Origin of the sequence: Aeromonas sp. R7-1 (assembly GCF_040908115.1) — a bacterium.
Taxonomy (GTDB): domain Bacteria; phylum Pseudomonadota; class Gammaproteobacteria; order Enterobacterales; family Aeromonadaceae; genus Aeromonas; species Aeromonas caviae.
This window is the reverse complement of the sequence record NZ_JBFODD010000062.1, coordinates 1-56,137: the sequence shown is the minus strand read 5'-3', so window position 1 is coordinate 56,137 and position 56,137 is coordinate 1. Positions and strand designations below refer to the sequence as shown.

Genomic DNA, 56,137 nt, shown 5'->3' with positions numbered 1-56,137 from the left:
TTCTGCGGCACGTCGCCGGTCAGCAGGCCGACGCGGTGGCCGTCGTTCTCCAGCCAGGCGTGAACGTCTTCACAGACGTGCTTGGTGTTGGCGAAGACGATGGCTTTCTCGGGCCACTCCTCTTCCATCAGGGAGAGCAGCAGCAACATCTTGTCTTCGTTGGAGGGGTAGAAGAGCTCCTCCTTGATCCGCACGCCGGTCATCTGTTCCGGTTCGACCTGCACATGTTCCGGGTGGTTCATGTGTTCATAGGCCAGCTCCTGCACCCGCAGGGAGAGGGTGGCGGAGAACAGCATGCTCAGACGCTCGGTGGCGGGGGGCATGCGGCGGAACAGGAAACGGATGTCCTTGATGAAGCCCAGATCGAACATGCGATCCGCTTCGTCCAGAACCACGACCTGGATGTTGCCGAGATCGATGACCTTGGACTTGAAGTAGTCGATGATGCGACCCGTGGTGCCGATCAGGATGTCGACGCCCTGTTCCAGCACGGCCAGCTGCTTGTCATAGCCTTCGCCACCATAGGCGAGACCGAGCTTGAGCCCGGTGGAGGCGGACATGCTCTCTGCATCGTTATAGATCTGGACGGCCAGCTCCCGGGTCGGGGCCATGATGATGGCGCGGGGCTGGTTGACGAGGCGCGGCCTGGTCAGCGGATGGGTCAGCAAATAGTTGAATGTCGCCGCCAGGAAAGCCAGGGTTTTGCCGGTCCCCGTCTGGGCCTGACCGGCGAGGTCATGACCTTCAACCAGCAGGGGCAGGGACAGTGCCTGGATGGGCGTACAATAGTGAAATCCCTTTGATTCCAGACCAGCCAGAACTTCGGGTTCGAGGCCCATTTGGGCGAATTTTTCGGTCGTTAGATGTGTTTTGCTCATGGCGGTAGGTTATCAGGTTAGGCTTGCAATAATAAACAGGATCATTTCAAATAGGGCAACTATTGCCTTTGTTGAACCATCAATAAAGCCTTAATTACTGACTGGAGTTGGAGATGAGTGACAAGATTGTTCAGCTGAGCGATGCCAGCTTCGAGGCCGATGTAATCAACGCCGACAGCCCTGTTCTGGTCGATTTCTGGGCCGAATGGTGTGGACCGTGCAAGATGATTGCCCCGATCCTGAACGAAGTTGCTCAGGAATATGAAGGTCGCGTGACCGTGGCGAAATTGAACATCGATCATAACGCCGACACTCCGCCCAAGTACGGCATTCGTGGTATCCCGACCCTGCTGCTGTTCAAGAATGGTGAAGTGGCAGCGACCAAGGTCGGCGCCCTGTCCAAGACCCAACTGAAAGAGTTCCTGGACGGCAACCTGTAATAATCAAGAAGGAGCGCATTGCAATAATGCGCTCCTTGTGTTTTATCACCTAGACGCTCACCCTGATTGGTGCTAGTTTATCGCTCGTTTGCTAACCTTTTTGCCTGACTCTTTGCTTAACTACCAGCCTGGCAAGTCAAATCCGATCAGCATCAATCCAGCAGACTGTCTCCTCATTTCAATCCTTGCTTACAGACTTTCACCACTATGAATCTGACTGAACTTAAGAACACTCCTGTGTCCGAGCTGGTCCAGCTTGGCGAATCCATGGGGTTGGAAAATCTGGCTCGGGCGCACAAGAAAGACATTATCTTTGCAATCCTCAAGGCGCACGCCAAGGGCGGCGAGGATATCTTTGGCGACGGTGTGCTGGAAATCCTGACCGACGGTTTCGGTTTCCTGCGCAGTGCAGACGGCTCTTATCTCGCTGGTCCGGATGACATCTATGTCTCCCCGAGCCAGATCCGCCGCTTCAACCTGCGTACCGGCGATACCATTTCCGGCAAGATCCGGCCGCCGAAAGAGGGCGAGCGCTATTTTGCCCTGCTCAAGGTCAACGACGTCAACTACGACCGTCCGGAAAACTCCCGCAACAAGATCCTGTTTGAAAACCTCACTCCCCTGCACGCCAACGAGCGTCTGCGCATGGAGCGTGGCAACGGTTCCACCGAAGACATCACCGCCCGTGTACTGGATCTGGCATCCCCGATCGGCAAGGGCCAGCGCGGTCTCATCGTTGCACCGCCCAAGGCCGGTAAGACCATGCTGCTGCAGAACATCGCCCAGAGCATCGCCTACAACCACCCGGATTGTGAGCTGATCGTGCTGCTGATTGACGAGCGTCCGGAAGAAGTGACCGAGATGCAGCGGATGGTGAAGGGCGAAGTCATCGCCTCCACCTTCGACGAGCCGGCCTCCCGTCACGTCCAGGTCGCCGAAATGGTGATCGAGAAGGCCAAGCGTCTGGTCGAGCACAAGAAGGATGTGGTGATCCTGCTGGACTCCATCACCCGTCTGGCCCGCGCCTACAACACCGTCATCCCGTCTTCCGGCAAGGTGCTGACCGGTGGTGTGGACGCCAACGCCCTGCACCGTCCGAAGCGTTTCTTCGGTGCGGCGCGCAACGTCGAAGAGGGCGGCAGCCTGACCATCATCGCCACCGCGCTGATCGATACCGGCTCCAAGATGGATGAAGTCATCTACGAAGAGTTCAAGGGTACCGGCAACATGGAACTGCACCTCTCGCGCAAGATTGCCGAGAAGCGCGTCTACCCGGCCATCGACATCACCCGCTCCGGCACCCGCAAGGAAGAGCTGCTGACCGCCCCGGACGAGCTGCAGAAGATGTGGATCCTGCGCAAGATCATTCACCCCATGGGCGAGATCGACAGCATCGAGTTCCTCATCGACAAGCTGGCTGCGACCAAGACCAACGACGAGTTCTTCGACTCCATGAAGCGTCAACAGAAGTAACAGTCTCTTCAATGACAAAACCGCGGCCCAGGTCGCGGTTTTTGTTTATCTATTTCACGGCTGGCTTAGTAGTATGAAGCCTCGATGTCACAAGGAAAGGGACGTCATGAAGCTGGTGTTGTTCATATGGATGGGTTGGTTGTGGCTGGCGGCCCCGGTGCATGCCGATTCCCCGCCGCAATTGCAGGCTCCCCTGGTGGCGGACGAGGGACTGGAGGGGCATCGGGCGTACCTGGACGGCCGCATGGCGCTCGGGCAGTTTGATGCCATGGACTCGTTGCTCGAGACCCTGTCGGTGGGGCAGCGGGAGTTCCTGTTGTTCCAGTTGCTGGGTGAGCTCAAGTCATCGGGCGCACCGAGCCCGGCGCTGCTGGCCTGGGTGCGGGCACAAGCGGCCAAGGCGCCACAATGGCTGGTGGAAGGGAAGGTGGACGGTTTCCTGGTGCAGCTACCCGCCTATGACTTCCCCGCCGAGGCCCGGCTGGTGCTGAGCCACTGGCAGCAGCTGGCCTGGCAGGACAACTATCGCCAGTTGCTGGAGCAGGATCGCTTCGACTTCAAGCAGGTCTACTACAGCCGCAATCCCGAGCTGGCACAGCAGCAGCAGGCCCTGCTGGCGGTGCTCGATCGGCAGCCGGTATCCGTGCTGCGCCGGGAGGCGCAGCGGCTTGCCGCCCTCAATCTCTTCCTGCCGGACAACCAGTTGCTGCTGCACTTCATCGAACAGACCGGGGAGACGGCACTCTACCTCAAGCTGTGGCGTCAGCCAGTGGATCACGATAGCCTGACTGCGCTACACACCATTTCCCGCTTTTATTCAGGTCAGGAGGCGAGCGATCTGCTGATCGCCGCCAGCCAGAACAGCCGCCTGATGGTCCCCGCCCTGCACCAGCTCAGCCGCCTCTCCCCCTTGCCGGACGGGGCCCAGCAGTTCCTCCTGGCCGAACTCGGCAAGCACCAGTATGGCGGGCTGGTGGCCGGCCTGTTGTTGCAGATGGACGAGCCCAGGCTCCTGGGTCAATTGGCAAACCGGTTGACGCTTCAGGAGCGGCGACACGCCTCGTCCGTCATGAGGTCCGATACGGGTACACCGGATACGCCGCCAGGGTTATAATGCGGGACCACCTGATCCCGCTGGGGTACTTGCATGAAATACAAGGACTTGCGTGATTTTATCGCGCAGTTGGAACAAAACGGACAGCTCAGGCGCATCAGTCGCGAGATAGACCCCTATCTGGAGATGACCGAGATCAGCGACCGTACCCTGCGTGCGGGGGGCCCGGCTCTGCTGTTTGAGAATCCCAAGGGCTACACCATGCCGGTGTTGACCAACCTGTTCGGCACGCCGGACCGGGTTGCCATGGGCATGGGCCAGCCCAACGTCAGCGCCCTGCGCCAGGTGGGGACCTGGCTCTCCTATCTGAAAGAGCCGGAGCCGCCTCGCGGGCTCAAGGAGCTGATGGAGAAGCTGCCCATCTTCAAGCAGGTGCTCAACATGCCGACCAAGCGGCTCTCTTCGGCCCCCTGTCAGCAGGTGGTGCTGGAAGGGGACGCGGTGGATCTGGATCAGATCCCCATCCAGCACTGCTGGCCCGGGGATGTGGCGCCCCTGGTCACCTGGGGTCTGACCATCACCCGCGGTCCCTACAAGAAGCGGCAGAACCTCGGCATCTATCGCCAGCAGAAAATCGGCAAGAACAAGCTGATCATGCGCTGGCTGGATCACCGGGGCGGCGCCATCGATTTTCGCGAGTGGCAGGAGGCCCACCCGGGCGAGCGCTTCCCGGTGGCGGTGGCGCTGGGCGCCGATCCGGCGACCATCCTGGGCGCGGTGACGCCGGTGCCGGACAGCCTTTCCGAATACGCCTTTGCCGGTCTGCTGCGGGGCAGCCGTACCGAGGTGGTGAAGGCGCTGAGCTGCGATCTGGAAGTGCCAGCCAGCGCCGAGATCGTGCTGGAAGGCTATCTGGAGCCGGGGGAGATGGCCCCCGAAGGGCCTTACGGCGATCACACCGGCTACTACAACGAAGTGGACGAGTTCCCGGTCTTCACCATCACCCACATGACGATGCGCCGGGATGCCATCTACCACAGCACCTACACCGGCCGTCCGCCCGATGAGCCGGCGGTGCTCGGGGTGGCGCTCAACGAGGTGTTCGTACCGCTGTTGCAGAAGCAGTTCCCCGAGATCGTGGATTTCTACCTGCCGCCGGAGGGGTGCTCCTACCGGATGGCGGTGGTGACCATCAAGAAGCGCTACCCCGGCCACGCCAAGCGGGTGATGCTGGGGGTCTGGTCCTTCCTGCGCCAGTTCATGTACACCAAGTTCGTGATCGTCTGCGATGACGACATCAACGCCCGGGACTGGAAGGACGTTATCTGGGCCATCACCACCCGGATGGATCCGGCCAGGGACACCACCCTGATCGAGCACACCCCCATCGACTACCTGGACTTCGCCTCGCCGGTCTCCGGGCTCGGCTCCAAGATGGGGCTGGATGCCACCAACAAGTGGCCGGGGGAGAGCAACCGGGAGTGGGGTCAGCCCATCGTCCAGGACGAGGCGGTAAAGCAGAAGATCGATGCCATCTGGGACGAGCTGAAGATCCTCGACTGAGGGATCCCCGATGCGGCGCGGCCATTGTGACGCAAAAGTGCGGTATTGCCGTGCCGAATTGGGTATGCTCGACGGACCTGACCACCAACTGGTCGCCATAAAAACAGTGAAACCATGAGCGAAGCGGGCCGGGCAGGCCCCTCACAAGGACAAGAATGCAACGTATCAAGTGCCGCGTAGAGGAACTGCGCGAATATGTCGACACCATCTGGCACGTGGCGCTGGCGCCGCAGCAGGAGGTGAGCTTCAAGCCGGGCCAGTATCTGCTGGTGGTGATGAGCGATTCGGACAAGCGCCCCTTCTCCATCGCCAACTCGCCGACCCGCTCCGGCGTGCTGGAGCTGCAGATCGGTGCCACTCCCGAGAATGCCTATGCCGGTCAGGTGCTGGCCCGCATGCGCGAGCAGGGAGAGATCGAGGTCGAGCTGGCCGCCGGCAAGGCGTTCCTGCGCGACGAATCCCCCCGACCGCTGATCCTGATGGCGGGCGGCACCGGCTTCTCCTATGCCCGCGCCATCCTGGAATACCTGATCGGCAGCGGCAGCAAGCGTCCGGTGTTCCTCTACTGGGGGGTACGCCAGGCGCACTGGCTCTACGAGCTGGAGCAGATGCAGCAGTGGGAGCGCGACTATGCGCCGCTGACCTTCATTCCCGTGGTGCAGGAGCCCGAGAGCGACTGGACCGGCAGGACCGGGCTGGTGCACAAGGCCATCATGGATGACTTCGTCAGCCTGCATGACTACGACATTTATGTGGCGGGTCGCTTCGAGATGGCCGGTGCCGCGCGGGAAGAGTTCAAGGTGCTGGGCGCCGAGCCCGAGCGCATCTTCGGCGATGCCTACGAGTTTATCTGACCACGGCTAACCGCAGAGCGTCGATCTGCCCCCTTATCGTCTTGCGAGAGAAGGGGGGATGAGAAACTCGTTGTCCCCATAAAAACGACAAACCCCAGCCTGGCTGGGGTTTGTGCTATCTACGGCGGGTCACGCCGGATCATTCGCCCTTGGCAGCGAGCTGCTGCTCGAGCTGGGCCAGCTTGGCCTCGAGGGCGGTCAGCTTCTCCCGGGTGCGCAGCAGCACCTTGGTCTGCACGTCGAACTCCTCGCGGCTCACCAGATCCAGCTTGTTGAGCTGGGCCTGCAAGACCTGACGGGTCTTTTTCTCCACCTCTTCACCCATGCTGCGAATACCGGGGGGCAGGGCGTTGTGTATCTGTTTGGCGATCTCTTCCAGTTTTTTCGGGTCGATCATGGGGGTCTCCTTAAGCAATGGCGCCATTCTACCGACAAATCGTCCCCTTTGCCGAGATCGGAGCGGCTTTTTGCGCCATGGATCCTATCGGGCTCTGGTCGGGTCTGGTTGATGCACCCTGGCTGCTACCCTGTGACGCCGGGGATCAATTCCAATTCCTTGATGGTGTACACAAAAAAATCAGATCAGATGACTGACCAGAGGCTTATTAATTGTTGCGTTGCTGTTAATATGATTCGGTCGGGTTTGAACCCTACCCCGTCAGGCTCATCATGGATAACAACATAAAAGAGATAAGGATATGAAGAAAAAGCTAATTTACGCGGCCGTCGTCAGTGCGCTGCTGAGCGGTTGTGGTGGCAGTGACGACAACACAGGCGATACCTCAAGCTATCTCGATTATCTGCTGAGCGGCTCCAATGCAGTCCGACCCAGCGCCCTGGCAGCCCGTGCGACCGACGGTACCCTGAAATTCTCCACGGAAACGGCGGATCTCTCCAACCCGGTGTCCGCCCTCTCCACCCTGGATGGCTGGTCGACTACCCAGGCGATCCAGATAGTGCCGGTGACGGCCTCCGGCATCCAGGTCAAGGCGCCGGCCGCTGCTGAATTCGCAGCCTCCGTGGCACCCCTCTACCTGATGGAGCTGGAGTTTGACAGTGCGGCCCTGCGTCCGAGCGGCGTGAAAAAGGTGCTGACCTACGGGGTGGACTTCGTGGTGGCCGAGACGACCGGCAAGCTGAATCTGGTGCCGCTCAAGCCGCTCAACCCCTCTTCCTACTACATGATAGTGGCGACCGATACCCTCAAAGACAGCACAGGCGCCCCCCTGCGACCGGGTAGCGACTACAGCAACTACAAGACCAGCACCGGCAGCAACGCCCAGGAGCAGACCATCAGCGGCCTGATTGCGCTGCAGGAAGGGCTGTTCAAGGCTGCCACCGGTATCACCAGCGACCACGTGATCTTCTCCGACTGGTTCGGTACCCAGTCCGGCGCCGACGTGCTGGTGGCGGTGAAAGGGGCGGCCGCATCCGTGCTCAAGAGCCCGACCCTGGACGCCGCCGCTCTGTGGAAGCAGGACGCCCTGGGCAATACCAGCCTGCCTGGCACCTATACCCTGTCGGTGAGCGGCGGCAGCCCCTTCCTGACCCAGCTGGACGCCGAGAACTTCCTGCCCCAGGAGCAGAAGGATGCGATTGCCGCCGCTTTTGGTGACGGCACTCCACTCCACAATCTGGCCTTGGGTACCACCGTCTACAGCGGTACCGTCAAGCTGCCCTACTTCCTCTCCTCCCCGGCCACCGCCGGCTCCTGGGACAAGGCGAAGACCCAGTCCTGGCACGGTGCCATCCCCAGCCTCTACGCCATCGCGAACGCCCTGAAGGCCCAGGATGCCGAAGTGATCGGCGGCCTGGTGGGGGCGGGTGTGGATCCGGCCCTGCTGGGCGAACTCATCGCCGATCCGAGCCGTCAGGCCGAGCTGCTGGCGGAGGCGAGCAAGCTGATCGGGGTGACCCTCACCTCCGGCGGCAAGGCGCTGGATCCCGAGATGAATATCGGGCGCTTCAACCCGCTGCCGGCACTGGAAGAGGTGCAGTCCGTCCCGATGCGGATCTTCGCCGCCGCACCGCTGGCGAACATCACCGACGTGATCATCTATCAGCACGGCGTCACCTCCGTGAAGGAGAACGCCTATGCCCTGGCCCTTGGCCAGATTGGCGCCGGTGCCCAGGCGAGCAAGAACGTGGCCGTGGTGGTGATCGATCATCCCCTGCATGGTGAACGCGGCTTCGCCCTGACCGGCAGCATGGACTCGGTAACCACCTCCGACAACCCGACCCCCTACCTGAACCTGAGCTACCTGACCGTGGCCCGCGACAACCTGAAACAGAGCGTGGCGGATCTGCTGGGCCTGCGTCTGGCTGTCGGTCTGGCCAATGCCAAGGGGTTGGGAACCCAGATCGGAGGGGTAGGTCTCAAGGTGCACTTCCTGGGTCACTCTCTGGGTGCCATCGCGGGGGCCAACCTGTTGGCGGTGGCCAACCAGTCTGTTGGCAACCCGACGGCAGACGCCCTGTTCAAGTTCGACACTGGCGGCCTGGCCATGCCGGGTGGCGGCATAGCGCCGCTGTTGCTGAACTCGCCGACCTTCGGTCCGACCATCCAGATGAGCGTGCTGACCGCTGGCAGTGCGGCCCTGAAGGCAGCTTTCACCGCCTACGCCCCGAACTGCAAGACGGCAGTACCGACCTGCTTCGTCAACGAATTCCTGCCGAGCCAGGATGCGGCCACCCAGGCCACGGCGGCCAGTACCTTGCAGAGCTACAGCTTTGCGGCGCAGTCGGTGCTGGATTCGGCAGACCCCATCAACCTGGGGAGCGGCATCGCGGCGGACTTCCCGCTGTTTGCCACCGAAATCGTCGGCGACGGCGCCCTGAGCCTGTCGGATCGAGTGATCCCGAACAGCATCGCCACCGCCCCGCTGGGTGGCACCGAGCCGCTGTTCAAGGTCCTGGCCCTGCAACCGCTGACCGCCACCGGCGCCGCCAACCACAGAGCGGCCCGCTTCGTGGCCGGGGGTCACAGCTCGCTGCTGGCACCGGACGAGAACTTCGATCCGACCGGCGCCGTCACCACCGAGATGCAGACCCAGTTCGGCAGCTTCTTCGCAAGCGGCGGTACCGCGGTCAAGGTGACCGACGGCAGCCTGCTCAAGCAGTAAGCCGGCCGACCAATAAAAACGCCGCCCCAAGGGGCGGCGTTTTTTTATGGCAAATCGGCTCAGGCTGGCCGGTGGTGCCTGTCCAGCCAGCCTTGGGCAAGGCCGACCAGCAGACCCGCCAGGTGAGCCATGTTGGTGGTCGCTTTGGTTGCCGAGCCGTTGCCGGCAACCAGGCCTCACCCCGGCCTGTGGTGCCTGTCCAGCCAGCCCTGGGCAAGGCCGATCAGCAGGCCCGCCAGGTGAGCCATGTTGGTGGTCGCTATGGTTGCCGAGCAGTTGCCGGCAACCAGGCCTCACCCCGGCCGGTGGTGCCTGTCCAGCCAGCCCTGGGCAAGGCCGATCAGCAGGCCCGCCAGGTGAGCCATGTTGGTGGTCGCTTCGGTTGCCGAGCAATTGCCGACAACCAGGCCTCACCCCGGCCTGTGGTGCCTGTCCAGCCAGCCCTGGGCAAGGCCGACCAGCAGGCCGACCAAATGGGCCATGTTGGCGGTGGGGGTGCCGAGCATGTCCAGGAAGCCGAGCACCAGCCAGACCAGCATGAAGCCCATCAGGGCTGGCGGCATGGCGAGGCCGCAATCCGGTTGAAGCCTGGTTCGCAGCCAGCTGTAGCCGAGCAGGGCATAGACCACCCCGGAGAGGCCGCCAAAGCGCGGGCCGCTGACAAAGAACTCGGCGATATTGGGCAGGGCAGCCCCGACGATAAGCAGGATGAACAGCTTGCCGCTGCCGAGGCGCTGCTCTATCTGGCCACCGAGATACCACCACCACAACAGGTTGAACACCAGGTGCAGCACCGAGAAGTGGATGAAGGCCGGGGTGACGTAGCGCCAGGCCTGCCAGTCGGTGAACTGGGCCAGGGTGGGGTGGAAGGCGAGCTCGTCGAAGATGGGCAGGCCGATGGCATCCAGAGCGTAGATGGCCAGGCAGGCGATGATGACCACCAGGGTCAGGGGGCCCGCCTGGTGGAGGAAATCGGTGACCGGATCCGTCATCCCCTTGCTGTAGTCGATCCGGGCATCGGCATGGCCGGATTGCCAGGAGGCCTCCATGTAGCGGGGGTGATTGGGTTCGCTCAGGAAGCGCTTGACCTCCTGCTGGGCCTGGGCGAGGCGCCGTTCGTCTGCCAGCCAGACCGAGACGCCAAGCTCTGACTGGGTCAGCTCGCACGGAATGCCCAGGGTAGCGAGATAATCCACCAGCGCCTGGGCCATGCGGGCGTCGCCCAGCACCAGCAGTTGGATCATGCCGGTTGAGGAGGAGCGACCCGCCTCTGTCATGCGTCCCCCGCCTGGATGGGGAACTCCCTGCGCCAGGCCTCGAAACCGCCATCCAGGCTATAGACCTCGTCATAGCCTTGTTGCAGCAGGTACTGGGCCGCCCCCTGGCTGCTGTTGCCGTGATAGCACATCACGATGACAGGGGTATCGAAGTCCACCTCGTTCATAAAGCGAACCAGGGTGCCGTTGGTAAGGTGGAAGGCGCCGACAGCGTGGGCCGTCTCGAAGGATTGGGGATCGCGAATGTCCACGAGACGGGCTTCGCCTGCGCTCAGCTTCTGGTGGGCATCATGGGCGCTGATATGGGCAAACTGGTCCATTGAGATGTCCTGAAAATGGAGGGTTGAAGGGCAGTTTACCGCAAGCGGCGGTTTGCGCTAAGTGTGCAATGGGGGCGGCATCCAGGGGATCGCAATTTTCTTCAATATCGGGCCGCCCGGGCCGGGTAGGCTCGGACTTCCCTCAATTGAACGAGCATCATCCATGGAATTCAGTCTGCTGTTATCCATGGCCGGGTTTGCCCTGGCCATGTCCATCTCCCCGGGGCCGGTCAATCTGGTCGCCCTTGGCACCGGCGCCCGGTACGGTTTCACGGCCAGCCTGCGCCACGTGGTGGGGGCCACCCTCGGCTTCATCCTGCTGCTCCTGCTGATGGGGCTGGGTCTTGGCGGCGCCCTGTCCCGCTGGCCTGTGGCGCTGGGGGCCATTCACTGGGGCGGCGTGCTCTTTCTCGGCTGGATGGCCTGGCAGTTGCTGGTGGACAGCGGCGAGGTGGAGGAAGTGGAGGGCGTGCCCCCCGCCTTCTGGTACGGGGCCTTGATGCAGTGGCTCAATCCCAAGGCCTGGCTCGCCGCCAGCATGGGGATGGGAGCCTATGGGATCGCGGGCGGCATGAGCCAGATCGCCCTCTTTACCGGCATCTATCTGGTGATCTGCCTCGGCTCCATCGCCTGCTGGGCCTATGCGGGCAGCCGATTGCAGGGGTGGCTGGTCTCTCCTCGCCGGTTGCGCTGGTTCAATCGGGCCATGGCGCTCTTGCTGCTGCTCAGCGCCGCCTATCTGGTGCGCTCGTCCTGAGGGGCGAGCTGCGCTCTGTACTGGCCCGGGGTGGCGGCCACCCGGCGTTTGAACTGGCGCTGGAAGTGGGCCTGATCGGCAAAACCGCTGGCAAGGGCCACTTCCGCCAGGGGCTGCCCCTGGCGCAGCAGGGTGCGGGCGTGGCGAATGCGCTGATCGAGCAGGTAGGCGTGGGGCGTCATGCCGTAGTGGCGGCTGAAGGCGCGCACGAAGTGGGAAGGGGTGAGCCCGGCCACCGCGCTCAGCTGCGCCAGGGTGAGGGCGCAGGCACTCTCGTCCTGCATCAGCTCGGCGGCTCGCTGCAGGTGCTGGGGAGGGCGGTCATCCCACTTGGCCGGGGTGAGCCTGGCCAGAAGCTGGCGGCTGAAGAGGTGGCAGGCCACTTCGCGAGCCAGGGGATCCGGCTCCTCCACCAGTTGCCGATGAAGCCGGCAGAGCCCCTGGTAGAGCAGGGGATCCCGGCTTGCGGTCATGTCGAAGGGGCGAAACGCGTTGCCGAGCCCGGCCTCCTCCTGCTGGCGCTGCAACCAGAGGTTGTCGATGTAGAACATCAGATAGGACCAGGGCTGGTCAGCGACGGGATTGCAGGCGTGCACCTCTTCCGGGTTCATCAGCACCAGGCTGCCGCGGCCGACCTCTTGCAGGCTGCGCTGGTTGAGGTAGTGGCTGTGGCCGCCGGTGATGGCGCCGATGGAGAAGTGGGGGTGGCTGTGCTTGTCGTAGCAGACGCGCCGGCCATCCTGCACCGCCCGCGCCTCGATGAAGGGCAGGGCGGGATCGTGCCAGAAGTGGTGCTGATCCTGTGTCGCCCGCGCACGGCTCACAATGTGCTCCTCGGCGGGGGGCTGTTCCCCTGCCGGGCTCGGGGAGCGCGGCAGGGGAAGGGTGACGATGGTGGCTGCATCCTCAACCGCCGAGATAGGCCTGGCGGACGGCGGGGTTGGCCAGCAGGGCCTCTCCCGTGTCTTGCAGCACCACCCGGCCGTTCTCCAGCACATAGCCGCGATCCGCCAGCTTGAGCGCCTGGTTCGCGTTCTGCTCCACCAGGAAGATGGTCATCCCCTTCTGGCGCAGTTGCTCTATGGTGTCGAAGATCTGCTGGATGACGATGGGCGCGAGTCCCAGGGAGGGTTCATCCAGCAGCAGCAGGCGCGGCTTGCTCATCAGGGCGCGGCCGATGGCCAGCATCTGCTGCTCGCCGCCGGACATGGTGCCTGCCCGCTGCTCCAGCCGCTCGTGCAGGCGGGGGAACAAGGTAAATATCTGATCCAGCAGGCCGCGCTGCTCCGCCTTGTCGACGAAGAAGGCCCCCATCAGCAGGTTCTCCTCCACCGTGAGGCGGGCGAAGATGCGGCGCCCCTCCGGCACCACGGCGATGTCCTTGCGCATGATGCGGGCGGTGGTGAGAGAGTCTATCTGCTCCCCCTCGAACCAGATGGAACCGCTGCTGGGCTTGGGCTCGCCACACAGGGTCATCAGCAGAGTGGTCTTGCCGGCGCCGTTGGCGCCGATCAGGGTGACGATTTCCCCCTCTTTCACCTCGACGCTGACGTCGTGCAGCGCCTGAATTTTGCCGTAGTGGGTCGATACGTTGCGAAGTTCTAACATCTTTTTGTCCTTACGACTCGCCCAGATAGGCCTTGATCACCGCCGGATTGCTGCGGATTTCGTCCGGTTTGCCGTGGGCCAGCGGGGTGCCCTGGTTGACCACGAAGATGCGGTTGGAGATCTCCATCACCAGCTTCATGTCGTGCTCGATCAGCAGCACCGAGACCCCGAACTCGTCCCTCAGGTTGGAGATGAGCTCGTTGAGCTCGTCGGTCTCCTTGGGGTTGAGACCTGCGGCCGGTTCATCCAGCATCAGCAGCTCGGGCCGGGTCGCCATGCAGCGGGCGATCTCGAGCCGGCGCTGCTGGCCGTAAGCCAGGTTGCCCGCGGCGCGGTTGGCGAGATCCTTGAGGCCCACCTTCTCCAGCCAGAAGGCGGACTGCTCCAACCCCTCTTTCTCGGCACGGCGGAAGGAGGGGGTCTTGAACAGGCCGGCGATGAAGCCGGTATTGAGATGCCTGTGCTGGGCCACCAGCAGGTTTTCCACCGCTGTCATCTCCTTGAACAGGCGCACGTGCTGGAAAGTCCGCACAATGCCCTTGCGGGCGATGAGGTGGCCGGGCAACCCCTGGATCTCCTCACCCTTGTAGCGAATGACACCGCCACTCGGGCGATAGAAGCCGGTCAGGCAGTTGAAGATGGTGGTCTTGCCCGCCCCGTTGGGGCCGATGATGGAGATCACCTCCCCCTTTTCCACATCCAGCTTGACGCCGTTGACCGCGAGCAGGCCGCCAAAGCGCATCGACAGATCTGAGACATCCAACAATGGTTGATTGTTGCTCATTTACGCAGCTCCATATGGGGTCGACTCATGGGCAGCAGTCCCTGCGGCCGCCAGATCATCATGAATACCATCAAGAGACCGAACATCAGCATGCGATATTCGTTGAACTCGCGGGCGAGCTCCGGCAGCACCGTCATCACGATGGCCGCCAGCACCACCCCGATCTGGGAGCCCATGCCTCCCAGCACCACAATCGCAAGGACGATGGCCGACTCGATGAAGACGAAGGATTCCGGGCTGATGAAGCCCTGGCGGGAGGCGAAGAAGCTGCCGGCAAAGCCCGCGAAGCAGGCGCCTATGGTGAAGGCGGTCAGCTTGATGATGGTGGGGTTGAGCCCCAGGGACTTGCAGGCGATCTCGTCTTCCCGCAGCGCCTCCCAGGCACGGCCGAGCGGCATGCGCAGCAGGCGGTTGATGACGAACAGGGTCGCCACTACCAGCACCAGGGCCATCAGGTAGAGGAAGATCACCTTGTGGTTGGCGTTGTAGGCGATGCCGAAGAAGTCGTGGAAGGTGCCAAAGCCCCCATCCTTGACGGTGCGGTTGAACTCGAGCCCCCCCAGAGTCGGTTTCGGAATGCCGGAGATCCCGTTCGGACCGCCGGTCAGGGTGGTCATGTTGTTGAGCAGGATGCGGATGATCTCGCCAAAGCCCAGGGTGACGATGGCCAGGTAGTCCCCCCGCAGCCGCAGCACCGGGAACCCGAGCAGGAAGCCGAAGGTGGCCGCCAGCAGACCGGCGATGGGCAGACACTCCCAGAAGCTCAGACCGAAGTAGGTGTTGAGCAGGGCGTAGCTGTAGGCGCCGACCGCATAGAAGCCGACATAGCCGAGGTCGAGCAGACCGGCGAGGCCCACCACCACGTTCAGTCCCAGCCCCAGCATGATGTAAATCAGGGTGAGGGTGGCCAGATCGATGGCGCCGCGAGAGGCCATGAAGGGCCAGCTCACCGCAAACAGCAGCACCAGCACGGCGGTGAGATTATAGAGCTTGGGGGCCTCTTCGGGGCTTGGCAGCACCAGCTTGGTGAAGCCGACGGAGAAGCCGCTGATGGAGGCCTGGAACAGCCGGCTTATCTGGCCGCGCAGCATCTGGAACCAGAAAACGATGGTGGCGCCCCCCAGCAGCCAGGCCAGCGATACATCGAGGCGGCTCACCACCAGCAGGCGGGAGCCATCGGTCTCCAGCTTGAAGCCGAGCAGCCAGAAGGAGAGCACCAGCAGCACCAGGCTGGCGATGCAGGCATGGATAAATTGACGTTTCATCAGACTTTCTCCACTTCCGGACGGCCGAGAATGCCAGTGATGGTCATGAACAGCAGCACGAGGGCATGCATAGATTGGTTTTTCATACCTTCTCGACCTCCGGACGACCCAGGATGCCGGTGGGCATGAAGAGCAACACGAAGATGAGCAGGGCAAAGGCCATTACATCCTTGTACTCGGTGCTGAGATAGCCCGCAGTGAGCGCTTCCACCACGCCGAGCAGCAGGCCGCCCAGTACGGCACCGGGAATGCTGCCGATGCCGCCCAATACCGCAGCGGTGAAGGCCTTCAAGCCTGCCATGAAGCCGAGATAGGGGTTGATGACACCGTAGTACATGCCGAGCAGCACCCCCGCGACGGCGGCCAGGGCGGCCCCCAGCACGAAGGTGATGGAGATGACCACGTGGGTGTCTATCCCTAGCAGGTTGGCCATCTTGATGTCTTCCGAACAGGCACGGCAGGCACGCCCCATGCGGGAGCGGCCGATGAACTGGGTCAACGCCAGCATGGTGATGAAGGTCACCACGAAGATGATGAGCTGCATGTAGGAGAGGCTGGCCTGGAAGCCATCCTCGCTGCCGAGGGTCCAGCCCCCGGAGATCAGAGTGGGCATGGCGATGTCACGCGAGCCCTGGGCCATCCGCATCATGTTCTGCAGGAAGATCGACATGCCGATGGCGGAGATGAGGGGGATCAGGCGGTTGCCGCCCCGCAGTGGACGATAGGCCACCCGTTCTATGGACCAGCCATAGCTGCCGGTGATGATGATGCTGACCAGGAAGGCGCCCCCCAGCAGCAGCACGGTGCTGTCGATGCCCATCATCATGAGCCCGGCCATCACCATGAAGGCGACATAGGAGCCGATCATGTAGACCTCGCCGTGGGCGAAGTTGATCATGCCGATGATGCCGTAGACCATGGTGTAGCCGATGGCGATCAACGCATAGGTGCTGCCTATGGTCAATCCGTTCAGCAACTGCTGAACCAGATAAAGAAGGTGTTCGGACATACCGCGTTCCCTGTGTACTTGCCCGCAAAGAAAGGAGGGGTGACTCGCGTCACCCCGACCGGCAGATTATTTGAGTTGAGTGGAGGTACCGTCGGCGTGCCACTGGAAGACACCGAATTCGAAGCCTTTCAGGTCACCGTTCGGTGCCCAGGTCAGGGGGCCCATCACGGTGTCGATCGGTGCGGCCTTGATGGCGGCAGCCACGGCAGCCGGGTCATCCTCACCCGCCTTGGCGATACCGGCCGCCAGGGCCTGCATGGCGGCGTAGGTGGTCCAGACGAACGGACCGGAGGAGTCCTGACCCTTGGCCTTGAACGCTTCCACGATGGGGGCGTTGGCCGGCACCAGGTCATATTTGTTCGGCAGGGTCACCAGCAGGCCTTCGGAAGCCGGGCCGCCGATGGCGGAGATGTCCTTGTTGCCCACGCCTTCCGGACCCATGAACTTGGCCTTCAGACCCTTCTCGCCAGCCTGGCGCAGGATCAGACCCAGCTCCGGGTGGTAGCCGCCGTAGTAGACGAAGTCGACGTTCTCTTTCTGCAGCTTGGCGATCAGGGCGGAGAAGTCCTTGTCGCCTGCGGTGATGCCCTCATAGGCAACGACCTTGACGCCGGCCTTGTCCAGCGCGGCTTTCACGCTGGAGGCGATGCCTTCGCCGTACTGTTTCTTGTCGTGGATGACGGCCACGCGCTGGGGTTTGACCTGCTCGATGATGTACTTGGCGGCGGTCGGGCCCTGGTCGCTGTCCAGGCCGATGGTACGCAGAGTCAGCTGGTAACCGCGCTCGGTGATCTTGGGGTTGGTGGAGGCGGGGGTGACCATCAGGACCCCTTCATCTTCATAGATGTCGGAGGCGGGCAGGGTGTTGTCGGAGCAGAGGTGGCCGACCACGAACTTGACGCCGTCGTTGATCACCTTGTTGGCGATGGCCACAGCCTGCTTGGGATCGCAGGCATCGTCATAGATGACGGCTTCGATCTGCTTGCCCTTGATGCCGCCCGCCTTGTTGATCTGCTCGACCGCCATCTTGCCGCCGGTGAACTGCATGTCACCGTACTGGGCGACCGGGCCGGTCAGGGGGCCGGCGATGCCGATCTTGATGGTATCGGCCGCATTGGCCATGGAAACTGATCCAAACAGAGCCAAAGAAACCGCTGCTCTGACTGCCATTTTGCTGAAGTTATGCATTGATTCGTCCCTTAATCAGTGAATTGTTTCATTTTATGCACGTCATTCCGAGCCTGTGTCCCGCCAGCCCGGCGATAGATAAGGTTCTATCATTCCTCGCCGGGCAATAACAAGATGTTAAAGATACTAACCGGAGCAGGCGCAAGAGGGGTTTTGTGAAACTAACGCGCAGTTTATTGCTATTTATCGGAGTTTAATGTTGACAAGGTGGTGCAACATACAGATAACAAATTGTCATGGTGACAATTTCCAGAGTAAAAAACTGACGATATTTCATTCTGCGTCCGCTCTCATTTTGACCAAAATCCGTTTGCGCAAAAAGAAATGACCGCATAGATTAGCCAGCATTGATAATTCACTGGCAGCGCCCGTTAAAACCAAGCCTTTATTCGGGAAATCTGCTACTGTTCCGCCTTTGTTATTCAGGAGACAGAGATGGCAACTATCAAGGATGTCGCCTCGCGCGCAGGCGTATCCATCTCCACCGTCTCACATGTACTCAATCACACCCGTCGGGTCAGCGAAGACGCAACCCAGAAAGTGCTTGAGGCGGTGGCAGAGCTGAACTACGCGCCCAACTCGGTGGCGCGCAGTCTCAAGATCAATTCGACCAAGACCATTGGCATGCTGGTGACCACCAGTGCCAACCCCTTCTTCGCGGAAGTGGTACAGGGGGTGGAAGCCTACTGCTTCGAGCAGGGTTACAGCCTGATCCTGTGCAACACCGAGAACCAGCCGCCCCGCCAGCAGCACTATCTGCGCATGCTGATGGAAAAGCGGGTGGACGGTCTGCTGGTGCTGGGGACCGATATCGACACCCAGTTCAGGGACATGCTGCGCATCCACAAGAAGGTGCCGCAGGTGGTGCTGGACTGGGGCAACGAGTGCGATTTCGCCAACGTGATCAACGACAACGCCCGCATCGGCGCGCGTCTGGCGGTGCGCCATCTGCTGGAGCAGGGCCACACCAACATCGTCTGCATCACCGGCCATCTCGCCAAGCCGACTACCCAGCAACGGCTGGACGGGGTGCGCGATGCCCTGGCTGAACAGGGGATGACCCTGAAAGAAGAGCAGATCTTCGAAGGGGACTACGAGAGCCAGAGCGGCTTCGATGCCATGCAGCGCATCCTGGCCCTCACCCCTCGCCCGACTGCGGTCTTTGCCTTCGACGATCCCATGGCCATCGGTGCCATCTGCGCCGCCTGGGAGGCCGGGGTCAAGGTGCCGGACGACATCTCCATGATCGGCTATGATGACGTGGAGATGGCGCGCTTCTCCAGCCCGCCGCTCACCACCATCCGCCACCCCAAGGCCGAGCTCGGTCTGCTGGCGGTGCAGCAACTGGTGAGCCGGATCCGCAACAAGGAGCTGGAAGTGGAGTCCATGACGGTGCAGCCCGAGCTTATCGTCCGCCGCTCGGTCAAGTCCCTGCGCTGACGGCGCCACGGGTGCCATGAACAAGAAACCCCCTCGCCAGCGAGGGGGTTTCTGTTTTTGGGCCCCTCTCGTATCTGGGGGCGTCAGGCCTTGAGGCCGAGCCGCCTGGCGAGGCGGTGCAGGTTGCCACCGTCCAGATCCAGCGCCCGGGCGGTGGCGGACCAGTTGCCGTCATGGGCGGTCAGGGTCTGCTCGATGAGCTGGCGCTGGAACAGATCGGTGGCGGCGCGAAGGCCAAGGCCGGCAATGGCCGGGGAGGCGGGCTGGCTGACGGTGTCGGCGGGCAGGGATGAGCCCGTCGTCCCCAGGTTGAAGTGGTGGGGTTCCAGGGTCGGCGAGGGGCTGCCCTGCTCGGCCCTGGCCAGCACGGCGGCGCGGTGGATGGCGTGCTCCAGCTCGCGCACGTTGCCGGGCCAGTCGTGGCGCTCGAGCAGTTGCAGCGCCTGTGGCTGGATACGCAGCTGCTCCAGCCCCAGGCCGAGCCGGCAGCGCTCGCAAAAGTAACCGGCCAGCAGGGGAATGTCGCCTGGGCGCTCCCGCAGTGCCGGGGCGTGGATCGGGAACACGCTCAGCCGGTGGTAGAGGTCGGCCCGAAACTGCCCCTCGACCACCGCCTGCTTCAGATCCCGGTTGGTGGCCGCCAGGATGCGCACATTCACCTTGAGCGGGGTGTCGTCACCGATCCGCTGCAGATCGCCGTATTGCAGCACCCGCAGCAGCTTGGCCTGCAGCGGCAGGGAGAGCTCCCCTATCTCGTCGAGAAACAGGGTGCCCTTGTCCGCGAGCTCGAACTTGCCCGCCCGATTGTGGATGGCGCCGGTGAAGGCCCCCTTCACGTGACCGAACAGCTCGCTCTCGGCCACGGATTCGGGCAGGGCGGCGCAGTTGAGGTAGACCAGGGGGGCATGGGCGCGGGGCGAGCCGCCATGCACCGCCTTGGCGATCAGCTCCTTGCCCACACCGGTCTCCCCCAAAATCAGCACGTTCAGCTCCGAGTTCGCCACCACCTCGATCTCGTGGCGCAACCGGGCCATGGCGGGGGAGTGGCCTACCATCTCCGGCTGCTCAGGGCCGGGCCGGGTGCCGGGGACCAGAGGTTCGCTGCTTTGGCGGGCGAGCCGCTCCAGCAGCAGGGCGTTGTCGAGGGCGGCGGCGGCCAGGGCCCCCACCAGCCGCAGCTCCTCGTCGCTGATGCCGTCGAACTGGGTCGGGTTCATGCCGTCTATGGTCAGGGCGCCGATCAGCGCCTGATCCGAGAAGAGCGGCAGGCCGACACAGGCGTGCACCTTGAAGTCGTCGTGATCCGGCAGCAGGCCGTCATAGGGGTCGGGCAGGGCGCTGTCGGCGGGGAAGCGCACCACATCCCCGGCGCGGGCGATGGCCTCGAGGCGCGGGTGATCCTTGAGGGCGAAGCGGCGCCCCAGCACGTCCTGCATCAGGCCGTCGATGGCCAGCGGGATAAACTGGCCCCCCTCGTAGCGCAGCAGGGCCGAGGCATCCGAGTTCAGCAGGCTGCGCACGCTCTGGATCAGACGGTGGAAGCGGTCTTGATGAGAGATGCCGAGTTGCAGGTCGAGGGCGATGCGCGCCAGGCTGTCGGTCGAGATCACGATAATTGTCCAAATGACAGTGTGTTTGTGATTTTGACTATAAAGGCATGGTGTCATAATGACAATGTGTGATATGCGAAACCATTAAAAACAACGAGTTACATTTTGGCACGTCCGCTGCAATAGCTGGTTCAGTTGAACATCCACTATTGCATTCGAGGAACTGCCTGATGAGCATTCACGTCAAGAACAACATCCACTGGGTCGGCCAACGGGACTGGGAGGTACGCGACTTCCACGGCACCGAGTACAAGACCCACAAGGGCACCAGCTACAACAGCTACCTCATCCGCGAAGGGAAAAACGTGCTGATCGATACCGTCGATCACAAGTTCAGCCGCGAGTTCGTGCAGAACCTGGCGGCCGAGATCGATCTCGCCGCCATCGACTACGTGGTGATCAACCACGCCGAGGAGGATCACGCCGGCGCCCTGACCGAGCTGATGGCCCGCATTCCCGGCACCCCCATCTATTGCACCCACAACGCCATCGACTCCATCACCGGCCATCATCACCACCCGGAGTGGAACTTCCACCCGGTCAAAACCGGTGACAGCCTGGACATCGGCAACGGCAAGCAGCTGGTGTTCATCGAGACCCCCATGCTGCACTGGCCCGACAGCATGATGACCTACATGACCGAAGATGCGGTGCTCTTCTCCAACGACGCCTTCGGCCAGCACTACTGCGACGAGCACCTGTTCAACGACGAGGTGGATCAGAGCGAGCTGATGGAGCAGTGCCAGCGCTACTACGCCAACATCCTTACCCCCTTCAGCCCGCTGGTGACCGCCAAGATCAAGGAGGTGCTGGGCTTCAACCTGCCGGTGAGCATGGTGGCCACCTCCCACGGCATCGTCTGGCGCGAGGACCCCACCCAGATCATCCTGAAATACCTGGAGTGGGCCGACCACTATCAGGAAGACCGCATCACCTTGTTCTACGACTCCATGTCCAACAACACCCGCATGATGGCCGACGCCATCGCCCAGGGCATCCACGAGGTGGACCCCGGCGTGGCGGTGAAGATCTACAACGTGGCCCGCCACGACAAGAACGAGATCCTGACCCAGGTGTTCCGCTCCAAGGGGATACTGGTGGGCTCCTCCACCATGAACAACGTCATGATGCCCAAGGTGGCGGGCATGCTCGAAGAGATCACCGGCCTGCGTTTTCGCAACAAGCGCGCCTCGGCCTTCGGCAGTTACGGCTGGACCGGTGGCGCGGTGGACCGGATCCAGACTCGCCTGATGGATGCAGGTTTCGACATCAGCATCTCCCTCAAGGCCAAGTGGCGCCCGGATGGTTCGGCGCTGGCCGAATGCCGCGAGCATGGCCGCCAGCTCGCCCGTCAGTGGGCGCTGCACCCCCTGGACGCACCCCGCCCGATCACCACAACCCAGGCAACCGTGACGCCCGTCCCCACGATGCCTGCTGTTGAGCCGCAAACCGAAGCGGCCGCCGCCGAATGGGATGACGACCAGGCCATGCTCTGCACCGTCTGCCAGTGGGTCTATGACCCGGCGCTGGGTGAGCCGGATCAGGGGGTGGCGCCGGGCACCCCCTGGGCCCAGGTACCGGACAGTTTCCTCTGCCCCGGCTGCGGCATCGGCAAGGAGGTGTTCGAACCCTGCGCCGTGGAGGCCTGCGTATGAGCGCAGCAATTCAAACTGACGCTGGCATCAGCCGGGAGATAGTGGTGATCGGCAGCGGCTTCGCTGCCCAGCAGCTGGTCAAGAGCCTGCGCAAGCTGGACTGGGGTCAGCCCATCCGCCTCATCACCGCCGACAGCGGCGACGAGTACAACAAGCCGGACTTGAGCCATGTGGTGAGCCGGGGCTGCGCCGCCGCAGCCATGACCCGTCTTAGCGGCAGCGACTTTGCCGAGCAGCAGCGCATCGCGCTGCTGCCCCACAGCCCGGTGCTCGGCATCGATCCAGCCCGGCGGTTGGTGCTGACCGAGCAGGGGGAATTCCCCTACGGCAAGCTGGTGCTGGCCACCGGGGCGAGCGCGGTGCGCCCCGATCTGCCGGGCAGCGAACACCTGGTCACCCTCAACAGCCAGCAGGAGTACGCCGCCACCGAGGCGCAACTGCGCCAGGCCCGCCGCATCCTGGTGCTGGGGGCGGGGCTCATCGGCTGCGAGCTGGCGATGGACATGGCGAGCGCAGGAAAAGAGGTGACGCTGGTGGACTTGGCGGGCAGCCCCTTAAGCGCCCTGCTGCCCGCCGCCCTGACCCAGCCGCTGCAACAGGCCCTGCGCACCCAGGGGGTCAGCCTGCAGTTCGGGACGGGTCTCGCCAGGATGGATGCCCAGCCGGGGGATGGCTGGCGCGTCACCCTGACCGACGGGCGCGTCAGCGAGCAGGATCTGGTGATCGCCGCGATCGGCCTGCGGCCGAATCTGGCCCTGGCCCGCGGGGCCGGGCTGGAGGTGGATCGCGGCATCCTGGTCGATGATCGGCTGCAGACTAGCGATCCCCATATCTTCGCGCTGGGGGATTGCGTGCAGTGGCAAGGTCAGCTGCTCCCCTTCCTGCAACCCATAGTGCTGGGGGCCAATGCGCTGGCGCGCACCCTGCTCGGCACGCCGACCCTGCTGGCTCTGCCGCCCATGCTGGTGAAGGTGAAGACGCCGCGCTACCCGCTGCAACTGGCCGGCCGCACCAAGGGCGAGGATCTTGCCTGGCAGTGCCGCTGGAACAGCCACGGCATGGTGGCCGAGGCGCACGGCGAAGATGGCAAGCTGTGCGGCTTCGTGGTGGGGGGCGACCAGATGAGCGCCGCCTTCCCGCTGCTGCGTCAGCTGCCCCGTTAATCCTTTCATTGCATCGGCCGGGTCGACCCGGCCACACGAGGAGAACCGATATGGCCATGCAACTGATCCCGTCTCACTGGGTGGTGCGCCGCTCCACTCCCTTCTTTACCCGCGAGAATGTGCCCCAGGCCCTGCTCACCCACCACAACACCGCGGCCGGGGTGTTCGGCCAACTCTGCGTGATGGAGGGCACCGTCACCTATCACGGCTTTGCCGACGAACAGGCCGAGGAGCCCGAGGTGAGCCTGGTGATCCGGGCCGGGGAGTTTGCCACCAGCCCGCCCCAGTACTGGCACAGGGTCGAGCTGTCGGAGGATGCCCGCTTCAACATCCACTTCTGGGCCGAGCAGGCAGAATCCGACCAGCCGCTGTTCCACAGCCGCAAATAACGGGGTTTAAGGCTGAGGGGGCGGAGCGGGCAAATGCCCCCTCTGCCCATGCAGATCAAAATAATCAACTCAGATGTTGGTTATCCTGCCCCCTCGATTCGGATGAGCACTGTGAGGGAAGCATGAGCCTGTTGGAAGCCCTGACCATGACCTCGGGTCTGGTCTATCTGGTCCTGCTGTTGTGGCAGGGCCGCAGCGGTTGGGGCTGGACGCTCTCTCTGCTGTTGGCCGCCGCGCTCTGGCTGCTGGTGGCGGATTCGGTACTCTGGTTCGCACTGGGGCTGGTGGCCACGACCCTGGCGCTCTGGCTGCGCTATCGCCCCCTACTCATGCTGGCCCACATAGACAGTCAACGTCTCAGAACGGCCACCAGGCAGCTATTGCTGCTGTGTTGGGTGTTGGTGGCGGTTCAATATGTTGTTCATATCGGACAGTTGGGGCTGGGGATGACCCCCTGGCTGGTACGCCCTGACGTGGTGGACGGTTTCCTGCCCATCGCCGGTGGTCTCGGGCTGCGGGCCTGGCTCGGGCAGGGGCTGACGGACCCCCACCACCCGGCGGCCACCGTCACCGTGCTGGTGCTCTCCCTGTCGGCCCTGCTGCTGGGTCGGGCGTTTTGTGCCTGGTTCTGCCCGCTCGGGCTGGTGGGGGAGTGGCTGCACGGCCTGCGCTCGCGCCTGTTGCCGGGGGAGTGGACCCCGCCGCGCTGGCTCGATGCCGTGTTGCGCGGCCAGAAGTTTCTGGTGCTCGCCTTTCTGCTCTTCATCATATTGCTGGCGGTACCCGCCGCCGCCCTGCCCGGCTACCTTGCCAGCCCCTACCATCAGGCGGCGGACATGAAGATGGGGGCCTTCTTCTTCAACCTGACCCTGATCTCGGGCCTGTGCCTTGGCTGGGTGCTGCTGCTCACCGCCACCTTCCGGCAAGGGTTCTGCCGCTACCTCTGCCCCTATGGCGCCTGGATGGCTCTGCTCGGCCTGCTGACCCCGCTGCGCATTCGCCGTGACCCGGCCCGCTGCCTGCGAAGCGCGGGCCACGACTGCGACAAGTGCAGCCGGGCCTGCCCCTCGCGCATCCAGGTACACCAGCTCATCGCGGTGCGCAGTCTCGAGTGCACCAGCTGCCAGAGCTGCGTGGCCGCCTGCCCCAAGCGGGCCGATGCCCTGCATCTTGGCACGCAAGGGCAGCGACTCGCTCCCCGCCAACTGCTGGGGCTGCTCTGTCTGTTGCTGCTGGTGTTGCCGCTGCTCGCTTACGGCTTGCTGGATCTCTGGGTCAGCCAGACACCGATCCCTGACCGCTACGAGTTGTTGCAGCGGCTGCCCTGGCTGAGCCACTGAGGGGGGAAAGGGCAAAAGGTGGATGATGGGGGGATCTTTCGGATTGGCGATAATAAGCTGTATAAAAATCCCCCGCCAAATTGTTAGCACCATCCCACTTTGCTCATATTGCAATTGATCATATAGCGCTCCCCACCATAATGGGTGCTGTTATTTGGCGTTGTTAATATCAATTGGATGAGCAACAACATGAATATCAAGGTCAGCTATCCCAAGTGGTTTACCCTGGACCATAAGATCGCGTTCTTCTTCCCGCTGTAATTCCCCGCGGCGGCGCGGCATGCCTGCCATGCCACGAGCCCGCCTCCATTCCTGAACTGAAATAGCTGCACCTGTCTTCGCCTGTTTATTCTGGCGAGGCGATGTCGTGCATCCATTTCCCAATATTTCCCACCTGCCGGACATTCTATTTTCGGCGGGGGAAGAGACTCATTTTGAATATTTAAATCTGGGGTGTTTATATTATGGAAAACTTCAAGCATCTGCCCGAACCCTTCCGTATTCGTGTCATCGAGCCGGTCAAGCGCACCACCCGTGCCTATCGGGAAGAGGCCATTGTCCGGGCGGGCATGAACCCCTTCCTGCTGGACAGCGAAGACGTCTTCATCGACCTGCTGACCGACAGCGGCACCGGCGCCATCACTCAGGACATGCAGGCCGCCATGCTGCGCGGTGACGAGGCCTACAGCGGCAGCCGCAGCTACTATGCCCTGCAACAGGTGGTGCAGGAGATCTTCGGCTACTCCCTGACCATCCCCACTCACCAGGGGCGCGGCGCCGAGCAGATTTACATCCCCGTGCTCATCAAGAAGCGGGAGCAGGAGAAGGGGCTGGATCGCAAGAAGATGGTGGCCCTCTCCAACTACTTCTTCGACACCACCCAGGGCCACACCCAGATCAACTGCTGCGTGGCGAAGAACGTCTACACCAGGGAGGCGTTCGATACCTCGGTCACCGCCGACTTCAAGGGCAACTTCGATCTGGTGAAGCTGGAAGAGGCCATCCTGGAGGCGGGCCCCGCCAACGTGCCCTACATCGTCAGTACCATCACCTGCAACTCCGCCGGGGGGCAGCCGGTCTCCATTGCCAACCTGAAGGCGGTGTACGAGATCGCCAGAAAGTACGACATCCCGGTCATCATGGACTCCGCCCGCTTCGCCGAGAACGCCTACTTCATCCAGCAGCGGGAGCCCGGCTACGCGAACTGGACCATCGAGGAGATCACCAGGGAGTCCTACAAGTACGCCGACGGCCTCGCCATGTCGGCGAAGAAGGATGCCATGGTGCAGATGGGGGGGCTGCTGTGCTTCAAGGATGACAGCATGCTGGACGTCTACACCGAGTGCCGCACCCTGTGCGTGGTGCAGGAGGGCTTCCCGACCTATGGCGGCCTGGAAGGGGGCGCCATGGAGCGCCTGGCGGTAGGCCTGCGGGACGGCATGCGCCAGGACTGGCTGGCCTATCGCATCGGCCAGGTGCAGTACCTGGTGGACGGGCTGGAGGCCATCGGCGTGGTGTGCCAGCAGGCAGGGGGCCATGCGGCCTTCGTGGATGCGGGCAAGCTGCTGCCCCACATCCCGGCGGATCAGTTCCCGGCCCACGCCCTGGCCTGCGAGCTCTACAAGGTCGCCGGCATCCGCGCGGTGGAGATAGGTTCCCTGCTGCTGGGGCGCGACCCCGCCACCGGCAAGCAGCACCCCTGCCCGGCGGAGCTGCTGCGCCTGACCATCCCCCGTGCCACCTATACCCAGACCCACATGGACTTTGTCATCGAGGCCTTCGGCGAGGTGAAGAAGAACGCCCACCGGGTGAAGGGGCTGGACTTCATTTACGAGCCGGCCGTGCTGCGGCACTTCACCGCCAGACTGAAAGAGGTCGAGCATAACGACCCGTCAGCCGGCAAGACGCAGAAAAAATTGATAGAAGCATAACGAGTCAGGGGCACAGATTTTTCTGTGCCCTTTTTTTCACTGCTCTGTGAAAGATTTGGAGTGACACACATGACATCAACACCGTCCGTCATCGGAGGGGCCTGCATCATTGCCAGCGTCTGTGTCGGTGCCGGCATGCTGGGGCTGCCGAGCGCGGGAGCCGGGGCCTGGACCAGCTGGTCAACCCTCGCCATCATTCTTACCATGGTCGTCATGACGGTTTCAGGCTGGATGCTGCTGGAAGCCCTGAAACCCTACGCATTGACCGCCTCCTTCAACTCGGTGACCAAGGATCTGCTCGGTCACAGGATCAATCTCTTCAACAACCTCACAGTCTATTTCGTGGGCGGCATTTTGCTCTATGCCTACATCACCTCGTCGGGTCTCATCCTGGGCGGCCTGCTGGGCATCAATAGCCAGCTGGCCTCGGTGTTGTTTGTGCTGGTGTTCTCCTGGTTTGTCTGGCATTCGACCCGGGCGGTGGACAGGATTTCGGTCGTCCTGATCGTCTTTATGGTGCTGAGCTTCATGTTCGGGGTCTCCGGGCTTGCCAGCAAGGTCGACACCGCCAAGCTGTTCAACTCCTTTGCCGAGGAGCTGGGCCGCGCCCCTTACGCCCTGGCCATGTTGCCGGTGGCGCTCACCTCGTTTGGCTATCACCATTCGGTCGCCTCGATGCGCGCCTATTACGGTGAGGAGCAGAAAGCCAGGCAGGCGATCCTGGGGGGGACCCTGATCGCCCTGGCCCTCTATCTGCTGTGGTTGCTCAGCATCTTCGGCAACCTGCCTCGTCCCGCCTTCGGCCCCGTCATCGCCAAGGGGGGCGACGTGGATGTGCTGCTTGGGGCGCTGGCCTCGGTGATCGAGTCCAGGCAGGTCTCCCAGGCCATCAACCTCTTCTCCATGGCGGCCATCCTCTCCTCCTTCATCGGGGTGGGGCTCGGGGTGTTCGACTATCTGGCGGATCTGTTCCGGTTCGACAACAGCCGCCGGGGGCGGACCAAATCCTGGGCGGTGACCTTCCTGCCTCCTCTGGCGCTCTCCCTGATGTTCCCGTTCGGCTTCGTGGTGGCCATCGGCTATGCCGGGGCTGCGGCGACCGTCTGGGCCTGCATCATCCCGGCCCTGCTGGCGAAGAAGTCCCGGGAGCTGGCCCCGGACGAGGCGGGGTTCAAGGCCCCCGGCGGCCAGCCCATGGTGGTGGCCGTCATCGTCTTCGGGGTGCTTACCGCCATCTTCCACCTGATGGCCATGGCGGGTCTGCTGCCCGTCTACACCGGCTGACCCTGGTGTGCTGAACCTGGCCCCATCCCGAGCATATTCCACGGATGGGGCGCAGGATCCGGCCCGTTTCCCCCCATTTTCCCTCTGGATTTGATACCCGAAGGCATGCAGGGTAAAGTCCCCCGGCGCCAGCAGTGGCGAACGCAGGAGAAGCACGGCGGTGTGCCGTGACCAGTCGACAATCCGTTTGGGGGAGTAATGGAACAGAAACCATCGTTGGTGGGCGGGGCATGCATCATTGCCGGCGTCTGTGTGGGGGCCGGCATGCTGGGGTTGCCGAGTGCGGGGGCGGGCGCCTGGACCCTCTGGTCCATGCTCGCGGTGGCACTGACCATGGTGGTGATGACGGTCTCCGGCTGGATGCTGCTGGAGTCCTATCGGGGCTATCCCCTGCGCGTCTCCTTCGATACCGTGACCCGGGATCTGCTGGGGGAGAAGGTCAACGCCCTCAACAATCTCAGCGTCTACTTCGTCGGTGGCATCCTGCTCTATGCCTACATCACCTCGGCCGGTCTCATCATCGACGGCATGACGGGGATGGGCAGCCAGTGGGCGTCCGTGCTCTTTACCCTGGCCTTCTCCCTGCTGGTGTGGCACTCCACCCGGGCGGTGGACCGTATCTCGGTGTTGCTGGTGATCCTGATGGGGCTGAGCTTTGCCTTCGGCATCTCGGGCCTGTCGATGAACGTGCGCCTCGATCTGCTGCTCGACCGGGTGGGCAGCGAAGTGAGCTACGCCCCCTATGCCCTGGTGATGCTGCCGGTGGCGCTCACCTCGTTCGGCTACCACCATTCGGTCTCCTCCATGCGCGCCTACTACGGTGAAGAGCGCCGTGCCAGCCGCGCCATTCTGGGGGGCACCCTGATCGCGCTCGCGTTTTACCTCATCTGGCTGGTGAGCGTCTTTGGCAACCTGCCCCGCAGCGAGTTCGGCCCGGTGATCGCGGAGGGGGGCAACGTGGATGCCCTGCTCAAGGCTCTCGGTTCGGTGATCGAGTCCAAGGCGGTGGCCAGCGCCCTCAACGCCTTCTCTATGGCGGCCATCCTCTCCTCCTTCATCGGGGTGGGGCTCGGGGTGTTCGACTACCTGGCGGATCTGTTCAAGTTCGACAACAGCCGGGGTGGCCGCGCCAAGTCCTGGGCGGTGACCTTCCTGCCGCCCCTGGTGCTCTCCTTGCTGTTCCCGTTCGGCTTCCTGGTGGCCATCGGCTATGCGGGCGCCGTGGCGACCCTGTGGACCTGCATCATCCCACCCCTGCTGGCCTGGAAGGTGCGGGCGGCCCGGCGCGAAGACGGTGGCGAGGGTTTCCGCGCCCCCGGCGGCCTCTTCATGATCGTCCTGGTGATCCTGTTCGGCGTGCTGACCGCCGCCTTCCACCTGCTCAACATGGTGGACCTGCTGCCCGCCTACAAGGGCTGAGCCGTTACCCGGGTCGCAGTGCCAGCACACAATGACAAAGAAGGAGCCTCATGGGCTCCTTCTTGCTTGTCACACAGGCAATATTGGCGTCGGTTACTGAATGCCGACCGACAGGGAGTGGGGGACCTTGGCGCCTTTACGGGCGGTGGCGCGCATCTGGTAGACCTGGATCAGGTACTTGCCCGACTTGGGCAGGGTACCTTGCCATTTTGTGTCCACGTTGCCGCCGCCCAGTGCCTCGGCCTGACCCGGGATGGCGCCCGGTGCGAAGACGTTGAAGTTGGCATTGGTGCTGCCGGTGATGGCGACCGTCATGGTCTGGCCTTCTTTGGCGCCCAGGGTGTAGTTGATGGTGTCATAACCGGAGAAGGTGCCGTCAACCTTGGCGCTGTGCGCGCCTTTGGCGAAGTGCACCGGCACCGTGGTCACCTTGTCTGCCGCCTGAACCGAGGCCGCCATCATCATGGCCAGCAAGGCGGCCGTTACTGCTTTTTTCATTATGTATTGCTCCTGTGATCGGGCCCTGGCACGGGCCTCGAGGGGAAGATATGCCTGAACGATGACGTGACTCCATCGAAATGATGGGACGGTCGGAGTGGGGGATGTTGCAAGATTTGGGGTATGCACAGACGGACATGGTGCCTTTTGGCCGCAAGCCAGATGAACACAAGGTCGATGGGGTTTTATATGGCGAGTTCCCTGATACAGGGGGCGTTTTTGTCAACGTGGTGTTGACGAACAGGGTGCCCGCTGCGGCCATGAGTCTGCGACAGAATTGATCGCCCCGGGTCTCCTGCATGGTCAGGGCGCGGGAAGGCGTGCGGAAAAAGAGGACGTTAAGGTTGGCTGGTGCCCCCAGCCGCCATGGCCTGCTGCTCATAGCGCGCCACCGTGCCGTCCTGCTTCATTTGCCGGATCACGCTGGCAAGGGGGGCCAGCAGATCCTGATGCCGTTCGTGCAGATAGACGTAAGAATCGGCCAGCTCCATCACCCCGGCGGAGTAGATGCCGGCATAGCCCGGGTCCTGGCGCGTCAGGGCGGCCAGGGTCTGGCTGGCAATCAGGGTCTGCTCCACATAGAGGTCACTGCGCCCCTTGAGCAGCTTGCCCATCCCCTGCTCGGCGGTGGCGATGGCAAAGAGCCGGTCCGGTGCCACCACCTTGCCCAGCATCATCTCCGGCAGCTTGGCGCCACGGCGAAACTCGACCCGATAACCGGTGCCCTGCAGGCTGTGCCACCCCTGCAGCTGGATCCCGGGCTGGTGGGCATAGGCCTGATAGGAGACGGCGAAATGGGGCTCGGGCACGCGCTGGAGGGTGCGGGTCTGCTGCTGGTAGCTGGCGGCGCGGTGGATCTCGCCATCGACCTGTCCCTGCTCTGCCAGCAGGGGGGCCCGTCCCCCGGGGTAGCCCTGGTACTGGAAGTCATAGCCCAGGCGGGCGAACGCATCCCGATAGATGAGATCGAGCCAGCGACCATAGGGGGACTCCCTGGTTTCAAGGGAGCTCACCAGTGTGATGTTGCCCCTGCCTTGCGCCCCCCATACCTGGAAGGCCAGCAGCAAGAGCAGTGAAAGAGCGAAGAAGCGGTATCCTGAAACCTGCGCCATGGTGTCCCTGTCAGAGCGGTGGTTGCAAAGGGTGACAGTCCCATCCTAGCCCAGGGGGTTGCCCGGTCCAGCGCTTTCTGCCGTCCGCCCGTGGATACCCTCCGGGCCGCCTCCCGTCCCGCCTTGTCCGAATGAACGCCAACCAAGGGAGATGGCCAACGCCGCTCACAGGCTGGCGAAATCCACCTCGGGCAGGGTTTCGAAGCCGGGGCGGGCAAACAGATAGCCCTGCATCAGGCTGACGCCCATCTCCCGCAGGCAGGCCATTTCTTCGCGGGTTTCGACCCCTTCCGCCAGCGGGGTGATCTGCAACTCCGTAAACAGCGCCAGACAGTGGCGAACGATGGCCTGACGGATCGGGTCCTGGTCGATGCCGCGCAGCAGGTGCATATCGAGTTTGATGATGTCGGGGCGAAAATCGGCCAGCAGGCTCAGGCCCGAGTAACCGGCGCCAAAGTCGTCGATCGCCGTCTTGAAGCCGAGCGCCTGATAGTGATCCACGATGCCGCGAATATGGCGGTTGTCCTGCACCTGTTCCACCTCGGTGAACTCGAACATGATCTGCTCGATGGGAAAGAGGTGCTCGCGGGCCGCCTGCAACGTGGTGCGGATGCAGCGCTCCGGGCGATAGACCGCATTGGGCAGGAAGTTGATGCTCAGCATGCCCCGCATATCGAGCCGGGCGGCCAGCGCAATGGCCTTGATCCGGCACAACTGGTCGAAGCGGTAGCGATTGCCATCGTTGACCCGGGCAATAACGCTCTGCGCCGGCTCGTTGTTGAGCCCACGCACCAGAGCCTCATAGCCGAAGAGGGTGCGCTGGCTGCAATCGACGATGGGCTGGAAGGCCATGGTGAAATCGAAGTCGAGATCCACCTGCTCATGACACTGCTGGCAGAGGGTGGAGGACGGGGCGGCAGGTATGTCCATGACGGTCCTTTCAAGGCGTGGGGTCGCGAGAGATTGCCTCAAAGGATAACAGCTCCTCTCTCGCCGGCAGAGGTTATTCCTTGGGGCTGGCGGGTATCGGGTAGAGGATTGTGTGGCAAAGTCGGGGCCATGATGGATTCGACAATGACCGATCAATACCAAGCAGCATACTCCGTAGGCTTCCGTCGCCCCGTAGGTGCGATTAGCGCAGCGTCATCGGACGAACGAGAGGTGTTGATAGTGGTTGTTGCCGTGCAACAGGAGCGGCCAACCAGAGTGGAAAATTCGGCTGGCCGTGATGGCGGGAGAGTCCATTTACGCGCACGTCCGATTACGCCTGGCGGCTAATCGAACCTACGGGCTGTGGGGGCGATGGCAATCCGATACCCTATGGCTCGGATTCTTCTTTTATCACGGGAATGGGACATGCTGATCATTTTCAGTGGTTTGCCGGGCAGCGGAAAAAGCACCATAGCGCGAGCCTTGGCCCGGCGGTTGAGGGCCGTCTACCTGCGCATCGATACCATAGAGCAGGCCATTCGTGCCGCTGAGCAGGCGGATAACGAGATGGGGCCGGCCGGCTATTTCGTTGCCTATGGGCTGGCCAGAGAAAACCTGAAACTCGGCTCGACCGTCATCACGGATTCCGTTAACCCCATCCAGCTCACCCGGGATGCCTACCACGACATCGCCCTCTCGGTCGGGGTGCCCTGTCTCGATGTTGAGGTGGTCTGCTCCAATCCGAAGCTGCACCGCAAGCGGGTCGAAAACCGGACGGTGGATATCGAGGGGCTGGCATTGCCGGATTGGCAGGCGGTGATCGATCGCGACTATCGACCCTGGGACAGTGAGCGTCTGGTACTGGATAGCGCCATCCTGTCGGTCACCCAGAGCGTGGAAAAGATTGTCGCTGCGTTGGCAAAGCCGTTGTAGGTTCGATTAGCGCAGCGTAATCGGACGAACGAGAGGCTTTTGTTGCGGTTGTTGTCATGAAGCGGGGGCGGCCAGCCGGAGGGGAAATTCGGCTGGCCGTTATGGCGGGAGAGTTGATTTACGCGAGCGTCCGATTACGCCTGACGGCTAATCGAACCTACGGGCTGGCGTGAACGAGCGATGGTCATGGCGGATCTCCCAGATTTTAGAGAGTGATTATTTAATATGTGTAAAATCACAATCGATAATGACTTTTTTTAATTTTTCTCGTCCATCATGTTTTTTTAGGAAATAATCAGTCATGGCTTTGAAATAATCAAAGTCAGTGATATCGGTAAAATACGAGACAGTTACTGGATAGTCTTCTTCTTCATCATCGATATATAGCATTTTTTTATATGCTAGAGAGTCGCAAATGTTTTTTAGTAATCTAGCTTGATTGGGCGATAAATTATGTGAAAGGACAGGCCATGGAATAGTATATGAATAGTTGCCAGATGTCCCTTGAGACAAAACTCGATAAATCAAGCCTCTTTCCTGCTTGGATAGATCAGCTAGAGTGTTTTTTAAAGCAATAATATCATCTCTGATTTTTACGTCAGTTATACCTTCTTCGGCTGCCCAGTCCATTTGAGATGCGATAAAATCAGGGATGGACTCAAAAGGGGGTAGGGATGCACTTGTTATTAATGTGACTACATCCGGATTCTGTTCTATTGGGAAAAAGCTAGAAAACTCTCTTCTGATGTAATCATAAACCTGCTGAAAGCGAGTATCATCAAGGGAAAAAATATCAGAGGCAAGGTCAGATAGGTTTTTTATTGTGTACGATGTTGATGTGGAATATGGTTGAGTAGTTATAACCATAAAAATGACTGATGAATATTGCTTATCTAGTCCATATGCAGTAAATTTACTCATTGTGTTATTTATTTTACTGGTTGAACCATCAGAAGTAATTTGTACTGCGGTCTTTGAAATCTGGCATCCTAGATCTATTGCTGGATGATTGTGCTTAATAATGTTTAAATTTTTATATGATTTGCTGTAAGTGATATTTAAAATGTTAATTAAGACTGTTTCCATTGCTTTGTTGGTATCAAAAAAACCTGCTTTTGAGTTTATTTGTATATAACTACTGAAGTTAGAGAAAGCTAAGCATAAAGAGTCGAACTTTACCTTTCTATCTAGCATGTTATTTCCCATGAAATTTATGATAAGATGCCAGAGGCAGCGCTTCACACATTTATTTTATAGATGTAAAGCTATCTGTTTCTGTTTTATTTTATAAACGCTGTTTAATGTATGTTCTGTGTTGCTCACAATTTTATTACACATATTGTATATGTCAATTAATATATAGAACAGACTAAAAAGACAAGTAGATAAAAATATCTGTCTTATTCCCAATAAAAACGGCGCCTTAACGGCGCCGTTTTTTGATCTAGCCAACAAACCTCAATCACTGCAGCAGGGAGATATCCGCCACTTGCAGGAACAGGTTGCGCAGGTTGTTCAGCAGCGCCAGACGGTTGGCTTTGAGGGCCTCGTCGTCGGCCATCACCATCACCTCGTTGAAGAAGGTATCGACCGGCTCGCGCAGGGCGGCCAGACGGGTGAGGGCTGCCTGATAGTCACCGGCGGCGAATAGCGGGGCCAGTTCGGCTTGCAGTTCTGCAACCTGGGTGGCCAGCGCCTTCTCGGCGGCATCGACCAGCAGTTCCGGTTTGACGGTTGTGGGCAGTGGAACCTCGACCTTGGCCAGAATGTTGCTCACGCGCTTGTTGGCGGCAGCCAGTGCCAGTGCGGCATCCAGAGAGCGGAAGTGGCTGACGGCCTTGACCCGGCGATCGAAGTCGAGCGGACGGGTCGGGCGGCGGGCCAGTACGGCCAGCACCACGTCGGCACCGATGCCTTCGTCCTGATAGGCGGCGCGGAAGCGGCCCAGCATAAAGTCGACCACGTCGGTAACGACGGTTTTGTTGGTCAGCTTGTCGCCGTAGACGCGTACCGCTTCTTCAACCAGTTCAACCAGATCCAAGTCCAGCTGCTTCTCGGTCATGATGCGCAGGGCACCGATGGCGGCGCGACGCAGGGCGAACGGGTCCTTGTCACCCTTGGGCAGCATGCCGATGCCGAAGATACCGGCCAGGGTGTCGAACTTGTCGGCCAGCGCGACGGCGCAGGCAACCAGACCGGACGGCAGGGCATCACCGGCAAAGCGCGGCATGTACTGCTCGTTGAGGGCCACAGCCACTGCTTCGTCTTCGCCATCGTGACGGGCGTAGTGCATCCCCATGACACCCTGGGTGTCGGTGAACTCGCCGACCATGTTGGTCATCAGGTCACACTTGGAGAGCAGACCGGCACGCTTGGCCTGAGCCACGTCGGCACCGATGCGCTCGGCGATAAAGCCGGCGACGGTCTCGATACGCTCGACCTTGGCCTTGACGGTACCCAGCTGTTGCTGGAACAGCACGGTTTCAAGGCGTGGCAGGCGGGAGGCCAGGGTCTGCTTGAGGTCGGTCTTGAAGAAGAACTCGGCGTCAGAGAGACGGGGACGAACCACCTTCTCGTTGCCGCTGATGATCTGGCTCGGGTCTTTGGACTCGATGTTGGTGACGAAGATGAACTTCGGCAGCAGCTTGCCGTTCTTGTCGTAGACCGGGAAGTACTTCTGGTCACCCTTCATGGTGTGCACCAGCGCTTCAGCCGGAACGGCCAGGAACTTCTCTTCGAAGTTGGCGGTCAGCACCACAGGCCACTCGACCAGTGCGGTCACTTCTTCCAGCAGGGCGTCGTCCAGATCGGCCACGCCACCGAAGGCGGCAGCGGCCGCTTCGACGTCAGCCTTGATCTTGGCCTTGCGCGCCATAAAGTCGGCAATCACCATGCCGCGCTCCTGCAGGATCTGCGGGTACTGGCTGGCGTTGTCGATGGTGAACTCGCTCTCGCCCATAAAGCGGTGGCCGCGAATGGTGCGGGCAGAGTCGATACCCAGAATGTGAGCGGGAACCAGCTCGCCATCCAGCAGCAGGGTCACGGTGAAGACCGGACGCACGAACTGGATGGTCTTGTCGCCCCAGCGCATCATTTTCGGGATGGGCAGCTTGGCCAGCGCCTGGCTAACCAGCTCGCCCAGCAGATCGACGGCCGGACGGCCTTCGACCTTGGCGGTGTGAACCAGCCACTCGCCCTTGTCGGTGACCAGACGCTCGGCCTGCTCAACGGTGATGCCGTTGCCACGGGCCCAGCCTTCGGCAGCCTTGGTCGGCTTGCCTTCGGCATCGAACGCCTGGGCCACGGCCGGGCCGCGCTTCTCGACGCTCTTGCTCGGCTGCTCGCCAGCCAGCTCGCTTACCTTCAGCGCCAGACGGCGCGGTGAAGCAAACCACTCGACGTCGCCGAAGGCCAGATCGGCCTTGGTCAGTTCGGCTTTGAAGTTGTCGGCAAAGGCTTCGGCCAGGGAGCGCAGGGCTTTGGGCGGCAGCTCAGCAGTACCGATCTCTACCAGAAATGTATGTTGTGCCATGTCCGTTCCTTAACCTTGCTTGTTCTCTGTGCGCTGACACATGGGGAAACCCAGCGCTTCGCGGGAGGCGTAGTATGCCTCTGCCACGGCCTTGGTCAGGGTGCGAATGCGCAGGATGTAGCGCTGACGCTCGGTGACCGAGATGGCCTTGCGGGCATCCAGCAGGTTGAAGGAGTGAGCGGCCTTGAGGATGCGCTCGTAGGCAGGCAGCGGCAGCGGTTTTTCCAGTGCCAGCAGATTCTGGGCTTCCTTCTCGTACTGCTCGAAGCAGTGGAACAGGAACTCCACGTCGGCGTGTTCGAAGTTGTAGGTGGATTGCTCCACTTCGTTCTGATGGAACACGTCGCCGTAGGTGGTCTTGCCCAGGGGGCCGTCAGACCAGACCAGGTCGTAGACGCTGTCGACGCCCTGGATGTACATGGCCAGACGCTCGAGACCGTAGGTGATCTCGCCGGTGACCGGCTTGCACTCGAGGCCGCCAACCTGCTGGAAGTAGGTGAACTGGGTCACTTCCATGCCGTTCAGCCACACTTCCCAACCCAGGCCCCAGGCACCCAGCGTCGGGTTTTCCCAGTTGTCTTCCACGAAGCGGATGTCGTGGATTTCAGGATCCATTCCCAGCTCTTTCAGGGAGCCCAGATAGAGTTCCTGAATGTTGTCGGGGGAAGGCTTGATGATCACCTGGAACTGGTAGTAGTGCTGCAGGCGGTTCGGGTTCTCACCGTAGCGGCCGTCAGTCGGACGGCGGGACGGTTGTACGTAGGCGCAGGCGATGGGCTCCGGGCCCAGGGCGCGCAGGCAGGTCATGGGGTGGGAGGTACCGGCACCCACTTCCATATCCAGCGGCTGAATGATGGTACAGCCCTGGCGGGACCAATAGTCCTGCAACTGCAGGATCAGGCCCTGAAAGGTTTTGACATCGAATTTTTGCATAGTGTTTTTCGCGCGAAATGAAATCAGAGCAAGATTTGCTGAATGTGAACCGAGGGAGTATACCGTCTGGCATGGTCGGATAATAGGCGAAATTACAGGGGATTAGTGGGGCTATGTTGCCGCTTGCCCTATGATGTCGCCGACGCAAGCGGCCTGCCGATGGCCGATGAAAAACAGGGGAGAGGAAATGGAACTGCGCTGCGCCTGGGTGACCAGAGACCCGGAATACATCGAATACCATGACAAGCAGTGGGGCAGGCCGGTGTATGACGCCCGCGAGTTGTTTGCCAAGCTCTGCCTCGATGGTCAACAGGCGGGGCTGTCGTGGATCACCATCCTCAAGCGCACCGAGAGCTACCATCGCGCCTATGCGGATTTTGATCCGGTGCGCATCGTGCAGTTCGACGAGCAGGATGTGGAACGGCTGATGCAGGATACCGGCATCATTCGCAACCGGCTCAAGGTGCAGTCGATCATCAAAAACGCCCGCGCCTATCTGGCGCTGGAGGCGGAAGGCATCGACTTCGTCGAGTATCTGTGGGGCTTCGTGGGCGGCGCCCCCATCGTCAACCAGCGTCAGGGCAACGGCGACATTCCGGCGACCTCGCCGGAGTCGGATGCCATGTCCAAGGCCCTCAAGAAGCGCGGCTTCACCTTCGTCGGCAGCACCATCTGCTATGCCTTCATGCAGGCGGTGGGCATGGTGAACGATCATCTGGTGACCTGCCCCTGCCACGCCGAGTGCCAGCAAGCAGCGGCGACGTGAAGGGGAAATGCACGAAGAAGGGAGGCTCAAGCCTCCCTTCTTTTTTTGCTCTGAATCAGCAGGGCTCAAGGGTGCGGTCGAGCGCCTCGCACACCTCGTCGCTGCTCATCAGCCGCACGAAGGGGCCGGCCAGGGTGGCGTTGTGATGGGCGATGATCTGGGGGGCGGTCAGTTGCGGCGTGTCCATGCAGGTGTGGGCATCGCTCACCAGCACTACGGTGTAGCCGAGATCTGCCGCCGCCCGGCACGTGGTGTCGATGCAGTACTGGGTCTTCATGCCGGTGACGATCAGGGTCTGCACGCCGTCCTCTTTCAGCCAGCCATCGAGACCGGTGCCATGGAAGGCGCTGGGGCGCTGCTTGTCGAACACCCGATCGGCCTCGCCGACGACCAGCTCAGGCGCAAGCTGCCAGAACGGACTGCCGGCGGCGATGGGGCTGCCGGCCGGGCCCGTGTGGCGCACCGCCAGCACAGGGAGAGCGGCACTGCGGGCCGCCTGGCTCAGGCGATTGATGTTGGCCAGGGTCTCGGCCCCGGCATGGGGGGCTTCCGGGCCGTGAAGGAGGCCCACCTGGATGTCGATGATGAGCAGCGCGGGGCGGGAAAGGGACGACATGGTCATGGCTCCGTGAGAAATGTCACCCACTCTGGGGCCATGGGCTCTTATGAGACAACCCGTATATGGGGGGGCTCCATCGCGCCAGACCCATGGAGCATGTTGCCGTTGCTCCGGGCCGGGCCGGGCCGGGAGCCTTTTCGCCCCTTGGTACAGCCGGGATACAGTCACACGGGTTCACCATCGGGATCGTCATCACGAGGGAATCCCGTGTCACTGATCGCCGCTCGCCCTCTCTTCCCCGGCCTGATCGGCTGCACCCTGGGGATGACGTCGCCCGTCAGGGCAAACACGAGGGGAAGCCGGCCCTGTGCAAGAAGGTCCGAGGCTGCACAGACGACGCCTCGAGGGCCGAGTCTGCGCTGCCGGGATCTTGCCCCTCCCCTATCATTGAAAGACGCCGGACCGGTTCAGGTTGTCTGGCGAAGGAGCCATCATGAAGAAGTCCGTATTGGCGCTGCTTGCCGCCACCGCCTTGCTGGCCGCCCTGCCTGCACAGGCCACCAAGCAGGCCCAGGAGCGCCGTGACGCCCGCGATGTGCGTCAGGATACCCGTCAGGAGTCCCGTGACGCGAAACAGGAGTGTCGTGAGGGGGTGGTGGGCAATGCCGACTGCCGCCAGGAGCATCGTGACAACAAGCAGGAGGGGCGAGACAAGGCCCGGGATATCAAATATTGATGCGGGCCCGTCCGAAGAGGGCCTGCACCGGGTAAGTCGCTAGGGGCAGAGGGGCGTGTTGCCCCCTGCCCATCTTCGCAATGGGCGCGTCACACTCTGGCGCCTCTCTGGGTTAGAATGCGCGGCCATCGGCTAGAGTCGTTCTTTTTCAGAGGTTTTTTCATGCATTTCAAGAAACTGGTTCCTGCACTTGCCCTGACCGTCGCCATCACTGGCTGTACCACCAACCCCTATACCGGTGAATCCCAGACCTCCAAGGGCGCCTGGGGCGCGTTGGCGGGTGCGGCGACCGGCGCAGCCGTGGGGGCGCTCTCCTCCAGCAAGGGCGACCGCAAAAAGGGCATCCTGACTGGCGTCGCCGCCGGTGCCGCGCTGGGTGGCGGTATCGGTTACTACATGGATGTGCAGGAGGCCAAGCTGCGCGAGAAGCTGCAAGGCACCGGCGTCAGCGTGACCCGCAACGGTGATCAGCTGATCCTCAACATGCCGAACAACGTCACCTTCGACAGCTCCAGCGCCCAGCTGAAAGCCGCCGGTGCCAACACCCTGTCCGGCGTGGCCCTGGTGGTTGCCGAGTTCGACAAGACCCGTCTGAACGTGGTCGGTCACACCGACAGCACCGGCTCCCGCGATCTGAACATGAAGCTCTCCCGCGATCGCGCCGATGCCGTCGCCGCCCAGCTGATCGGCCAGGGCGTGTCCGGTAGCCGCATCGCCATCAGTGGTGTGGGCCCGGATCAGCCGGTAGCCAGCAACAGCACCGCCGAAGGCAAGGCCCAGAACCGTCGGGTGACCATCACCCTGACCCCGACCGCCTAAGCGGCCCGGTTCGATGCCATGAAAAAGGCCCCGCCAGCGATGGCGGGGCCTTTTGCTATTCGGCGTTGTGGGCAGTGGCGCCTTGTTTTTTGCTCCCTTCTCCCCTTGTGGGAGAAGGGGCGGGGATGAGGGGGATAACTGCCTATTAGATAGCCGCGGTCAGCTGCACTTCCACCTTGTAGTCCTCGTGGGCGATACGGGCCTGCACGCAGGCGCGCACGGGGACTGTGTCGGCATCAGGGGAGCCAGGCATCCCGTTTTGTTTAGACAGCCGCAGTCAGCTGCACTTCGACCTTGTAGCCTTCATGGGCCAGACGGGCCTGTACGCAGGCGCGCACGGGGGCTGTGCCTGCCGGGATCCAGGCATCCCACTGCGCGTTGAAGGCGGCGATGTCTTCAATGTCCTTGAGATAGATGTTGGCCATCAGGATCCTGTCGACGCCGGAACCGTTGGCTTCCAGCAAACGCTGCAGGCTTTCCAGCACTTCACGGGTCTGCTGGTGGATGTCGGCGGTCTCGGTGGCGGGCACTTCCACCACGTAGAGGGTGCCGTTGTGGATGACCACATCAGACCAGCGCTGGGTGGTCCCGATACGGGTAATGGTTGTCATGTTTGCTCCGGTACAGGGTTATTGACCCTTGCGGATCAGGTAGCGGTAAGGGGCCTGCTCAGTCTCGCTGGCGACCAGGGTATGGTCCATGAAGCGGCAGAAGCTGGGAATGTCACGGGTGGTGGAGGGGTCGTCGGCGCTGACCAGCAGGGTCTCCCCATCCGCCATCAGCCGCACTTTCTTGCGAACCATCATCACGGGTTCGGGGCAACGAAGCCCGATTGCGTCCAGCTCGTGGGTCGCATTGCAGAATACAGTACTCATGAATAATCAACCTTCAGCCGCACCTTCTTGCGCGCCATCGTCATCACGGGTTCGGGGCAACGAAGCCCGATTGCGTCCAACTCGTGCGTTGCGTCGCAGAATAAAGCACTCATCAATAATCAACCTTCAGCCGCACCTTCTTGCGCGCTATCGTCACGGGTTCGGGGCAACGAAGCCCGATTGCGTCCAGCTCGTGGGTCGCATTGCAGAATACAGTACTCATGAATAATCAACCTTCAGCCGCACCTTCTTGCGCGCCATCGTCACGGGCTCGGGGCAGCGAAGCCCGATTGCGTCCAACTCGTGCGTTGCGCCGCAGAATAAAGCACTCATCAATAATCAACCTTCAACCAATTCGGCCAGCAATGATACTCGCGGCGAAAAAATAATCAAACCATGGGGCGGTTATGCAGCATATGCTACCAAAATGTGAACCGGCTCTACCCAGGCTTCGCTCGATGAGTAATATAAAAATTGAACCATATTCAACAAGGAGGTGTGAATATGCAGGTCTCCTACGGCAGATTGCAAGCCTACGCAGGCATGGGGTTCTTGTCGTTCGCCATGATAGTGCTGGGCAGCCCGATAGGTAATACCGGTACCTGGTTCGGCTCCATGGTGATGATCGGACTGGGGCTCTGGATCGAGCTCAGCGACTACTACGACGAGGATGAGGACGAGAGCGATCCCTCCTGAGAGCCTGGCTCTCGGCACTCAAAGGCGGACGATGTCCGCCTTTGTCATTTCTGCTCCGCGCCGGAACGGGTCGAGCGCATGGCGCGCTCCAACTGCTGCGCCGTCTGCTCGGGGTTGGCCCTGGCGTCGTTGAAGAAGCTGCTCAGCACATCCATGATCCCCTGGCGCATGTTGGTGGGCACCGCCATCCCCTCCGCCATGCTGGGCAGCAGGTTGTCCTGTTGCTCGGCGTGGAGGAAATCCTGATAGGAGCGGATGGCGCAGCGATCGAACTTGCTCATGTCCGGCTTGATGAGCGCCGGGATGGAGCCCTTCACCCGGTTGAACTCCTCCTGAAAGCGCGGCGTCATCAACAGCCTGGCCAGCTCGCCCTGGGCCTGCAACTGGGCGGGATCCCGCTGCTTGAACATGGCGATGGAGTCGAGGTTGTAGCTGAACAGCCCCTGGCTGCCCGGGCTTGGCAGGCACTCGATATCCTCGCCGGGGCGGTAGTTGCCTGCACTCAGCTCGCCTTTCACCCAGTCCCCCATCACCTGCATGGCGGCGCCGCCGCTCTCCAGCAGGTTGGTGGCCTGGTGCCACTTCAGGCCGGCGTATTTCTCGGGCACATAGGCGCGCAACTGCTGGAAGCGGGTCAGCACCCGCACCATGTCGGGGCCGGTCAGGGTGGCGCTGTCCTGTTCGAGGAAGGCCTTGCGATAGAAGGTCTTGCCCCCTTCGCCGAGGGCCACCGTTTCGAACAGCACCGTGATCTGCCAGGGTTCATTGCCGATGGCGAGGGGGGTGATGCCCTGCTCCTTGAGCTTGTCCGCCACCGCCACGAACTGGGCCCAGTCGGTGGGGGGCTTGAGCCCCTGTCGCTCGAATACCTTGCGGTTGAGCCACAGCCAGTTGACCCGGTGGATGCCGGTGGGAACCGCCATCAGGGCGCCGTTCTGGCTGAGGGTATCGCGCACCATGGGGGGCAGCTGAGGGTACCAGCCGAGGTGCTCGGCCATGGGGGTGAGATCGCGCAGAAAGCCCAGGCTGCCCCACTCGTGCAGCTCGAACCCCTTGAGGTGGGCCGCCTCCGGCGGGTTGGCCGCCAGGGCCCGGCTCTTCAGCACCGTCATGGCGCTCTTGCCGCCGCCCCCCTGTACCGCGAAGTCGTTCCACTGGTTGCCCTGCTCGGCCCACTCGGACTTGAGCACTTCCACGGCCCTGGCCTCGCCGCCGGAGGTCCACCAGTGCAATACCTCCACCTGGGAGGCGCAGACGGGCAGGGAGAGCAGGGCGATGACAGAAAAAGACAACCACTTCATACATTACTGCCTTGGTAGGGAGAGGGTGGCCTGCAGGCCGCCCTGGGGGCGATTTTCCAGCACCAGGTCGCCGCCGTGGGCGTGGGCTATGTTGCGGGCGATGCCAAGGCCCAGCCCGGTGCCGGCGGCATCGGTGCTGAGGCGGTAGTAGGGCTCGAAGATGCGCTCGAACTGATCGTCCGGCAGACCGGGCCCCTCGTCCATGATGAAGAGGATCAGCATCTCCTCGTCATCCATGATGATGATGCGCACCTTCTGGCCGTACTTGATGCCGTTGTCCACCAGGTTGCCGATGCAGCGCTTGAGGGCCAGCAGCTTGCCGCGATAGGGCCACTTGCAGTGCCCCTCGATGGTGAGCAGATCCTCGTGCAGGTTCATGGCCTCCGCCATCTGCTCCAGCAGGGCGTTGACGTCGATCTGCTCGAGGTTCTCGTGAATGTCCGTCTCTTTGACCGTCTGCAGCGCCCCTTTGACCATCAGCTCCAGCTCGTCCAGGTCCTTGTTGAACTTGGCGATCTGCACCTCGTCGTCCAGCAGTTCGACCCGCAGTCGCAGCCGGGTGATGGGGGTCTTGAGGTCGTGGGAGATGGAGCTGAAGAGGCGCTCCCGATCGTCGATGAAGCGGCGAATGCGCTGCTGCATGATGTTGAAGGCGCGGGTCGCCGCCACGATTTCGGAGGCACCCTCCTCTTTGAGGGACGGCTGGTCGATGTCCTTGCCGAGGTTGACCGCTGCCTTGGCGAGGCGACGCAGGGGGCGGGTCTGCCAGCGCACCAGCATGAAGGTGAAGAAGCAGAGGAAGACCGTCATCAGGGCGATGAAACGCACCTGGTTGCTCGGCATCACGGTGTCATCCAGCGTCATGTAGGGGGCGGGCAGCAGGGCCGCCAGATAGAGCCACTCCCCCGGTTCTATCTCGATCTGGGTCACCAGCACCGGCGGATTGATAGGCTCCAGGGACAGGGTGTAGCGGGCCCAGGAGGAGGGGAGATCCGCCAGCAGGGTGTCGTTGTTGAAGACGTGCAGCTCCTCGGGGCGGGAGAAGTCCACCTTGATCGCCATGGCGTCGGAGAGTTTGCGGCTGAGCACCTCCTGCACCTCCTTGAGCACCAGCGCTTTTCGCTCGCTGTCGGGGATGGCGCTGATGTGGATCTCTTCCTCGTTCAGGGAGACGAAGAAGCGGCTGCCCCCCATGTTGCGCAGCTGATCCAGGGCGATGTGGCGGTATTGCAGGGGCAGGGACTTGAAGAAGTTGACGGTGGAAGCCGCCGACAGCGCCAGGTTGCGGGTGGTGCTGAGCATGCCCTCCAGCTCCCGCTTCTGGATCTGCTGCATCCAGATGCCGGTGAGGATGGTCTGGGAGAGCAGGATGGCGAGCAGCAACAGCAGCAGCATCCGCGACAGCAGGGAGCGGGGCACCAGGGCCCGCCAGAACTTCTGCCCCGTCATGGCAGCGTGTGTCTCTTGTCGATCAGCATGGGGTGCTTACCTCTGTGCCTTGCCGTTGCCCCGTCATGGGTCTCTCTTCTGCCCGTTCAAGGTCTCGCCGTAGCGTCTGTCTGTTACGGGATCTCGTGGACTTCGGCGATCAGCATGTAGCCGCTGCCGCGAATGGTCTTGATGATGCGCGGGCTCTTGCCGTTGTCACCCAGCTTCTGGCGCAGGCGGCTGATCTGCACATCGATGCCGCGCTCCATGGGCAGGCTCTCGCGACCGCGGGTGGCATCCGAGATGGTGTCGCGATCCAGCACCACGCCGGGCTGTTGCAGGAACATGCCGAGCAGCAGGGCATCGCTGCCGGAGAGATCCAGCAGGCTGCCATCTTCGTGGGTCAGCTGGTGGCTCAGGGTGTCCAGGGTCCACTCGGCGAAGCGCAGCCGACGGCTCGGTTCCTTCTCTTTCTCCGGCTGGCGGAATTCGGCGCGGCGCAGCAGCGCCTTGATGCGGGCCTGCAGTTCGCGCGGGCTGAACGGCTTGGCGATGTAGTCGTCGGCGCCAAGTTCCAGCCCAATCACCCGGTCAGCCTCGTCGGAGGCGGCGGTGAGCATGATGATGGGTACCTGGGAGTCGCGGCGGATCTGCTGGCAGAGGGTAAAGCCGTCGTCGCCGGGCATCATGATGTCCAGAATGATGAGGTCCGGGCTGTGCTGGGCCAGTTGTTGGCGCATCTCGTTCCCTTCGGCCGCGGTCAGTACCTCGAAACCAGCTCGGGTCAGGTACTCGTTGAGCAGCTCGCGGATCTCCCGATCGTCGTCGACGATAAGCAGTTGTTTGCTCGTTGACATATGTATGTGCATCCACCCATTTTTTTGTGCAGATTGAACCTGTCGGGGGAGCAAAAAGCAAGCAAGCCCCCCCTCTAATGTGAAGTTATGGGCAATATAGCCTCAGGATTGGCCCCGATCGCGGGAAAAGAATAAAAAAGGCCGACCCAAACGGGCCGGCCAACACGCAGATTCCGACGGCAGGAGCGCACCCCGTGTGGCGCGTTCCACAGACTCGACAGCAGGGTCGGCAGGCCGACCCGGTATTCCTGATGGGGCCGCTGTGCCGGGAAGCAGGGCCGCCTTCTGTCTGTTGTTGCCGCCCCGAGGCGGCGTCCCTGACCGGTGAGCAGTCAGGGGCGATTCACTTACACCCGTTCGAACACGGTGGCGATGCCCTGACCCAGGCCGATGCACATGGTGGCGACTCCCAGGGTGGCGTCCTTCTCTTCCATCAGGTTGATCAGGGTGGTGGAGATGCGGGCACCGGAGCAGCCGAGCGGGTGACCCAGGGCGATGGCGCCACCGTTGAGGTTCACCTTCTCGTCCACCAGGTCTTGCAGACCCAGATCCTTCACGCAGGGGAGGGACTGGGCGGCAAACGCCTCGTTCAACTCGAACAGATCGATGTCGCCGACGGTCAGACCGGCCCGCTTGAGCGCCTTCTGGGTGGCCGGCACCGGGCCGTAACCCATGATGGCGGCGTCGCAGCCGGCGATGGCCATGGCACGTACCTTGGCGCGGGGCGTGAGGCCGAGGGCCTTGGCGCGATCCGCACTCATCACCAGCATGGCGGCGGCGCCATCGGACAGGGCCGAAGAGGTGCCGGCGGTGACGGTACCGTTGACCGGGTCGAACACCGGGCGCAGCTGGCTCAGCGTCTCGACCGTGGTCTCCGGGCGGATCACTTCGTCGTAGTCGTAGAAGAAGCGGGCGCCGCTGGCGTCATGGCCTTCCAGCCCGACGATCTCCTTGGCAAAACGCCCTTCCACGGTGGCGGCGTGAGCACGGCGGTGGGAGCGGGCCGCAAACTCGTCCTGCTGTTGACGGCTGATGCCGTGCAGCTTGCCGAGCATCTCGGCGGTCAGCCCCATCATGCCGGAGGCTTTTGCCACCGACTTGGCCATGCCGGGGTGGAAGTCCACCCCGTGGCTCATGGGCACGTGGCCCATGTGCTCGACGCCACCGATGATGAAGATATCGCCGTCACCCACCTGAATGGCGCGGGAGGCATCGTGCAGCGCCTGCATGCTGGAGCCGCACAGGCGGTTGACGGTGACCGCCCCCACCTGCTTGGGAATGCCGGCCAGCAAGGCGGCGTTGCGGGCGATGTTGAAGCCCTGCTCCAGGGTCTGCTGCACGCAGCCCCAGTAGATGTCCTCGATCTCGTTCGGGTCGAGGTTGGGGTTGCGCAGCAGGATGGATTTCATCAGGTGCGCGGACAGATCTTCTGCACGCACGTTGCGGAAGGCGCCGCCCTTGGACCGGCCCATGGGGGTCCGGATACAGTCGACAATGACTACGTCTTTCATGAATGGATCTCCTTTCCGCAATCAGTAGAAGGTTTTGCCCTGGGCAGCCATCTCGCGCAGCTTGTCGCTGACGCGGTAGAGCGGGCCCAAGTCGGCATACTGGTCGGCCATGGCCACGTAGCGATCCAGGCCAATGGTGTCCAGATAGCGGAACACGCCGCCGCGGAAGGGAGGGAAGCCCAGACCGTAGACCAGCGCGATGTCGGCTTCGGCTGGCGTGGCGACAATGCCCTCTTCCAGGCAGAGCACCACCTCGTTGATCATCGGGATCATCATGCGGGCGATGATGGCCTCCTTGTCGAAATCCTGCTTCGGCTTGACGATGGGGGCCAGCAGCTCGTAGCTGGCTGCGTCGGCCACCTTCTTCGGCTTGCCCTTCTTGTCCTGCTCGTAGGCGTAGAAGCCCTTGCCGTTCTTCTGACCGAAGCGGCTGGCGTCATACATTACGTCGATGGCGGTACGACCTTCCTTGCTCATGCGCGCCGGGAAGCCTTGCGCCATCACGTCACCGGCGTGGTGGCCGGTGTCGATGCCGACCACGTCCAGCAGGTAGGCAGGGCCCATGGGCCAGCCGAACTCCTTCTCCATCACCTTGTCGACGGCGGCGAAGTCGGCGCCATCGGCGACCAGCTTGTTGAAGCCGAAGAAGTAAGGGAACAGCACGCGGTTCACGAAGAAGCCCGGACAGTCGTTGACCACCACCGGGGACTTGCCCATGGCGGCGGCGTAGGCCACCACGCGGTTGATGGTTTCATCGGAAGTTTGCTCGCCGCGGATGATCTCCACCAGTGGCATGCGGTGCACCGGGTTGAAGAAGTGCATGCCGCAGAAATTCTCGGGGCGCTTCAGTCCCTTGGCCAGCAGGGAGATGGGGATGGTGGAGGTGTTGCTGGCGAGCACGGCGTCTTCGCCGATGATCCCTTCCACTTCACTCAGCACGGCCGCCTTCACTTTCGGGTTCTCGACCACGGCCTCGACCACCACGTCCACATGCTTGACGTTGTCATAGCTCAGGGTCGGCGTGATGGCGGAGAGCACCTGGCCCATCTTGATGCCGTCGATGCGACCGCGCTCGAGCTGGCCGTTGAGCAGCTTGGTGGCCTCATTCATGCCAAGTGCTAGCGCCTTCTCGTTGATGTCCTTCATCACCGCCGGGATGCCCTTGCTGGCGGACTGGTAGGCGATGCCGCCCCCCATGATGCCGGCACCCAGTACGGCGGCATGGCCGGTGGCCTTGTTTGCCTGCTTGGCAGCCTTCTTGGCCAGCGCCTTGATGTGCTGATCGTTGAGGAAGATCCCGACCAGCGCCTTGGCCACGTCGGTTTTCGCCAATTTGATGAAGGTGGCGGCCTCGGCGGCCAGCGCTTCGTCACGGCCCATGCCAGCGGCGGCTTCCACCGTCTTCACGGCGGCCATGGGGGCCGGATAGTGTTTGCCCGCCACGGCGGCAACCATACCAGCGGCGGTGGTGAAGCTCATCATGGCTTCCAGTTTGGAGAGGCGCAGCGGGGCCTTCTTGGCGGCGCGGCGGCCCTGCCAGTCCAGCTTGCCTTTGATCGCGTCCTTGATCATCTGCACGGCGGCGCTGTGCAGCGCGTCGGGGGCGACCACGGCATCGATGGCACCCACCTTGAGGGCGTCATCGGCACGGTAATCCTTGCCGGTGGTGATCCACTCCAGCGCGTTGTCGGCACCGATCACCCGCGGCAGACGGACAGTGCCGCCAAAGCCGGGCATGATGCCGAGCTTGGTCTCGGGCAGGCCAATCTTGGCGCTGGTGTCGGCCAACCGGAAATCGGTGGAGAGAATGGTCTCGCAGCCGCCGCCCAGAGCATGGCCCTTGATGGCGGAGAGGGTGGGCACCGGCAGATCTTCGATGGCGCTGAAGATGTCGTTGGCCTTTTTCAGCCAGCCGAGCAGGTCTTCTTGCGGCAGATCGAACAGTTCCAGGAATTCGGTGATGTCGGCGCCGACGATGAAAGCGTCTTTGCCGGAGGTGAGGATCAGACCCTTCAAATCGGCTTGTTGCTGTAATGCGGCGATCGCTTCGCTCAGGGAGAGCAGGGTAGCGCGATCCAGCTTGTTGACTGAACCCGGGGCATCGAACCTCAGCTCGGCAATGCCGTCTTCGAGGTAGCTGACCGTCAGGGTTTCGCCTTGGTAGATCATGAGAGTGTCTCCTTGTTCCCACTCTGTGGGGAATGGTGCTCCTTTATCCCCAGCAGGGGGCGAGGCTCACTATTGATCCAAAAGGAGACATTTTCAACACCTATTTAAAACATTTGTTTAACAGTTATCGAGTAAAAGCTCTTCATCACAAAACGGGCAAAAGAGAGGCGCCTTGCGGCGCCTCCCATGGAGATGAGCGTGTTATCAGCTGGCCAGTTCCGGCCGATTGCGATACTGGTTCAATACCTCGGGATCGGCGAGGGCGTGGGTGTTGTTGACGGGGCGGTTGTGCACCACTTCCCGCACCGCCAGCTCCACTATCTTGCCGGACTTGGTGCGGGGGATGGCATCCACCTGCAGGATGCGGGCAGGCACATGACGGGCGGTGCAGTGCCGCTTGATCTGCTGGCAAATCCGCTCACGCAGCCCATCGTCCAGCTTGCAACCCGCCTTGAGCTTGACGAACAGCACCACCCGCTCGTCCTGTTTCCATTGCTGGCCGATGACGATGCTCTCTTCCACCTCGTCGAGTTGTTCCACATAGCGGTAGATCTCGCTGGTGCCGATGCGCACGCCGCCCGGGTTGAGGGTGGCGTCGGAGCGGCCGTAGAACAGAGTGCCGCCGGTCGGGGTCAGCTCGATCCAGTCCCCGTGGCACCAGATGTTGTCGAACCGCTCGAAGTAGGCGGCGTGGTATTTGTCGCCGTTCTCGTCACCCCAGAAGTAGATGGGCTGGGCCGGGAAAGGCTTGGTGCAGACCAGTTCGCCCTTTTCACCCAGCACCGGCTGGCCCGCCTCGTTGAATACCTGCACCGCGAGACCGAGGCCGCGCCCCTGGCTCTCGCCGCGATAGACGGGGCTCAAGGGGTTGCCGATGACGAAGCAGGAGCAGATGTCGGTGCCGCCAGAGATGGAGCTGAGCTGCACATCCGGTTTTATCTGCTGGTAAACGTAGTCAAACCCCTCCGGCGACAGCACGGATCCGGTGCTGCAGATGAGGCGCAAGGCAGGCAGGTCGTGTGTATTGATGGGGGCATAACCCTGTTTGTGCAGCGCATCGAGATACTTGGCCGAGGTGCCGAACAGGGCGACCTCTTCGTCCCGTGCGAGATCCCATAACACGTTGCCATCCGGGTAGAAGGGGGAACCATCGTAGAGCACCAGGGTGGCGCCGGAGGCGAGGGCGCTCACCAGCCAGTTCCACATCATCCAGCCACAGGTGGTGAAGTAGAAGATGCGCTCCCCCGGCTTGATGTCGCAGTGCAACTGGTGCTCTTTCAGGTGTTGCAGCAGGGTGCCGCCAATGCCGTGCACGATGCACTTGGGTTTGCCGGTGGTGCCTGAGGAGTAGAGGATGTAGAGCGGGTCGTTGAAGGCCATGGTCTCGAAGGCGAGCTGGGCATCATGCTGGCTTGCCAGCAATTGCTGCCAGTTGTGACCAAGCTGCAGCGGGTTGCCGAGCAGGGGGATCATCACCGTCTGCTCTAGGCTGTCGAGCTGACCGACGACGCTGGCCACCTTGTCCTGAATGTCGATGGCCTTGCCGCCGTAGCGGTAGCCATCCACCGCGAACAGCACCCTGGGACGGGTCTGGCCGAAGCGCTCCACCACGCTGGCCTCGCCAAAATCGGGACTGGTGGAGGTCCAGATCGCGCCGAGGCTGGTGGTTGCCAGCATGGCTACCACGGTTTCCGGGATATTGGGCAGGTAGGCTGCGACCACATCACCCCGGCCTATGCCCTGGCTGCGAAGCCACTGGGCCAGGCGGGCGACCTGATCTGCCAGCTCATGCCAGCTCAGGGTCCGGCTTGGGGCCCCTTCGATGCGGGAGATGATGGCCGGGCTCTCATCCTGACGGCGCAGCAGGTTCTCGGCGAAGTTGAGCCGGCTGTCGGGGAACCAGCGGGCGCGCTGCATATCCTGGCGGTTCTCCGCCACAATGTTGCCAAGCTCGCCCTTGACGCCGCAGTGCTGCCACACCAGGGGCCAGAAGCGGGTGGTCTTCTCCACCGACCATTGATACAGGTCGGCATAGCTGCGTAGTTGCAGACCATGGAAGTGATTGACCTCGGCCATGAACTGGTGGAGGTTGGAGTGCTGCATCCTGTCCTGAGCCGGTGTCCACAGACAAAGGTTTTGCATGAGTCGTTCCTGACGGCTGATATCTACTGTCTGTGGGCAGTGTATTGAATTGTTCTTTGTTTGTTAATTGTCTGTTTTATGTTAATAACAAAAAGCCTGTAACCTATGCGTTACCTCACGAAGCGAAAGCCGGGTGGCTCGAGCCTTGATTCGCTTGATGTTATGCTGAAGTCACATTCGCCCGGAGCAGGACGCCATGAGCAGTTACAGCCAACTTTTTGCCCAGCATCTCGACACCCTTCAGCAGCGTACCCGCGACATCCTGCAACAACAGGGTCTTGGCGGCCTCGCTATTCACTCCGGCCAGACTCATCGCATCTTCCTCGATGACCAGGATTATCCCTTCAAGGTGAATCCCCAGTTCAAGGCCTGGCTGCCGGTGCTGGACAACCCTCACTGCTGGTTGCTGGTGGACGGGGTGAACAAGCCGGTGCTGCTGTTCTACCGGCCGGTGGACTTCTGGCACAAGGTGGCGGAGTTGCCCAACTCCTTCTGGATCGATTTCTTCGACATTCGCTTCCTGACTCGCCCGGAGCAGGTTGCCGATCACCTGCCGGCCAACAAGCAGGAGTGGGCCTATCTGGGCGGCCATCTGGAAGTGGCCGAGCTGCTGGGACTGGGCCAGCCCAATCCGGAGGCGGTCCTCAACTACCTGCACTACCACCGTGCCTACAAGACGCCCTATGAGCTGGAATGTCTTCGCGATGCCAACCGCATCGGCGTGCGCGGCCACATCGCGGCCAAGGACTCCTTCATGGCGGGGGCGAGCGAGTTCGAGATCAACCTGGCCTACATGAAGGCGGTCGGACAGGGGGCCAATGAGGCGCCCTACGGCAACATTGTTGCCATCAACCGCAATGCGGCCATCCTGCACTACACCCATCTCTCCACCCAGCGGGTGCCGGATGCGGAGCGTTACTCCTTCCTCATCGATGCCGGTGTGGACGTGCACGGTTATGCCTCCGACATTACCCGAACCTGGGCCTGGCGCCGCGGTGAGTTCGCCGATCTGATCGCAGCGCTGGATGCACAGCAACAGGAGATCATCGACGAGATCAAGCCGGGCCGCCGCTACAGCGAGCTGCACCTGCAGATGCACCACAGGCTGGCGCGCCTGCTGCAAGCCACCGAACTGGTAGACATGTCGGTGGACGAGATGATCCACACCGGGGTGACCAATGTCTTCTTCCCCCACGGTCTCGGTCACTTCCTCGGCCTGCAGGTACACGATGCCGGCGGCTTCATGCAGGATGAGCGCGGCACCCACCTGGCGGCCCCCGAGCAGTTCCCCTATCTGCGCTGCACCCGGGTGATGGAAGTGGGCCAGGTGTTCACCATAGAGCCGGGTCTCTACTTCATCGACAGCCTGCTGGAGCCGCTGCGCCAGGGTGAGCAGGGCAAGCGGATCAACTGGAACAAGGTGGAGGCGCTGCGTCCCTATGGTGGCATTCGCATCGAGGACAACGTGGTGCTGCATGCCAACGGGGTGGAGAACCTGACCAGACAAGCAGGGCTCTGATGGCGACGGATTACCCCATACCGGCAGCCCCACTGGAGGTGAGCGAGGAGATCAAGAAGAGCCGCTTCATTACCTACATCGCCCACACTCCGACCGTCGAGGCCGCCAAGGCCTGGATAGACGAGATCAAACAGCAACACCCGGGAGCCCGGCATCACTGCTGGGCATTTGTCGCCGGCGCCCCGCAAGACAGCCAGGTTTATGGTTTCAGTGATGATGGCGAACCCTCGGGCACAGCGGGCAAACCCATGCTGGCCCAGTTGATGGGGGCCGGTCTGGGTGAAGTCGCCGCCGTGGTGGTGCGCTATTACGGTGGAGTGCTGCTGGGGACCGGTGGCCTGGTCAAGGCCTATGGCGGTGGTGTGGGGGCAGCACTCAAGCAACTTGAAACCTGTATCAAGCGTCAGCTGACCTCTTCCGTGATCCAGTGTGACTACACCGACATGGGGGCCGTGGAGTCCCTCATCTCTGCCCATCAAGGACAGTTGCTGGTGGCCGATTATGGTGCCAGCGTCACCCTTCAGGTAGCGTGGGAGTCTGCACTCTGGGCCCGTATCGCACAGGAATTGACCGACCGGACCCAGGGTCGGGTATCCCTTCGTCCCTTAGATGGCTAGAATCCATCGCTCTTTTAGTCTGAAGAGGGAGCCGGAATGCAGATTCTGAGCATCATTCGTATCGTCGGTCTGCTGGTTGCCCTGTTCAGCTCGACCATGCTGCTGCCCGCGATGGTCGCTTTTGGGTATCGTGATGGCGGTGGTACCGAGTTCGTCAACTCCTTCGTCATAGCCCTCCTGCTCGGCCTGCTGCTCTGGTTCCCCAACCGCCACCAGAAAAAGGAACTCAGGTCCAAGGAAGGCTTCCTCATCGTGGTGCTGTTCTGGGTGGTGCTGGGGAGCGTGGGTGCCGTCCCCTTCATCATCAGCGACGTGCCGAACATGTCGGTCTCGGAGGCATTTTTCGAGTCGTTTTCCGGCCTGACTACCACGGGCGCAACGGTGCTGACCGGGCTGGACAATCTGCCCAAGGCGTTTCTCTTCTATCGCCAGCTGCTGCAATGGCTCGGTGGCATGGGGATCATCGTGCTGGCGGTGGCCGTGCTGCCACTGCTGGGTATCGGGGGTATGCAACTCTATCGCGCCGAGATCCCGGGGCCCGTCAAGGACAACAAGGTGACCCCGCGCATCGCCGAGACGGCCAAGGCGCTCTGGTTCATCTATCTGTTGCTGACCTCCCTCTGCGCTCTCGCGTACTGGATGGCGGGAATGACGTTGTTCGATGCCATCTGCCACTCCTTCTCCACCTTGTCGGTTGGGGGGTTCTCGACCCACGACGCCAGCATCGGTTTCTTCGACAGCCCGGCCATCAACCTGATCACAGTGGTGTTCCTGCTGCTGGCGAGCGTCAACTTCGCGCTTCACTTCATGGTGTTTGCCCACAAGCCGGTGCGCGTGAGCAGTTATCTGCGTGACTCCGAGCTCAAGGTGTTTCTGAGCATCCAGTGCGTGCTGGTGCTGATCTGTTTCGTCTCTCTGCTGTTCCACGGCCACTACGATACCTGGCAGGATGCGCTCAACCATGGCCTGTTCCAGGCGGTATCTCTGGGCACGACCACGGGGTACAGCACGACCAGCTATGCGGAGTGGCCCTCTTTTCTGCCCATGCTGTTGATGTTCTCTGCCTTCATCGGCTGTTGTGCCGGCAGTACCGGGGGGGGCATCAAGGTGATGCGTTTCATGATCCTGTTCCTGCAGGGGATGCGTGAACTCAAACGGCTGGTGCATCCGCGGGCCATCTACACCTTGAAGCTGGGACGCCGCGCCGTACCGGAACGGATCGTGGAAGCGGTCTGGGGCTACTTTGCCACCTACATCATCCTGTTCTTCATCTTTATGCTGTTGCTGCTGATGACGGGGCTGAACGAAGTGACGGCCTTCTCCGCCGTGGCTGCGGCATTCACCAACGTGGGGCCGGGTCTGGGGGAGGTGTCGGCCAACTTCGGCAATATCTCGGCCACTGCACAGTGGATATTGATCGTGGCCATGTTGTTTGGTCGATTGGAAATCTTCACACTTCTGGTACTGTTTACTCCTGCATTCTGGCGTAGTTGAGGTTGGTATGGACAAGATTTTGGTGCTTTATTCTTCCCGGGACGGGCAAACGCGGAAAATCGTGGATGTCATGCTGGAGGAAATATCAGGATGCGAAGTGGTGATGCATGACCTGCACACCCTGCCCATGTGCAACCTCAGCAAGTATGCCAAGGTGTTGATTGGCGCTTCCATTCGCTACGGTAACTTCCACCCCAGCCTGCTCAGCTTCATACACGCACATCATGAACAGCTGGAAGTAGCCAATGCGGCGTTCTTCTGCGTGAACCTGACGGCACGCAAGCCCGAGAAGCAGACGCCGCAGACCAACGCCTACATGAAGAAGTTTCTGCGCCTCTCTCCCTGGAAGCCCAAAACTCTGGGGGTGTTTGCCGGGGCATTGCAGTACTCCCGTTACAACTGGTGGCAGACCCGCATCATTCAGTTGATCATGAAGATCACCGGGGGCAGCACGGATACCAGCAAGGATCTGGAATTCACCGACTGGGACAAGGTGCGCGGCTTTGCCCGTGAGTTTTGGTCAAAAAAGTAACAGCGACGTCATTCAAAGCGGCCAGAGCCCTGCGTAAGCAGGGCTTTTTGTTTGATAAGTAGGCGTTCGAGCCACAAAACGGTAAAAAGGACTATTTTTCGCAAAATAGCCCTTGTCATCCCGGCGCGGCTCCCTATAATGCGCCCCTACCAGCACGGCGGAACACGCCAACCTGATGAGCCAACTTCCTTAGGAAGTGGGCGCCGAAAGAAAAGCGAAAACAACCGCTTGACTTTCGAAGTGAGGAGCGTAAGATGCGCCTCCTCAACGCGATAAGCGTGACGCTCTTTAACAATTTGAATCAAGCAATCTGTGTGGGCACTCACAGCATCGAGCATCAAAAACAATTTTTGAT

52 protein-coding genes and 2 pseudogenes (1 of these 54 cut by a window edge) are annotated in these 56,137 nt (G+C 61.8%); 26 read left to right on the top strand and 28 right to left on the bottom strand.

Annotated features, from left to right (window positions below; translation table 11 throughout):
• Window positions 1–878: the 5' portion of an ATP-dependent RNA helicase RhlB gene (gene rhlB, locus AB5Y51_RS18360; RefSeq protein ID WP_029313424.1), read on the bottom strand. It extends 412 nt beyond the left edge of the window; the window shows 878 of its 1,290 coding nt (coding positions 1–878); the start codon lies at window positions 876–878; the stop codon falls past the left edge of the window.
• 113 nt (window positions 879–991) lie between these two features.
• Here rhlB and trxA point away from each other — a divergent pair, with 113 nt between their 5' ends.
• The 5 genes from trxA to fre all read left to right on the top strand — a co-directional run bounded on the left by trxA (window position 992) and on the right by fre (window position 6,262).
• Complete coding sequence (gene trxA, locus AB5Y51_RS18355; protein ID WP_010672369.1) at window positions 992–1,318, top strand: thioredoxin TrxA; 327 nt, start codon at window positions 992–994, stop codon at window positions 1,316–1,318.
• Window positions 1,319–1,525: 207 nt separating this feature from the next.
• Window positions 1,526–2,791, top strand: a complete 1,266-nt coding sequence (rho, locus tag AB5Y51_RS18350; protein WP_010672370.1) for a transcription termination factor Rho — start codon at window positions 1,526–1,528, stop codon at window positions 2,789–2,791.
• A 106-nt stretch (window positions 2,792–2,897) separates the two neighbouring features.
• Window positions 2,898–3,905: a hypothetical protein gene (locus AB5Y51_RS18345; protein WP_010672371.1), complete on the top strand. Its 1,008-nt coding sequence runs from the start codon at window positions 2,898–2,900 to the stop codon at window positions 3,903–3,905.
• Window positions 3,906–3,938: 33 nt separating this feature from the next.
• Entirely contained in the window at window positions 3,939–5,408 is a 1,470-nt protein-coding gene (gene ubiD / locus AB5Y51_RS18340) for a 4-hydroxy-3-polyprenylbenzoate decarboxylase (RefSeq protein ID WP_010672372.1), read from the top strand.
• 155 nt (window positions 5,409–5,563) lie between these two features.
• Window positions 5,564–6,262: an NAD(P)H-flavin reductase gene (gene fre / locus AB5Y51_RS18335; protein ID WP_010672373.1), complete on the top strand. Its 699-nt coding sequence runs from the start codon at window positions 5,564–5,566 to the stop codon at window positions 6,260–6,262.
• Between the two features lie 139 nt (window positions 6,263–6,401).
• Here fre and AB5Y51_RS18330 read toward each other — a convergent pair whose 3' ends face one another.
• Window positions 6,402–6,659 carry an accessory factor UbiK family protein gene (locus AB5Y51_RS18330; RefSeq protein WP_010672374.1) on the bottom strand — a complete coding sequence of 86 codons (258 nt, stop codon included), beginning with the start codon at window positions 6,657–6,659 and terminating at the stop codon, window positions 6,402–6,404.
• A gap of 301 nt (window positions 6,660–6,960) precedes the next feature.
• Here AB5Y51_RS18330 and AB5Y51_RS18325 point away from each other — a divergent pair, with 301 nt between their 5' ends.
• Window positions 6,961–9,384 carry a VolA/Pla-1 family phospholipase gene (locus tag AB5Y51_RS18325; protein ID WP_368178922.1) on the top strand — a complete coding sequence of 808 codons (2,424 nt, stop codon included), beginning with the start codon at window positions 6,961–6,963 and terminating at the stop codon, window positions 9,382–9,384.
• 410 nt (window positions 9,385–9,794) lie between these two features.
• Here the strand turns inward: AB5Y51_RS18325 and glpG are convergent, their stop codons facing one another.
• Both glpG and glpE read right to left on the bottom strand, forming a co-directional pair.
• Window positions 9,795–10,628, bottom strand: a complete 834-nt coding sequence (glpG, locus tag AB5Y51_RS18320) for a rhomboid family intramembrane serine protease GlpG (RefSeq protein ID WP_029313427.1) — start codon at window positions 10,626–10,628, stop codon at window positions 9,795–9,797.
• 29 nt (window positions 10,629–10,657) lie between these two features.
• Window positions 10,658–10,981, bottom strand: coding sequence for a thiosulfate sulfurtransferase GlpE (glpE, locus tag AB5Y51_RS18315; protein ID WP_005307320.1), 324 nt, complete (start codon window positions 10,979–10,981; stop codon window positions 10,658–10,660).
• Between the two features lie 163 nt (window positions 10,982–11,144).
• Between glpE and AB5Y51_RS18310 the strand changes: the two genes are divergently transcribed.
• Window positions 11,145–11,738, top strand: a complete 594-nt coding sequence (locus AB5Y51_RS18310) for a LysE family translocator (RefSeq protein ID WP_010672378.1) — start codon at window positions 11,145–11,147, stop codon at window positions 11,736–11,738.
• Here the strand turns inward: AB5Y51_RS18310 and AB5Y51_RS18305 are convergent.
• The 6 genes from AB5Y51_RS18305 to AB5Y51_RS18280 all read right to left on the bottom strand — a co-directional run bounded on the left by AB5Y51_RS18305 (window position 11,717) and on the right by AB5Y51_RS18280 (window position 17,592).
• Window positions 11,717–12,562 (bottom strand): AraC family transcriptional regulator, encoded by an 846-nt coding sequence (locus tag AB5Y51_RS18305; protein WP_041214153.1) that lies wholly within the window; start codon window positions 12,560–12,562, stop codon window positions 11,717–11,719. The two genes, AB5Y51_RS18310 and AB5Y51_RS18305, sit on opposite strands and share 22 nt — an antisense overlap.
• Before the next feature lie 82 nt (window positions 12,563–12,644).
• On the bottom strand, window positions 12,645–13,346 hold the full coding sequence (locus AB5Y51_RS18300) for an ABC transporter ATP-binding protein (protein ID WP_010672380.1): 702 nt from the start codon (window positions 13,344–13,346) through the stop codon (window positions 12,645–12,647).
• Window positions 13,347–13,356: 10 nt separating this feature from the next.
• Window positions 13,357–14,130: a high-affinity branched-chain amino acid ABC transporter ATP-binding protein LivG gene (gene livG / locus AB5Y51_RS18295; RefSeq protein ID WP_010672381.1), complete on the bottom strand. Its 774-nt coding sequence runs from the start codon at window positions 14,128–14,130 to the stop codon at window positions 13,357–13,359.
• The gene (locus AB5Y51_RS18290) at window positions 14,127–15,395 is read right to left on the bottom strand and encodes a high-affinity branched-chain amino acid ABC transporter permease LivM (RefSeq protein WP_039041002.1); all 1,269 of its coding nucleotides are present in this window, start codon (window positions 15,393–15,395) and stop codon (window positions 14,127–14,129) included. Before AB5Y51_RS18290 ends, livG begins: the two co-directional genes overlap by 4 nt.
• Window positions 15,396–15,477: 82 nt before the next feature.
• Window positions 15,478–16,404, bottom strand: coding sequence for a high-affinity branched-chain amino acid ABC transporter permease LivH (gene livH / locus AB5Y51_RS18285; RefSeq protein WP_128343235.1), 927 nt, complete (start codon window positions 16,402–16,404; stop codon window positions 15,478–15,480).
• A 66-nt stretch (window positions 16,405–16,470) separates the two neighbouring features.
• Window positions 16,471–17,592 carry a branched-chain amino acid ABC transporter substrate-binding protein gene (locus AB5Y51_RS18280; protein WP_039041003.1) on the bottom strand — a complete coding sequence of 374 codons (1,122 nt, stop codon included), beginning with the start codon at window positions 17,590–17,592 and terminating at the stop codon, window positions 16,471–16,473.
• Window positions 17,593–18,027: 435 nt separating this feature from the next.
• Here AB5Y51_RS18280 and AB5Y51_RS18275 point away from each other — a divergent pair, with 435 nt between their 5' ends.
• The gene (locus tag AB5Y51_RS18275; RefSeq protein ID WP_042017407.1) at window positions 18,028–19,032 is read left to right on the top strand and encodes a substrate-binding domain-containing protein; all 1,005 of its coding nucleotides are present in this window, start codon (window positions 18,028–18,030) and stop codon (window positions 19,030–19,032) included.
• 83 nt (window positions 19,033–19,115) lie between these two features.
• On the opposite strand, the gene norR is transcribed toward AB5Y51_RS18275, so the two are convergent.
• On the bottom strand, window positions 19,116–20,642 hold the full coding sequence (gene norR / locus AB5Y51_RS18270) for a nitric oxide reductase transcriptional regulator NorR (protein WP_368178920.1): 1,527 nt from the start codon (window positions 20,640–20,642) through the stop codon (window positions 19,116–19,118).
• A gap of 170 nt (window positions 20,643–20,812) precedes the next feature.
• Between norR and norV the strand changes: the two genes are divergently transcribed.
• The 8 genes from norV (at window position 20,813) to AB5Y51_RS18230 (ending at window position 29,823) form a co-directional block, all read left to right on the top strand.
• Window positions 20,813–22,297 carry an anaerobic nitric oxide reductase flavorubredoxin gene (norV, locus tag AB5Y51_RS18265; RefSeq protein ID WP_368178918.1) on the top strand — a complete coding sequence of 495 codons (1,485 nt, stop codon included), beginning with the start codon at window positions 20,813–20,815 and terminating at the stop codon, window positions 22,295–22,297.
• Window positions 22,294–23,460: an NADH:flavorubredoxin reductase NorW gene (gene norW / locus AB5Y51_RS18260; RefSeq protein WP_368178916.1), complete on the top strand. Its 1,167-nt coding sequence runs from the start codon at window positions 22,294–22,296 to the stop codon at window positions 23,458–23,460. Before norV ends, norW begins: the two co-directional genes overlap by 4 nt.
• A 50-nt stretch (window positions 23,461–23,510) precedes the next feature.
• Window positions 23,511–23,849: a DUF1971 domain-containing protein gene (locus tag AB5Y51_RS18255; RefSeq protein WP_167826497.1), complete on the top strand. Its 339-nt coding sequence runs from the start codon at window positions 23,511–23,513 to the stop codon at window positions 23,847–23,849.
• A gap of 122 nt (window positions 23,850–23,971) precedes the next feature.
• Window positions 23,972–25,189 (top strand): 4Fe-4S binding protein, encoded by a 1,218-nt coding sequence (locus AB5Y51_RS18250; RefSeq protein WP_368178913.1) that lies wholly within the window; start codon window positions 23,972–23,974, stop codon window positions 25,187–25,189.
• Between the two features lie 177 nt (window positions 25,190–25,366).
• Window positions 25,367–25,450 carry a tryptophanase leader peptide gene (gene tnaC / locus AB5Y51_RS18245; protein WP_069652909.1) on the top strand — a complete coding sequence of 28 codons (84 nt, stop codon included), beginning with the start codon at window positions 25,367–25,369 and terminating at the stop codon, window positions 25,448–25,450.
• A gap of 203 nt (window positions 25,451–25,653) precedes the next feature.
• Window positions 25,654–27,120: a tryptophanase gene (gene tnaA / locus AB5Y51_RS18240; RefSeq protein ID WP_368178912.1), complete on the top strand. Its 1,467-nt coding sequence runs from the start codon at window positions 25,654–25,656 to the stop codon at window positions 27,118–27,120.
• A gap of 69 nt (window positions 27,121–27,189) precedes the next feature.
• A complete protein-coding gene (locus tag AB5Y51_RS18235) occupies window positions 27,190–28,404 on the top strand; it encodes an aromatic amino acid transporter (RefSeq protein ID WP_368178911.1) in 1,215 nt (404 codons plus the stop codon).
• A 198-nt stretch (window positions 28,405–28,602) separates the two neighbouring features.
• Window positions 28,603–29,823: an aromatic amino acid transporter gene (locus AB5Y51_RS18230; protein ID WP_039041010.1), complete on the top strand. Its 1,221-nt coding sequence runs from the start codon at window positions 28,603–28,605 to the stop codon at window positions 29,821–29,823.
• Window positions 29,824–29,916: 93 nt separating this feature from the next.
• On the opposite strand, the gene AB5Y51_RS18225 is transcribed toward AB5Y51_RS18230, so the two are convergent.
• Window positions 29,917–30,321 (bottom strand): hypothetical protein, encoded by a 405-nt coding sequence (locus tag AB5Y51_RS18225; RefSeq protein WP_010672394.1) that lies wholly within the window; start codon window positions 30,319–30,321, stop codon window positions 29,917–29,919.
• 104 nt (window positions 30,322–30,425) lie between these two features.
• On the opposite strand from AB5Y51_RS18225, the gene AB5Y51_RS18220 reads away from it, so the two are divergent.
• The gene (locus tag AB5Y51_RS18220; protein WP_154676073.1) at window positions 30,426–30,602 is read left to right on the top strand and encodes a hypothetical protein; all 177 of its coding nucleotides are present in this window, start codon (window positions 30,426–30,428) and stop codon (window positions 30,600–30,602) included.
• A 57-nt stretch (window positions 30,603–30,659) separates the two neighbouring features.
• Here the strand turns inward: AB5Y51_RS18220 and AB5Y51_RS18215 are convergent, their stop codons facing one another.
• Window positions 30,660–31,433, bottom strand: coding sequence for a hypothetical protein (locus AB5Y51_RS18215; protein WP_270808176.1), 774 nt, complete (start codon window positions 31,431–31,433; stop codon window positions 30,660–30,662).
• 165 nt (window positions 31,434–31,598) lie between these two features.
• A complete protein-coding gene (locus AB5Y51_RS18210; RefSeq protein ID WP_368178908.1) occupies window positions 31,599–32,363 on the bottom strand; it encodes an EAL domain-containing protein in 765 nt (254 codons plus the stop codon).
• Between the two features lie 426 nt (window positions 32,364–32,789).
• Here AB5Y51_RS18210 and AB5Y51_RS18205 point away from each other — a divergent pair, with 426 nt between their 5' ends.
• Window positions 32,790–33,296, top strand: coding sequence for an AAA family ATPase (locus AB5Y51_RS18205; protein WP_368178906.1), 507 nt, complete (start codon window positions 32,790–32,792; stop codon window positions 33,294–33,296).
• Between the two features lie 216 nt (window positions 33,297–33,512).
• Here AB5Y51_RS18205 and AB5Y51_RS18200 read toward each other — a convergent pair whose 3' ends face one another.
• The 3 genes from AB5Y51_RS18200 to glyQ form a co-directional block, all read right to left on the bottom strand.
• Window positions 33,513–34,490: an SMEK domain-containing protein gene (locus AB5Y51_RS18200; protein WP_368178904.1), complete on the bottom strand. Its 978-nt coding sequence runs from the start codon at window positions 34,488–34,490 to the stop codon at window positions 33,513–33,515.
• A 268-nt stretch (window positions 34,491–34,758) separates the two neighbouring features.
• Window positions 34,759–36,828: a glycine--tRNA ligase subunit beta gene (gene glyS, locus AB5Y51_RS18195; RefSeq protein ID WP_368178902.1), complete on the bottom strand. Its 2,070-nt coding sequence runs from the start codon at window positions 36,826–36,828 to the stop codon at window positions 34,759–34,761.
• 9 nt (window positions 36,829–36,837) lie between these two features.
• Window positions 36,838–37,761 (bottom strand): glycine--tRNA ligase subunit alpha, encoded by a 924-nt coding sequence (glyQ, locus tag AB5Y51_RS18190; protein WP_041212022.1) that lies wholly within the window; start codon window positions 37,759–37,761, stop codon window positions 36,838–36,840.
• Between the two features lie 187 nt (window positions 37,762–37,948).
• On the opposite strand from glyQ, the gene AB5Y51_RS18185 reads away from it, so the two are divergent.
• A complete protein-coding gene (locus AB5Y51_RS18185) occupies window positions 37,949–38,527 on the top strand; it encodes a DNA-3-methyladenine glycosylase I (protein ID WP_368178900.1) in 579 nt (192 codons plus the stop codon).
• Window positions 38,528–38,582: 55 nt separating this feature from the next.
• Here AB5Y51_RS18185 and AB5Y51_RS18180 read toward each other — a convergent pair whose 3' ends face one another.
• Complete coding sequence (locus AB5Y51_RS18180; RefSeq protein ID WP_080944135.1) at window positions 38,583–39,143, bottom strand: cysteine hydrolase family protein; 561 nt, start codon at window positions 39,141–39,143, stop codon at window positions 38,583–38,585.
• A gap of 436 nt (window positions 39,144–39,579) precedes the next feature.
• Between AB5Y51_RS18180 and AB5Y51_RS18175 the strand changes: the two genes are divergently transcribed.
• Entirely contained in the window at window positions 39,580–39,822 is a 243-nt protein-coding gene (locus tag AB5Y51_RS18175) for a hypothetical protein (protein ID WP_039041018.1), read from the top strand.
• 162 nt (window positions 39,823–39,984) lie between these two features.
• Window positions 39,985–40,641 (top strand): OmpA family lipoprotein, encoded by a 657-nt coding sequence (locus AB5Y51_RS18170; protein ID WP_368178899.1) that lies wholly within the window; start codon window positions 39,985–39,987, stop codon window positions 40,639–40,641.
• A gap of 145 nt (window positions 40,642–40,786) precedes the next feature.
• Here the strand turns inward: AB5Y51_RS18170 and AB5Y51_RS18165 are convergent.
• The 4 genes and pseudogenes from AB5Y51_RS18165 to AB5Y51_RS18150 all read right to left on the bottom strand — a co-directional run.
• A pseudogene (locus AB5Y51_RS18165) lies at window positions 40,787–40,876 on the bottom strand (endoribonuclease L-PSP); the annotation flags it as partial.
• A gap of 28 nt (window positions 40,877–40,904) precedes the next feature.
• Entirely contained in the window at window positions 40,905–41,252 is a 348-nt protein-coding gene (locus AB5Y51_RS18160) for a RidA family protein (protein WP_039041019.1), read from the bottom strand.
• An 18-nt stretch (window positions 41,253–41,270) separates the two neighbouring features.
• Window positions 41,271–41,516: a sulfurtransferase TusA gene (tusA, locus tag AB5Y51_RS18155; protein WP_010672408.1), complete on the bottom strand. Its 246-nt coding sequence runs from the start codon at window positions 41,514–41,516 to the stop codon at window positions 41,271–41,273.
• Between the two features lie 127 nt (window positions 41,517–41,643).
• A pseudogene (locus AB5Y51_RS18150) lies at window positions 41,644–41,739 on the bottom strand (sulfurtransferase TusA); the annotation flags it as partial.
• Window positions 41,740–42,020: 281 nt separating this feature from the next.
• Between AB5Y51_RS18150 and AB5Y51_RS18145 the strand changes: the two are divergent.
• Window positions 42,021–42,212 (top strand): hypothetical protein, encoded by a 192-nt coding sequence (locus tag AB5Y51_RS18145; RefSeq protein ID WP_368178897.1) that lies wholly within the window; start codon window positions 42,021–42,023, stop codon window positions 42,210–42,212.
• A 44-nt stretch (window positions 42,213–42,256) separates the two neighbouring features.
• Here the strand turns inward: AB5Y51_RS18145 and AB5Y51_RS18140 are convergent, their stop codons facing one another.
• The 6 genes from AB5Y51_RS18140 to AB5Y51_RS18115 all read right to left on the bottom strand — a co-directional run bounded on the left by AB5Y51_RS18140 (window position 42,257) and on the right by AB5Y51_RS18115 (window position 51,620).
• Window positions 42,257–43,513: an ABC transporter substrate-binding protein gene (locus tag AB5Y51_RS18140; RefSeq protein WP_213320810.1), complete on the bottom strand. Its 1,257-nt coding sequence runs from the start codon at window positions 43,511–43,513 to the stop codon at window positions 42,257–42,259.
• A 3-nt stretch (window positions 43,514–43,516) separates the two neighbouring features.
• Window positions 43,517–44,962 (bottom strand): ATP-binding protein, encoded by a 1,446-nt coding sequence (locus AB5Y51_RS18135; RefSeq protein WP_368178895.1) that lies wholly within the window; start codon window positions 44,960–44,962, stop codon window positions 43,517–43,519.
• A 113-nt stretch (window positions 44,963–45,075) separates the two neighbouring features.
• A complete protein-coding gene (locus AB5Y51_RS18130; protein WP_010672413.1) occupies window positions 45,076–45,798 on the bottom strand; it encodes a response regulator in 723 nt (240 codons plus the stop codon).
• Between the two features lie 347 nt (window positions 45,799–46,145).
• A complete protein-coding gene (gene fadA, locus AB5Y51_RS18125; RefSeq protein ID WP_201025859.1) occupies window positions 46,146–47,330 on the bottom strand; it encodes an acetyl-CoA C-acyltransferase FadA in 1,185 nt (394 codons plus the stop codon).
• Window positions 47,331–49,478 (bottom strand): fatty acid oxidation complex subunit alpha FadB, encoded by a 2,148-nt coding sequence (fadB, locus tag AB5Y51_RS18120; RefSeq protein WP_368178892.1) that lies wholly within the window; start codon window positions 49,476–49,478, stop codon window positions 47,331–47,333.
• A gap of 204 nt (window positions 49,479–49,682) precedes the next feature.
• Window positions 49,683–51,620 (bottom strand): acetoacetate--CoA ligase, encoded by a 1,938-nt coding sequence (locus tag AB5Y51_RS18115; protein WP_368178890.1) that lies wholly within the window; start codon window positions 51,618–51,620, stop codon window positions 49,683–49,685.
• Window positions 51,621–51,816: 196 nt separating this feature from the next.
• On the opposite strand from AB5Y51_RS18115, the gene pepQ reads away from it, so the two are divergent.
• From pepQ to hemG, 4 genes are read left to right on the top strand one after another with little or no spacing between them, the layout of a single operon-like run.
• Entirely contained in the window at window positions 51,817–53,139 is a 1,323-nt protein-coding gene (gene pepQ, locus AB5Y51_RS18110; protein WP_010672417.1) for a Xaa-Pro dipeptidase, read from the top strand.
• Window positions 53,139–53,756, top strand: coding sequence for a YigZ family protein (locus AB5Y51_RS18105; RefSeq protein WP_010672418.1), 618 nt, complete (start codon window positions 53,139–53,141; stop codon window positions 53,754–53,756). The genes pepQ and AB5Y51_RS18105 overlap by 1 nt, the downstream gene beginning before the upstream one ends.
• A gap of 36 nt (window positions 53,757–53,792) precedes the next feature.
• On the top strand, window positions 53,793–55,250 hold the full coding sequence (locus AB5Y51_RS18100) for a TrkH family potassium uptake protein (protein ID WP_039041357.1): 1,458 nt from the start codon (window positions 53,793–53,795) through the stop codon (window positions 55,248–55,250).
• 7 nt (window positions 55,251–55,257) lie between these two features.
• Complete coding sequence (hemG, locus tag AB5Y51_RS18095; protein ID WP_029313439.1) at window positions 55,258–55,782, top strand: menaquinone-dependent protoporphyrinogen IX dehydrogenase; 525 nt, start codon at window positions 55,258–55,260, stop codon at window positions 55,780–55,782.
• The last annotated feature ends 355 nt before the right edge of the window (window positions 55,783–56,137 follow it).

Coding starts and splice junctions, on each gene's coding strand:
- AB5Y51_RS18215 (WP_270808176.1), bottom strand. CDS start 31,433: ATGGCGCAGGTTTCAGGATACCGCTTCTTCGCTCTTTCACTGCTCTTG.
- pepQ (WP_010672417.1), top strand. CDS start 51,817: ATGAGCAGTTACAGCCAACTTTTTGCCCAGCATCTCGACACCCTTCAG.
- AB5Y51_RS18205 (WP_368178906.1), top strand. CDS start 32,790: ATGCTGATCATTTTCAGTGGTTTGCCGGGCAGCGGAAAAAGCACCATA.
- AB5Y51_RS18130 (WP_010672413.1), bottom strand. CDS start 45,798: ATGTCAACGAGCAAACAACTGCTTATCGTCGACGACGATCGGGAGATC.
- trxA (WP_010672369.1), top strand. CDS start 992: ATGAGTGACAAGATTGTTCAGCTGAGCGATGCCAGCTTCGAGGCCGAT.
- AB5Y51_RS18180 (WP_080944135.1), bottom strand. CDS start 39,143: ATGTCGTCCCTTTCCCGCCCCGCGCTGCTCATCATCGACATCCAGGTG.
- glpE (WP_005307320.1), bottom strand. CDS start 10,981: ATGGACCAGTTTGCCCATATCAGCGCCCATGATGCCCACCAGAAGCTG.
- AB5Y51_RS18135 (WP_368178895.1), bottom strand. CDS start 44,962: ATGACGGGGCAGAAGTTCTGGCGGGCCCTGGTGCCCCGCTCCCTGCTG.
- AB5Y51_RS18325 (WP_368178922.1), top strand. CDS start 6,961: ATGAAGAAAAAGCTAATTTACGCGGCCGTCGTCAGTGCGCTGCTGAGC.
- tnaA (WP_368178912.1), top strand. CDS start 25,654: ATGGAAAACTTCAAGCATCTGCCCGAACCCTTCCGTATTCGTGTCATC.
- fadB (WP_368178892.1), bottom strand. CDS start 49,478: ATGATCTACCAAGGCGAAACCCTGACGGTCAGCTACCTCGAAGACGGC.
- norW (WP_368178916.1), top strand. CDS start 22,294: ATGAGCGCAGCAATTCAAACTGACGCTGGCATCAGCCGGGAGATAGTG.
- AB5Y51_RS18140 (WP_213320810.1), bottom strand. CDS start 43,513: ATGAAGTGGTTGTCTTTTTCTGTCATCGCCCTGCTCTCCCTGCCCGTC.
- AB5Y51_RS18115 (WP_368178890.1), bottom strand. CDS start 51,620: ATGCAAAACCTTTGTCTGTGGACACCGGCTCAGGACAGGATGCAGCAC.
- glyQ (WP_041212022.1), bottom strand. CDS start 37,761: ATGCAAAAATTCGATGTCAAAACCTTTCAGGGCCTGATCCTGCAGTTG.
- AB5Y51_RS18160 (WP_039041019.1), bottom strand. CDS start 41,252: ATGACAACCATTACCCGTATCGGGACCACCCAGCGCTGGTCTGATGTG.
- hemG (WP_029313439.1), top strand. CDS start 55,258: ATGGACAAGATTTTGGTGCTTTATTCTTCCCGGGACGGGCAAACGCGG.
- AB5Y51_RS18330 (WP_010672374.1), bottom strand. CDS start 6,659: ATGATCGACCCGAAAAAACTGGAAGAGATCGCCAAACAGATACACAAC.
- AB5Y51_RS18345 (WP_010672371.1), top strand. CDS start 2,898: ATGAAGCTGGTGTTGTTCATATGGATGGGTTGGTTGTGGCTGGCGGCC.
- AB5Y51_RS18210 (WP_368178908.1), bottom strand. CDS start 32,363: ATGGACATACCTGCCGCCCCGTCCTCCACCCTCTGCCAGCAGTGTCAT.
- rho (WP_010672370.1), top strand. CDS start 1,526: ATGAATCTGACTGAACTTAAGAACACTCCTGTGTCCGAGCTGGTCCAG.
- AB5Y51_RS18170 (WP_368178899.1), top strand. CDS start 39,985: ATGCATTTCAAGAAACTGGTTCCTGCACTTGCCCTGACCGTCGCCATC.
- tnaC (WP_069652909.1), top strand. CDS start 25,367: ATGAGCAACAACATGAATATCAAGGTCAGCTATCCCAAGTGGTTTACC.
- ubiD (WP_010672372.1), top strand. CDS start 3,939: ATGAAATACAAGGACTTGCGTGATTTTATCGCGCAGTTGGAACAAAAC.
- AB5Y51_RS18145 (WP_368178897.1), top strand. CDS start 42,021: ATGCAGGTCTCCTACGGCAGATTGCAAGCCTACGCAGGCATGGGGTTC.
- tusA (WP_010672408.1), bottom strand. CDS start 41,516: ATGAGTACTGTATTCTGCAATGCGACCCACGAGCTGGACGCAATCGGG.
- fre (WP_010672373.1), top strand. CDS start 5,564: ATGCAACGTATCAAGTGCCGCGTAGAGGAACTGCGCGAATATGTCGAC.
- glyS (WP_368178902.1), bottom strand. CDS start 36,828: ATGGCACAACATACATTTCTGGTAGAGATCGGTACTGCTGAGCTGCCG.
- AB5Y51_RS18300 (WP_010672380.1), bottom strand. CDS start 13,346: ATGTTAGAACTTCGCAACGTATCGACCCACTACGGCAAAATTCAGGCG.
- AB5Y51_RS18310 (WP_010672378.1), top strand. CDS start 11,145: ATGGAATTCAGTCTGCTGTTATCCATGGCCGGGTTTGCCCTGGCCATG.
- AB5Y51_RS18105 (WP_010672418.1), top strand. CDS start 53,139: ATGGCGACGGATTACCCCATACCGGCAGCCCCACTGGAGGTGAGCGAG.
- AB5Y51_RS18235 (WP_368178911.1), top strand. CDS start 27,190: ATGACATCAACACCGTCCGTCATCGGAGGGGCCTGCATCATTGCCAGC.
- AB5Y51_RS18275 (WP_042017407.1), top strand. CDS start 18,028: ATGGCAACTATCAAGGATGTCGCCTCGCGCGCAGGCGTATCCATCTCC.
- AB5Y51_RS18280 (WP_039041003.1), bottom strand. CDS start 17,592: ATGCATAACTTCAGCAAAATGGCAGTCAGAGCAGCGGTTTCTTTGGCT.
- AB5Y51_RS18200 (WP_368178904.1), bottom strand. CDS start 34,490: ATGCTAGATAGAAAGGTAAAGTTCGACTCTTTATGCTTAGCTTTCTCT.
- glpG (WP_029313427.1), bottom strand. CDS start 10,628: ATGATCCAACTGCTGGTGCTGGGCGACGCCCGCATGGCCCAGGCGCTG.
- livG (WP_010672381.1), bottom strand. CDS start 14,130: ATGAGCAACAATCAACCATTGTTGGATGTCTCAGATCTGTCGATGCGC.
- AB5Y51_RS18185 (WP_368178900.1), top strand. CDS start 37,949: ATGGAACTGCGCTGCGCCTGGGTGACCAGAGACCCGGAATACATCGAA.
- AB5Y51_RS18220 (WP_154676073.1), top strand. CDS start 30,426: ATGTTGCAAGATTTGGGGTATGCACAGACGGACATGGTGCCTTTTGGC.
- AB5Y51_RS18255 (WP_167826497.1), top strand. CDS start 23,511: ATGGCCATGCAACTGATCCCGTCTCACTGGGTGGTGCGCCGCTCCACT.
- AB5Y51_RS18225 (WP_010672394.1), bottom strand. CDS start 30,321: ATGAAAAAAGCAGTAACGGCCGCCTTGCTGGCCATGATGATGGCGGCC.
- AB5Y51_RS18230 (WP_039041010.1), top strand. CDS start 28,603: ATGGAACAGAAACCATCGTTGGTGGGCGGGGCATGCATCATTGCCGGC.
- AB5Y51_RS18175 (WP_039041018.1), top strand. CDS start 39,580: ATGAAGAAGTCCGTATTGGCGCTGCTTGCCGCCACCGCCTTGCTGGCC.
- AB5Y51_RS18250 (WP_368178913.1), top strand. CDS start 23,972: ATGAGCCTGTTGGAAGCCCTGACCATGACCTCGGGTCTGGTCTATCTG.
- norV (WP_368178918.1), top strand. CDS start 20,813: ATGAGCATTCACGTCAAGAACAACATCCACTGGGTCGGCCAACGGGAC.
- AB5Y51_RS18100 (WP_039041357.1), top strand. CDS start 53,793: ATGCAGATTCTGAGCATCATTCGTATCGTCGGTCTGCTGGTTGCCCTG.
- livH (WP_128343235.1), bottom strand. CDS start 16,404: ATGTCCGAACACCTTCTTTATCTGGTTCAGCAGTTGCTGAACGGATTG.
- AB5Y51_RS18290 (WP_039041002.1), bottom strand. CDS start 15,395: ATGAAACGTCAATTTATCCATGCCTGCATCGCCAGCCTGGTGCTGCTG.